Raw genomic sequence first — 43,913 nt, forward strand, 5'->3', positions numbered from 1 at the left:
GGTCTTCCATAGCCGTTTTCCCATCTATKAATTGCGTTATAGTTCCCACGYCCTGGGTCTGGTTTTTCTTTTAGAGCAGTTCCACTGATCCAGAGTTAAAAGGACTGGTCGAACCGCTTGATCCCTCGGATGTGGATGCGAACTCCCCTGCGGACTGAATCAGTCTCTGGAAGGGCTCATGGCCCTTCCGGCTTACATCCGGTGCCAGCATGGCAGACAACAGGACAATATTCTGGCATGATCTCGCACGGCCTTTGGCAAGGCCAATGTCAGTTGATTTTCGAGGTCTCCCAACGACTAGCCCAAGGCCTTGGCCATGTGCGTGCGGTCAGCGACAGGCAGGAGTTTTCGGACCACGGCGTTGGTCGGGTCGTCGCTTCCGGGTCTGGCGCGGTTCTCCAGCGAGATACCAGGTGGTAAATCAGATGGTCAGCCGCCCGATGCATGAGGCCGCCGTATCCGCGGTCTTTTTCCTCGTAGCTGAGATAGTGGGCAAGCAGGACCGCCAGTTCTGTGCTGATCTGAACGGTCGGAAGCGACATAATTTTGTTCGGCCTGTCCGTATGAAGAGTCATGGTGCACTCCTCAGGCCGGACCGCGTGTCACCCGATGTCAGAGCCGTCGCATCCAGAGGACTGACGCTCAAGCCAGAAACAGTGGCGGTGACGTCGATATGCACGGATCCGAACAGATGCAGGAGGGCGGCCTGAGGCGTATAGGCGCCCTTGACGGCTGCCGAGGTCCTGCCGTCCATAAGGATCGGGTCGATTAGGACCGGGCACCCGGTCTGCCGGCTCAATATCTCTATGGCGCGGGCCAGTGGCATGGATGGAATGTTTACCGGCTGCTTTTCTGTCTCGCACGACAGCATACCCTGCGGTGCATGAGCTGATGTCGGCGAGACCATTCCGACCAGCAGCATGAGGATGAGACCGACAGCGACATGTGGCCTCTCCCGCTGCCGAAGGTGCCGAGGTTGCTTGGCTGTCTGTTCCGCTCGCTCCGTCTTTCCCGCGGAGTGCGACCAAACTGGCCGCATTGTCCCCCGTGAACGGGGCACGGGGGGATGGTTATTCCAATAGTGCTGAAGCGCCTTCAGGTTGAGAAAATGAATAAAACTCGACATCTCCCTGTTCTCGCTGCTTTTGATTTCATCTGCAGAAACGCGGGACCTCCGATGGAAGGCCCCGCTCCACCCTCTCATTCGTGCGGTCGTTCCAGAAAAGATGGCGCTTCCGCTCGGAGAAGGCGTTTCTGATCTACCCGGCGCGGTTGTGCCTTACGCCGCGATCGGAACTGGCGGTGCGGCTCTTGCCCGCATGGGGACACGGAACGCGAGATCAGAAGCCAGAGGATCACACCCGGCAGGGGTGACCGTGCCCGCCTGGACCAGGCATTCCAGCGTAGAGCGAAGTCTGATCCCCGGTATACCGGTATGGGCCACCAGAGACGTCAGCATCACGCCACGTCCGTCATGACCGAGGCGGCGGAGCACGGAGAGGACACGCGGAGCTAGCGGATCGTCTCCAAAAAGGGGGCGCGTTACCATGATACGCCTCCCTCCAGTCGGTTGCGCCATCTCCGGGCGGCTGTGCGCAAGGAGCGGCGATAGCGGGAATAAAGTCCTTTCAGTGTCGACATCCACATCCTCCGATTAAAGCAACATGGACTTCAGTTGTCTGGCTCACAGAGCCTATGCCGGACCCGATGGCGTCCAGCGAAAGAAAAATTGGAAGAGATGCTTGCCTCGTCAAGAGGGCACGAAATGCAGATGGAGGGATCGAAGAACCGTTGATTGATGTGCTTGGCCCGTGATTTCTGGGTTTTGGCAATCTGATTGACGGTTCTTTGGGGCGTTTTCTGTTTGTGTTTTGAACGGATTAGGGGCTGTCCCCTGCTGGATGACTACGCGCTCGCGCTGATTCGCTCCAGGAAGAGAAGACGGCGCATATTATAGACGATATTGGCRAGSCCGATCCTCATGGTGGCCCGGGTGATACCGACAGTTCGGAYSARCAGWCCCRTYTGYGATTTCTGATCGGCAAAGACATGCTCGACACGAGATCGGAYCACMGACTTTCCRGCATTCGATTTCTGGATATGCCGGGGCATAGGTTTGAGATGCGGCTTTTTCCTGTGAACCTTSGAGACAAAGCCCTGCTTKTCCATGAAGTCYTCRTTGGCTTTSGAGCGATACGCYGTRTCWGCCCAGACGCTTGAGGCCGTATTGGTTTTATCCAGCAGCCCCTCTCTCAATCGCGCGCCATCGCTGGCAACGGCATCCGTCGTCTTCCATTTCCGGATGAACCGATACTTCCGGTCGATGGAGACGTGATCTTGTACCGAGAGCGCAAGCAATTTTTCCGGTTTCAGGAGTTCTTTTCGATCCGATTGGAACGACGTCCTGCTCTACTGTTTTCTCCGACAGTATAGCGCTCCAGAGTGATAGCTTTTGCTTCACAGAGGGTGATGCTGTTTCCCTCCCTGTCGCGCACTTCATAAGGCTTTCCTCGTTTGAGAACGCTGAAGATCCGGTTCACAATACGATTGGCAACGGCACATAAAGCCTGTTTGTGATGATGACCTTTCGCCGTCATCAGCCTCCAATAAAGTTCTGCCAGTTCAGGATCTGTTTTTCGTGCCGTATCAGCAGCAAGATAAAGTGCATGTTTGATGCGGTTATTGCCACCCTGGATCAGGGTCTGGCCCGCTCGCTCCACACCACCACTATCAGCCCTCCTGGGAAACAGGCCACAGAACCACCGTAAATGTTTTTCGGAATGAAACCGCTCAATGTTCTGCAAGATACCGATCAGGGTTGGCGCGAGATGACGGCCGACACCCGGAACACTGAGCAGAAGAGCCTGTGGGTCGAGGTGTTTATAGAGATCTGCAATATGCTGCTCAAAATCTTCAACTGGTTGGATTTTCTTCAGAACATTCTCAATTCCCGTCGCGATTTGGAATTGTAGTTCCGAAAAATCAATGTGTGTCCCATGAAGGTCTTGAGCGTATTGCGCCGCTTCACGTAACCCTGTGATCAGCGTTTCCACAAAGGGCCCACTGCGCGGATGGTTCCCTCCCGCATGAGCTCCAACATATTTGGCGAATGTCGTACGACGCGCCTTCAAAACATCCGAGGGGTGAAACCATTTCTGCAACAGGGCCAAAGAGAGCCGTGTTCCTAAGTCGGGCAAGACTGCTTCAAGCCTGGGGGATGCCCAACGAATGAGATCAAGCAGGCGCCGCCTGGCATCCGCGATCTCGTTCTGAAAGCGGCTTCTCTGTTTGATTAGACGTTGAAGAGCGTGGCTTTGCGGATCCGGAATGTGGACTGGATCAAGACGTGGTCCACCAAATGACGGTATGGCCGCCAGGATCTGGGCATCAGCCATATCCGTTTTGGCGTGTTCGGAAAGGTAACGGCGTAGAGCCTTGACCCGTTTTCCCTTGACACGAGCCACGGTGACGCCAGCATCTGCAAGATGGTGGGCAACAGGAAACCAGCTCATGCCGGTTGGCTCCATGATGGCCTGAATGTGGTCATCCGCTCTCAGCCCCATCACGGCTGTCTGAACAAAAGCGGCGAGTGAGGGCTGATCGTGCCTGAAACGAATTGCACGGCCATTAGGGCGGCCATCGTCATAGATCTGAGCGAGGTGATCTCCGCGAATGGCCAGATCAATACCAATGATACGGAATGTCATGGTCGGTCCTTTCTGGTGAGGGAACCAACGCTACGGTCACAGTCAGGTGTGTCATTCGTGGCCGATCAACTTCACTCAAAGCAGACGCCACAATCTTGTTACTCTTGCCCCGTCAGCGCGGCCGGACCGGGTTCATGCTTCACAAAAGACGAGACGATCGGCGGATCTCTCAGGGACTTCAGCCCCGAACCGGCCTGGTTCGCTCTGAGAGTATAGACCCGGTTCCCGGCATGCTGGGAACCGGGTCTGATCCACAACCACGTCTCCGAAGCCTGCGCTTCTCCGACTTTCTCCATGGCATCAAACCCGGCCCCGCTATCGATACCTGGGATTTGTAGCCAAAGAACGGGATGGCGAGATCGCTGGATGGCATGGTTCCATCATCCTGCCGCTTCGCCTTCGTGAACTTCAGCGTCCAGCGCGCATGGCGATCCTTGTGCGACAGCTTGGACGGCTTGTCCTGCCAGTCTTCGGGGGTACGTCCTGCCCGGAGATCTACCTTCTCGGCATTAGTATTGCGCTGCTTTGGAGCAGCCACCAGCGTTGCATCCAGGATCTGACCCGACATCGGCAGATAGCCTGCGTTCCGCAGGGTCGCATCAAAGCGCTCAAACAGTCTTTCAATGGCCCCCGCCTGTGTCAGGCGTTCACGGAACAGCCAGATTGTTTTGGCATCAGGCACCCGATCTGAAAGCCCCAGACCAAGGAAACGCATGAACGACAGCCGGTCGTTGATGAGATATTCCGTCCGTTCATCAGACAGATTGTTCAGCGTCTGGATCACCAGGATCTTGAACATCAGCACCGGATCAAATGGCCGTCGCCCGCCTTTGCTTCCATCTGAATAGGCCAGGGCCTTCTCCAGATCAGGGCAGAACGCTTCAAGCTGATCACCAAGCCCGCTCAATCGCGCAAGCCGCTCTTCAACGTCAAAGAAACCAGCCTGCTTCATCTTCTCCCTCAATCAATGCAGGAGAAATGGAATCACAGAGACAGACTCAAAACCAGAGGGTTTTTCGAACCCTCCAGGTAGCCCTGACGATTGGCTTCTGGCTTCGCGGGGGCGGGACGATACGATAGAATAGTCCTAACCACCCTCCATCTGCCATCCAGAGCGGGGTATTCCCCCACTATTGAGCTTTCTAAAATTAATTAGGCAAAACAATGCGAAGCCAGTCACCTTGGAATGCACGTCTCCCAGACGGAACCGGATCGTCAGCAGAGCGTCTAGCCGACGTGCTGGGATCAGACATACTCCATGGTATTTTGTCTGTTGGCGATCGACTGCCAGCACACCGTGACCTCGCGTGGCGTCTGGGCATCGGCATTGGATCCGTTACGCGCGCTTATGCCATTCTTGAAAGACGCGGATTAGTGCGGGCCGAGCATGGGCGTGGATCTTTCGTTGCAGCACGGGCGGATGATCGGTCGATTTTGCTGGATATGTCCACCAATATGCCCCCGCCCATGTTTAGTGACCGAGCACTCGCTCGCACCCTGTCACGTCTGGCCCGTACCGTCGACGCCGCCCTTTTTAACGTTTATCCACCTGTTGCTGGACATATCGAACACCGTCGAATTATGGCGCACTGGCTGACAGGTTGCGGTATCGAAATCGATCCGGAAAATCTGTTACTGACTGGTGGAGCGCAACAGGCACTCAGCGTGGCGTTCACCGTCGCGCGCCCACATGTGGGCAGCATTATAACCGAAGAGGTGACCTACCCCGGCATGCTGGACACAGTGCGTCGCGGAGGAAAAACCTTGCAAAGTATTGCCATGGATGCGCGCGGGATGATGCCTGATGGGCTGGAAGCCGCCTTATCGTCACCCCAAACTGGACGGGCATTAGTGTATGTAACGCCCACCCTGCATAATCCAACCACCGCTTGCATGGATAGCGATCGAGTACATGCCATTGCCCAGTTATGCCGCCGGTTCGATGCTCTGGTCATCGAAGATGGTGTCTATGCTGGACAGAGCAAGCTAAACCACACTCTCGCGGCGCTCATTCCGGAACGGACTTTTCATGTTTCCAGTCTGTCAAAAATCATCAGTCCAGGTTTGCGCATAGGCGCGCTTGCCCCCCCAGCTGCATTCGCAGCGCAGACACTTCCAGTACTGCTTGCATCATCCCTGATGATCGCTCCCCTGTCCTATGCGATGATGGCTCAGTGGTTGAGCGATGGAACGGCTAGCAGCGTCCGTCAATCTTTACGTGCCGAAGCCGCAAGACGACGGAATCTTGCCCGTAATATATTGGGCAAACGCATGACAGAACCGGGTGGAGACGGCTTTCACCTTTGGCTGCCCATGGATGCATCCACAGCAGAAAACGTCGCTGAAAACGCAAAGGCACTCGGTGTTTCAATCGCACCACCGAGCGCTTTTGCCAGTTGCGACACCCTGCAAACAACAGGCGTAAGGCTCGCCCTGGGTGCCGTATCCTTCAAAAATCTGACCGTAGCGCTGACGCGCATACGTCAGGCATGCGAACTAGTAGAAAGAAAAGTGTCACGCGACACTATAGTCTTAGGCTGAAAGTGTCACTCCGCGTTAGTCTGACAAGAACAGTCAGGCGGCGGAGAGAAAGCATGTCAGACCTATCAACAAATGTCCTTACTATCATTGCCGAAATCTACATCCGACCTGAACACAAAGATGCCGTCCTCGGCGCAGTTGCGGCATGCGTTATCGCGTCGCGTTTAGAGCCGTCCAATATCTCCTATGACTGCAAGCGTGACCAAAACAACCCGCAGCATCTCGTGTTTATCGAACAGTGGGAGAGTCTCGACGCGCTTCTAATTCATGAGCAGACGGCACATTTCCTGGCCATGAAAGAGACGTTTACGGCAGGACTGGAAAGACCACTGACGGTCACATTGCTTGAGCCGTGTCCCCGGATGGCCTGACGATGGCAAAATACGTCTATATCATCGGAACGCGAGACACCAAGGACGCAGAACTCCGTTATCTGCAAACCAAATTGTCGGAACGTGGTGTGCTCTCCAGAGTTGTCGATGTCTCCACAGGACACAATTGCACCGGTGTCATTCAAGCCACCGATGTCGTGGCATGGGACGTCGCATCATGCCACCCGCGTGGGCCCGATGCCGTATTCGGGAATGTCAGAGGTCCAGCAATTGCAGGAATGTCTGACGCGTTGTTGCACTATCTCTCCTCGCGCCCTGATGTGGCAGGAGTACTGGCACTAGGGGGGTCTGGAGGCAGCGCACTGGTAGCACCTGCTTTGCAGGCAATGCCCATCGGTATTCCAAAAATTCTTGTGTCCACCGTGGCATCTGGAAACGTTGCGCCTTATGTTGGTGGATCCGATATAGCAATGCTGTATTCCGTGGTCGATATGCAAGGGCTGAACCGTGTGTCGCGGCGAGTGCTCGAAAACGCAGCGAATGCCATGGCCGGTATGGTGCGTTCTGCGACGCATGAACCCGAAGACCAACGCCCTGCGATTGGCTTGACGATGTTTGGTGTAACGACACCCTGCGTCACACACCTGACTGATACCTTGCATCATCAGTTTGACTGTTTGGTGTTTCACGCCACCGGCACGGGTGGTCGTTCGATGGAACAGCTTATTGATCGTGGAGTCATACGCGGTGTAATTGACGTTACAACAACGGAATTCTGCGACCTCATTGCGAATGGTATTTTTCCTTGTGGAGAAGACCGGCTCGGCGCAGTTGAACGCACTAAAGTGCCTTATGTCGGCAGTTGCGGTGGTCTCGACATGGTCAATTTCGCTGCCCGAGATACGGTTCCACAAAATTATAGAAATCGTGTTCTGGTAGAGCATAACCCACACATCACACTGATGCGTACATCAGCCGAAGAATGTCGTCAGATGGGGCAAATGATTGCCGAACGCCTGAATCACTGCGAAGGCCCCGTCGCATTCTTTATACCGGAAGGCGGCTTTTCTTTACTTGATGCGGCTGGAGAGGTCTTTTTCGATCCCGAAGCCGATGAAGCATTCGTCGCGGCGTTATCAGGGATGCTGCGCGAAAGCGCAAGGCGAAGGCTGATACGCCTGCCATATGCGCTCAATGATTCTGCTTTTGCTCAGGCAATGGCGGACGAATTTCAGACAATGTTCAAGGAGACCGAATTCAATGCCTAGCATTGCACGCGAAACTATTCTTGGTCGTTTGCGCGGCCTTATCGCAGAAGGGCGCCCCATCGTTGGGGGCGGAGCAGGAACAGGTCTTTCCGCCAAATGTGAGGCGGAGGGCGGCATCGATCTGATCGTCATTTATAACTCCGGTCGTTACCGCATGGCTGGACGCGGTTCACTTGCGGGCTTGCTTGCTTATGGCAACGCCAATCAGATCGTTATGGAGATGGCACGTGAGGTGCTGCCAGTTGTCCCAAACACGCCAGTACTTGCCGGCGTGAATGGTACCGATCCATTTGTGGACTTTGATGTATTCCTCGACGAAATACGCAGGGTGGGTTTTTCTGGTATACAAAACTTCCCGACAGTCGGGCTGATTGACGGTACATTCCGAAAAAACCTTGAAGAAACCGGCATGAGCTATGCTATGGAAGTGGATGTCGTCGCTCGGGCCCGCAAGAAAGATTTGCTCACGACCCCTTATATCTTCGACCCAGAGCAAGCTGTCAGCATGACAAAAGCGGGCGCGGATGTTCTGGTTGCCCACATGGGCCTGACAACTGGTGGCAATATTGGTGCAGAAACAGCATTCACACTGGACGACTGTATAACGCTGATCAACCAGATGACGGATGCTGCCAAAAGTGTGAGAGACGACGTCATCGTTCTTTGCCATGGCGGACCGATTGCAATGCCTGAAGATGCCCAGAAAGTCCTCAAGGCTTGCCCTGATTGCCATGGATTTTATGGTGCATCGAGTATGGAACGGTTGCCAACCGAACGCGCGCTGGTCGAACAGACACAATTGTTTAAATCTATGACGCGCTAGTATTCTTCCTGAAGGGCATGTTAGGAAATAGTAATGTCTTAAACATGCCTTTCTTTTTCCTTCCGTACATTTGAAAAATTCCATGAATAGCCATATAAATCAGGAGCATAGACATGATAGGAAGCGATATCAGTGATGCTATGCTCCGGCCCCAGTCTCGGGAACAGATCCCCGACGATGAAGAGATCGCCAGTCAGCGTCACGGCTGGTAGTGTGTATGACACAAGGCGATCTCATGAAACCATTACCAGCCCTGATACATGGTAGATCATACCTCCCAAAAAGAATGTAGTGTTATGGCGCCTCGCATCAGCAAAGATGCCATCACCCGAAATGAAACTCTGTAGGCCTACGGTTATCCCGGACGGGCCAAGGGGAACGATGGAACACCCATCAGACGGGCCGTCTCATAAGCCTAAGCACCCTTAATGCCCTCTCCGCGTTGACAGGGTAAATTGTACAACAGAGCCACACAACAGGAGAAATGTCATGCCCCTCGACGTCGCCAGTGCCATTCTGCAACGCCGCGCTACCAAAGTCTTCGATCCCGACCACCGCATGACGGACGCTGAACTCGACACACTGCTCGGTCTCGCCCGCCGTATGCCAACGGCGTTCAACATCCAGAATTGGCGCTTCGTCGCCGTGACCGATCCAGAACTGCGCACCAAGATCCGCGCCGTCGCATGGGATCAAGCTCAGGTTACCGACTCTTCCGTGCTTCTGGTTCTCTGCGCTGACATCAAGGCGTGGGAGAAATCCACCACGCGCTACTGGGAAAACGCCTCCACCGAAGTGCAGCAATTCATGACCGGCGCGATCGATCAGTATTATCGTGGACGCGAACAGGTCCAGCGCGACGAAGGCATGCGCTCGTGCGGTATGGCAGCGGCAGCCATCATGCTACAGGCCGAAAGCATGGGCTACGGCACATGCCCGATGGACGGTTTCGACTTCGACGCAGTGGGCAAGCTGATCAATCTTCCCGAGGACCATGAAATCGTCATGTTCGTCGCGGTCGGTAAATGTGCCAAGTCCCCTCACCCGACCGGCGGCATCCTTCCGACAGACGAGATCATTTTCAGGAACACGTTCTGAGCCGCCACTCGCCTCAAAAGTTGCCAGAAGGCCGCCCGTGACAAACGCTACCGCTCACACGACATTCCGCCTGACACCGGCGATAACCGGACTGTTCGCCGGGGTGTGCGGCCTGACGGTCGCGAACATCTACTACGCGCAGGCTCTGATCGGCCCCATCACGAGTGCACTGGCCATTTCCTCCACATGGGCGGGAAGTATCGTCACGCTGACCCAACTCGGCTACGGGGCTGGGTTGGTCCTGATCGTGCCGCTCTGCGACCAGTCCGAAAACCGTCGTCTGATCCTCCTGACGATTGCCGGGCTTGTCGTCAGTCTGATCGGAGCGGCGCTCAGCACCTCAGTCGCGACATTCATGCTGTTTTCCGTCACCATCGGTCTGTGTTCCGTGGGGTCGCAGATTCTGCTGCCGCTCGCCACGCATTTCGTGGAACCCGGTCAACGTGGCAGAACGATCGGCAATATCATGGGCGGCCTGCTGTCGGGGATCATGCTCTCGCGGCCCGTCGCAAACGCTATGGCGGCCGCGTTCGGCTGGCGAGCCGTGTTCTGGGTCTCTGCTGTCGTCATGATGCTCGCGGGTCTTGGGCTGGCGCGCGTTCTGCCCGTTCAGGCCCCAACCCGCCGCATGTCTTACGGAAGCCTCTTGCGGTCGATCATGCATCTTCTGGTCCAATACAGGACGTTAAGGGTTCGCATCGCCTGTCATGGTCTCGTCTTCGCTGTCTTCAACATGTTCTGGACCGCCATTCCGCTTTTGCTTCATGCCCAGTTCGGCTTTAGCCAGGGCAAGATTGCCCTCTTCGCACTCGCGGGAGCAGGCGGCGCACTGGCCGCTCCTCTCGCAGGACGCTTGGCTGACGCCGGACTGACCCGTCCGGCGACACTGAGCGCAATCGCACTCGTAGGCGCAACGTCTCTCACCTCGGGCTGGGCCGTCGCTGCAGGTTGGATTATCGTCCTCGCGGTACTTGCGCTGCTGCTGGATGGTGGGGTGCAAACCAATCAGGTCATCAGCCAGCGCGTGGTTTACAGTCTCAACGACACTGCGCGCGGACGCCTGAATGCTGCTTATATGGGCGGTGTGTTCGTCTGCGGTGCGCTCGGATCGTCTGGCGGGGCCGCACTCTACAGCATTGCAGGTTGGTGGGGCTTTGCGAGCGCAGGAACGCTCATGTGCCTTGCCTCCCTCGCGCTCTTTGCCGCCACGAATGGTAGGCATGCCGCCTCATGAACCCTGCTCCATTCTCTCCGTCCCTGATCTGGTTTAAAATGCACGAACAGATAGAAATTCAAGACTAGTCTGCTTACCGGCGTCGACCTTCTTGATGCATTCGTTCAGCGTATGCGTCGAACAATCTACCTTGGTAGTACTCGATCTAAGTGATATCGGCTGAATTTTATTATCGCTGTCCTCGTTCGGCTATCAAATTCAGAGTTCCAGAAGGACAAATTACTGGAGAATTTCATTAAATTCCAGAACGTTTCCGTCTGGATCACGAATAAAACAGACGACGCGTCTGTCGTGTCCCATATGCACGGGGCCTTCTGTGATCGTAATCCGTTCCTGTTCCAGCCAGGGAACAAAATCTACCATACTTTCGATAATAAATGCCGCATGTGTGTATCCTGGATATTTGACAGGAACATCCATCAGAACATTACCAGCCGGGTCTGACACACCATTAAAAATAAGATGAATACGAAGCCCGGATGGGTGATGTAGACCACAGGCTTTCACCGCTGGAGCGTATTCTTCTGGATCACGGATGAAGCCAAATTTGGCATAAAACCGTTCGGAAACGGCGAGATCCGTCACACGAATGCCTACATGATCTAGACTCAGATGAGAGAAGTTCATTGCGCCTCTCCTGTTTTCAAATCCGCTACAATATTCGCGAATGGAACAAATCCCTCTAGGCTTTCCGTGCGCTGCAACCATCTACTAATGGCCTTGTATTCTGATAGATCAACATTTCCTTCCGGAGCTCTCGCGACATAACTGTAAAGCGCGACATCCGCGATTGTCGGTTCTTGGGTTCCTGCGATCCAGGTCCGGCCCTGCAAGGTTTGTTCGATCACTTTGAGTGTGTCGTGAGCACGCTGGATGACCTCTTCCAGATTGAAGGGGGCGCCAAAGACTGTCACAAGACGCGCAGCACAGCATCCATATGTGATTTTTCCTGCCGCAACAGACAGCCAACGTTGAATTTCCGCTTCTGTTACTAGATCCTCTGGCAGCCAATGAGATGGCCCCATTTTTCGCGCGACATAAACAAGGATGGCATTGGAATCCGCAATGATAGTCCCGTCATCATCTAGAACGGGAATTTCTGCAAAGGCGTTCAGCCTTAAAAATTCCGGAGTTCTCTGCTCACCCGCGGCCAGGTCGACAAGCGTCAATTCGTGAGGCAAGCCGACAAGAGAGAGAAAGAGGTGCGCCCGATGCGCATGCCCCGAAAGGGGATGATAATAGAGTTTCATGGAGCAATCCCGAAAAAAAATAGTTGAACAGATACATTGTCTTCTCACGGAACAAAGCGTGCGATAATCTGTCGAAATCGCACTTCATTATTGCGTTTTGTGGCTATAATTTGTTGATTACAGGAGAGAGATCTGATCGACCTTCCGGCATTGCGGATCTTTATGGCCGTGGCCGATCACGCCAGTTTTGTCGGAGCATCCCGGAAGCTGGGTCTTTCGGCAACAACGGTAACACGGACGGTGAGAAGCCTAGAGACAGCCCTCGGAATCTCCTTATTCAGCCGTACAACCCGCTCTGTACATCTGACCACTGAAGGCGTGGAGTTTCTGGCTCGGTGTCGGGCAGCGATTTTCGACCTAGATGGTGCGATTGCTATAGCGCAAGGAGCGAGGACTGCCCCCCAAGGAGTGTTGTCGATTACCGCCCCCGTTATTTTTGGACGGGTACACGTCCTTCCCGTTGTCACAGAACTTTTAAAAGCCTGGCCGCAATTGAACATCAGGCTTTTTTTGACAGACCGGGTTGTTCATCTTGTGGAAGAAGGAATTGATCTCGCCATCCGGATTGCACCTCCACAAGACAGCGCCCTGAAGATGAAGAAAATCGGAGAGGTCCAGAAAATTTTTGTTGCCAGCCCAGCTTATCTGAAGAAACACGGAGAGCCACAGGTCTTTGAGGATCTCGCAACGCATAGCCTCATTGAGGTTAATGAATATGCAGCAGGATATTCTGAGTGGCGACAGGGCGGGAAATCTGGTTTTTCGATAAAAGTCTCGCCCCGGCTTTTCGTGAACAGTGTCGATGCGGCTCTCACAGCCGCCATCGAAGATCTAGGCATCGTCACGGCATTATCCTACCAAACTCACCAATTTGTTGAAAATGGGCAGCTTCGAAGAATTTTGACTGACACCCCCGCCTCAGTACTTCCGGTCTTCATCCTGTTCCCTGCCAAAGAACGTCAGTCCGTAAATGTTCGAACGTTTGTTTCCGCGATGAAAGACAGGTTTATGGCAAAAAGGTCTCTCAAAGCACACCTCACATAGAAGAAGGGTCCCCTGCAAACAGCCGCTACCATTTTTATGCATTGTGCGGCTTTACGTTTGAGCTTCATTCCATCGAGTAACTGCAAAGCTTTTTGAGCTCTAAAGCGGCAGACTACCCTGGTTCAGGGAGAGCTCGCACAAGACGCAGAAAAGCGCCGGTCAAAATCTTTGGCGATTGCTGCAAGAGTGACCTCGCCTAGTTGAGCAATCAGAAGCGCCTCAGCTTTTTCGAGTGCGCTCGTCATTGACGCATTTACGGCCTGCTCGACGAGGCAATCGGGCGCCGGGTCGGCCAGGCCAATTGCGAAAATACGTGGCTGCCCCACGGCTTTGTAGACATCAAGCATCGAGATACTTTCCAGCGGCTTCAGAAGCGTCCACCCGCCAGCGTGCCCCTTGATGGAACGAACGAACCCCACATCCCGCAGGCCTGCCATCGTACGCCGAATAACAACCGGATTGGTATGCAGCATTTCCGCTGCTTCACCGGAGGTGATGGGCCCATTCGCGCGATCCATATGGATCAGCAAATGCATCATTCTCGATAATCGCCCGTCCAGTTGCATCGCCTGCCCTTTAGGCTCTTCTATCATGTCACATCAAGAGTTGCAAAAAGCTGATATGCATATATGTAACTTCAGACATTACATATGAAGTTGAATAGGATTTAACCATGTATGATGTGATCGTGATAGGCGGCAGCTTTGCCGGACAAGCGGCAGCTATTCAGCTGGCACGGGCTCGCATGAGCGTTTTGCTGATCGATGCTGGCTTACCGCGAAACCGCTTCGCAGACGCGTCTCATGGTTTCCTCGGCCAGGACGGCAAAGCGCCGAACACCATTATGCGTGAAGCCACTGCACAATTACGGCGATATCCAACTGCGCAGATCTTGCAGAACGACGCGCAGAAGGTGGCACGGAATGGCAAGACGTTTACTGTGTCTCTAGCCAACGGAGCAAAATTTCAGGCGAAGCGGCTGATACTCGCTACTGGCGTTTCCGATACTTTGCCCGATATCCCTGGTGTAGCGGAACGATGGGGCAAGACCGTTCTTCATTGTCCTTATTGCCACGGATATGAGGTCCGCAATCATCAGCTTGGAATTATCGCCACAAACCCAATGTCAATCCATCAGGCAACATTAATACCCGATTGGGGGCCAACAACTTACTTCACTCAGGGAATTTACGAGCCTGATCCAGAGCAGGCAATGTTGCTTAACAAGCGCGGCGTCGTGATCGAACGTACTCCAATCATTTCTCTCATCGGAGATGCTCCTGGTTTGGATGCCGTGAAGCTGGCGGATGGACGGCTCATTGAAGTCGCAGCTGTGTTCACGGTACCGAAAACCAGACCTGCCAGCCCGATTGCCGAGGATCTGGGCTGTATTCTGGAAAACGGACCTACCGGTCCGTTCATCAAGGTCGATACCTGGGGCGCAACCTCTGTGTCCGGGGTCTATGTAGCTGGGGATGCGGCTAGCCCGATGCATAATGCAACGGTCGCAGCAGCGTCGGGTGTCCTGGCAGGTATAGCGGCGCACCAATCTTTAGCCAGGGCGTGATCACGCGGTAACGCAATCCGCTGCTTGTCATCGAATACTCAGTTTTCTTTTCCATGCCCGAGCCGATGGCCAGGTCGGAACCCATAGGAGCGGGCTTGCCATGCGATCAGGAAGCTTACAGCAGCGAGTGCCATCACAATCCAGGGGAATGACAGAGCTCCCCACGTTTCCAGCAACACACCACCCAACAGGCCACCGCCGGCTATGGCGCTGTTCCAGACGACGACATTCATCGATAACGCAACATCTGTACCCTCCCCGGCTGCATCAGCCAGAGCCGTCTGGAGCAACGTCGCGGCCCCTCCGAAAGTCAGACCCCATATCGTAACGCCAATCATGATCACCGCAGGCGATGCTGATCCAATTGCAAAAAAAACTGCAACAGCAGCGAATATTGCCAGACTGACCAGAACAGAAAGCCGGAGGGCATGATCGACCGTGCAACTGGTGAGCCAGATGCCTGCAAGGGCAGCAAGGCCAAAAAGCAGGAGGATGCGGTCCGCCTCTCCTGCCAGCCCTGCCGGTGTAATGAACGGTACGATATAAGTGTAGAGAACGTTATGCGCGAGCATCCATGTTACCACGACGCCCAGAACAGATCGCACCCCCGGTGTTCGCAGGACATGACCGAACGGCTGGCGCTCATGATGTGCAAGGCCTGGAAAATCAGGAACCTTCGCCAGAACCCAGACAATTAACAGCAAGGTGGCACCCGACATGATCCAGAAGGCCAGTCTCCATCCCACAGCCGCGCCCAGCCAAGTGCCCGCCGGAACACCTACAGAAAGCGCGATCGGCGTGCCAACCATGGCGATAGCCAGAGCACGTCCTTGCTGAGCGGGTGTCACCATTCTGCGTGCATAGCCGGCCAGCAGGGCCCAGGCGAGCCCTGCCGCTGCACCCGCGCCATATCGCGCCACGAGGGTCAGGTCATAATCCGTCGAGAATGCTGTGATGGAGTTAAAAACTACAAAACCAATGATCGCCAGCAGTAGAACCCGCCTTCTCCGCCAGCGCTGTGTGGCCAATGTTAGCGGGATCGCAGCACTCAGGGAGCCCAAGGCGTAAGCCGTGACCATCTGCCCTGCCAAGGCGGGGGAAACATGCAGCCCAGCCCCGATCTCAGGCAGCAAACCTGCAGGAAGAGTTTCAGTCATAATGCAGATGAAGCCAGTCATCGCCAAGGCGAGTAAGCCGGCCATAGGTAATCTGTCATCGGGACTTCTGCGAAGGGGTATCGTCTTGGAGGTCATGCGGCTCTCATATATGGATCGAACGATCTATATATGAGAGCGTAAATTCTTGGCAATTACTTCTGGATCACTTAATATGAAAATCTTTCAAAAGGAGCAATACCATGGCGCGAACAGGGCGTCCCCGGGAGTTTGACAGGGACAAAGCACTCAATGCCGCCATGACGCTTTTCTGGGCGCAGGGCTACGAACCGACCTCCCTGACACAGCTCAAATCCTGCATGGGCAATATTTCGCCGGCAAGTTTCTATGCCGCGTTCGGCTCGAAGGAAGCCTTGTTTCGCGAAGTCGTGCAGCATTATCTGGCGACCTACGGACAGGTGATGTCGCCCTTATGGGACGAAAACCTGATACCGCGGGATGCGATTGAACGGACTTTGCGCGGTTCAGCGCGTATGCAGGCGACCCGGACGCATCCCTGTGGCTGTCTGGTCGTCTCGGGCGCCAGTAACTGTTCGCCCGAAAATAAAGCCGTTCAGGCCCTTCTCGCTGCAGAGCGCCAGCGGACGCGGACCGGAATCCGGGTCTGCGTGGAGCGCGCGATTGCCCGCGGCGAACTGCGCGATTGCGCGACAACAGCGGCCCTGCCCGATATTTTCGCGACATTTTTCCATGGCATGACATGCGAAGCGCGGGACGGGATGACGTCAACACATCTGGATGCCGCCATCACTTCGCTTCTGACCTTATGGGATGCCAACGCGCTGCTCACCACGCCGTGAAACGGTCTGCCAGACATTGATGAGCCTGCAACAGGCCAAGCCTTATGCCGTTAATTCCATATCGACCACTCCATAACTCCTTGACCCTGTTTTGCGCACATATTATGGACCATCCAGTACGGAATTAAATTCCGGAACATATCGCCGTGTCTCGGCCAAGGAATCCAGTTATGAGCAAACAGGACATCGCATTCATCACGGGGGCCAATCGCGGCATCGGATACAGTATCGCGAAACATCTGATTGCCTCGGGCATCAACGTGATCGGGACCTATCACTCCAACGAAGACGAGGCGAACGCCGCCGAAGCAGCCCTCGTCGGCGAAAACGCAAAACTGCGCATGCTGAAGCTGGATATCGTGGACCATGAATCGTTCGCGAATTTTTCCGGGCAGGTCAGAGCACTTCTAGCACATGAGTTCGAGCACAGTGCACTGAGTTATGTCGTTCAGAACGCAGGCAATATCATTCACACTCGCTTCGATGCTGCGACATCCGAACAGCTCGACAACCAGTACAACATCCATTTCAAAGGCCCCTATCTTCTGACGGTGGCCCTCCTGCCCTTGATCCGGGACGGCGGTCGTATTCTCAACATCACCTCTGCCGCGACCCGTTTCTACCTGACGGATCATGGACCTTATTCAGCCATGAAAGCCGCTACCGAAGTCATCTCACTCTACATGGCGAAAGAACTGGGAGAGCGGGGCATTACCGTCAATGCCGTCGCCCCCGGTGCGATCGCCTCGGATTTCGGTGGTGGTCTGGTCCGTGACGATGCCACGATCAATAAAAGCCTTGCAGAGATCACGCCTCTGGGGCGGGTCGGGCAGCCCGATGACATTGGTGCCGCCATCCGTGCCCTTCTGTCTGACGACCTGCGCTGGGTGAATGGCCAACGCATTGAGGTGACGGGAGGCCAATCGCTATGACACTCAGACATTCACAACCGGGAGAGGCCTCATGATCCACGTTATGGCCAGCAGCATCATTCCTGCATCCCTTCCCTCTGTCTGGCGGCTGGTCCGTAATTTCGACGCTCTTGGACGCTGGTTGCCGGGCGTCAGAAGCTGCGGGATCGAAGGCAATGAGTCCGGTGACCGCGTCGGCGCAATTCGCCTGGTTGAGATGGGCGATGTCGGACTCATCCGCGAACAGCTTCTGGCACTCTCCGACGTGGATCACGCGGTCACGTTCTCGATCGTTGAATCAGCCCTGCCGGTCCGGAACTATCGCTCTACCATCAGCCTTCTTCCTATAACGAAAAATGACCACACGTTCATCCAATGGCGGGGGCAGTTCGAAGCCCCAGCCGAACATGCCGCCAGTATGGAGGCCCGGATGCCGACACAGATCTACCAGCCAGCTTTCGACAGACTGGCCGAGATACTGGCCTCAGAGACGACATTGTCATGAAGGAACCTAAACCCATGATCCAGTCCCCCTCTAACGCTTCCCGATCAGGCACATTCAGGATTGGCGGCGATCTCGGCATCAACCGGCTTGGTTTCGGTGCGATGCGCATCACTGGCCAGGGTATATGGGGACCGCCCGCCGATCACGACGAGGCCATCCGCACACTGAAGCGCCTCCCAGAACTCGGCGTCAATTTCATCGACACGGCGGATTCCTATGGTCCGGACGTCTCCGAATGGCTGATCAGGGAAGCTCTGCATCCCTATCCCAAAGGATTGGTCATCGCGACGAAAGGCGGCCTCACCCGATCCGGCCCCGACATCTGGAAACCGGTCGGACGGCCGGAATATCTATTGCAGCAGGTGCACAAAAGCCTGCGCAACCTCGGCGTCGAGCAGATTGATCTGTGGCAACTCCACCGGATCGATCCCAGAGTCCCGGCAGACGAACAGTTCGACGCGATCCGCTCCTTCATTGATCAGAAACTGATCCGTCATGCAGGACTGAGCGAGGTCTCTGTCGACAACATCAAAACAGCATCGAAATTCTTCGAGGTCGCGACCGTCCAGAACCGCTACAATCTCGTCGATCGCACCAGCGAGGACGTACTCGACTACTGCACGCAGCAGAACATCGGGTTCATCCCGTGGTTCCCTCTCGCCGCCGGCGACCTCGCCAGGCCGGGATCCATATTGGACACGATGGCGAAGAAATACGGCTCGCATCCAAGCCAGATTGCTCTTGCCTGGGTCCTGATGCGCAGCAAGGCGATGCTTCCGATCCCCGGCACGTCCAAGGTCGCCCATCTGGAACAGAATGTCGCGGCAGCCGACATCACCCTATCCGATGAAGACTTCGCGGCGCTGGACGCAGAAGGCCGCAAGGCGTTCCAGTCAACGCCTTAAGGAAGCGCGTCCGGACAGTTACAATCCCAGTGTCGAAAGACCGGGGTGACTGTCCGGACGCCGTCCCTCAGGCCAGCGGAACAGGCGGTCGGTCGCTGAAATGGGTTGGTCGTTGATTGACGCTGCGCGGTAACGCATCAACCCGTTTTCATCGAACTCCCAGTTTTCATTCCCATGAGACCTGAACCACTGCCCGGCCTGATCCTGCCACTCATAAGCAAAGCGGACCGCGATCCGGTTCTCCTGAAAAGCCCAGAGTTCCTTGATGAGGCGGTATTCCTGCTCGCGCTCCCATTTGCGCGTCAGGAACGCCACGATGTCCTCTCGTCCGTGGATGAATTCCAGGCGATTGCGCCACTGGCTATCGGTCGTATAGGCCTGCGCCACCGTTTCAGGATCCTGGCCATTCCAGGCATCTTCCGCGAGGCGGACTTTCTGAGCAGCCGTTTCAGCATTGAAGGGAGGCAATGGGGGTCGGGACATAGGGAATTCCGCCTCTGGTTCGGGGACGGATCACGAGTTGATCCGAGACCTGTCAGTGTTTTCCAAAAGAGCATTTGACGAAAGGACAACGATCCCTCATTTCAAGCCATGACCAGACAGATCGGTATTCTTCTCTATCCAGACTTCCAGTTGCTCGACGCTGCCGGAGTGACGGCAGCCTTCGAGCTTGCCGGAGGATTTGGGGCGGCTCCGTATGAGATGACGCCCCTGTCCCACCATGGTGGTCTGGTCCGGTCGTCTTCCGGGATGACGATCGAGACGGTTCCGCTCGCGGCGGCAGGGTCGTTCGATACGCTTATCGTTGTCGGAGGCGAAGGCCACAGGCAGGCTATGAGCTGCCCAGAATTACTGAACTTTATCAGGCATCAGGCCAGAAATGCGCGACGTATCTGCAGTGTGTGTACAGGGGCTTTCCTGCTGGCAGAAGCTGGCATGCTTGATGGCCGTCGTGTGACGACACACTGGCAACAAGCCCCGGCCATGGCAGCACAGTTCCCTAAAATCCGGGTTTCGGCAGATGCCATTCATATTCATGATGGCCTGATCTGGACATCTGCGGGGATCAGCGCTGGCATCGACATGGCGCTGGCGTTGATTGCCGAAGATCTTGGGGCCGACATTGCCCGTCGTACGGCGCAGCAAATGGTGGTGTTCTATCACCGTCCCGGAGGACAGTCCCAGTTCTCGGCACTCCTCGAGATGACGAGCCCTCAGGAACGCTTTGCCGAACTGTTGGGATGGATCCGGTCCAACCTGGAACAGCGCCTGACCGTGGATATTCTGGCCAGTCAGGCCGGCATGAGCCCCCGAAATTTTTCTCGCAGTTTCCGGGCAGCGGTGGGGATGAGCCCCGCAAAAGCAGTCGAACGACTGCGTCTCGAAGCCGCACGCGAGCAGGTGGAGAGATCTACCCTCCCCATTGAAGCCATCGCCGTCATGACAGGCTTTCATGATCCCGAACGGATGCGACGCGCCTTCCTGCGGGAGTTCCATCAGCCGCCTCAGGCTATCAGGCGAAATGCTGCGGCCGAGGCGACCTGAGAGTGCTCATTTTTCCTGGACGAGAAAGCAGCTCGTTTTGCAAGCAATCCCGACGAGATCCACTTCAATGATGGATCGCGTCTATCCCGCTAGAACAGGTCAAACACGCGGCAGATCAGGACACTTCCTAGAATTTAACCCTTTGAATGAGGGGCAGTCCGCAGGAAGATCAGAATTTCTTCAAGCACCTGCCATCGGTTCCTTTCCATAACCACCATATGCGTTCCTTCCCCAATCTCCGTCCAGCGACGATACGGGGCATTGAGAAAACGTGGAAACAGGTTTCCCATCTGCTGAGTAGTTACATCCAAATCCCACTCAGCATGAAGCAGAAGAACCGGGACCGTGATCTTTTCGGGACTGTAAAACGCCTTCCCTGCGGACCAGTAGTCACGCACATCCTGAATGACACCCGCAGGCGCCCGGATCACTCCATCCTGCTCTGCGGGATCGCTCGCAAGAATAACTGCGGCCCACTGTTCAAACCACCCTGCTGGCAGAATCTCTTCGCGTTTCTGCTCAGGTGCGCCTTCAAGCCAGCGCTGGCGAAATGCCTGAACATTAAAGCGGCGATAAGCAGGCACTGGACCACCCGGATCCAGACGAGAAACCCCGTCATTGATCCATTGCGGTGCAATCAGCGTTAATTTCTCCACCTTGTCATTGTGAGCAGCCGTATATGCGCCGGTAACCGTGCCACCCCAGGACATTCCGATCAGGCAAAGACGTGGGATGGCAAGCGTTGCGAGAAGATAGTCAACAGCAGTACTCAGATCGCGTACTGCTGTTTCGGTCCTGACCTGAGGCAGCGCAGCTTCAGGTGCACCTCCCATTCCATCAGGACGCGTTGATCCTCCGAAACCCCTTACGTTAAGCGCATAAACATCGAACCCTTCCTGAGCGAGGAGGTCCATGAATGCCCCCTCCCCGACAGGCACATCGAAAAGACTTTCTGCCGGCAACGTCGCGCCATGCATCAGCAAGATAGTGCGTTGTGAACCAAATATCTGGATGTCTGCACGGCGTTTATGGCACAGATGAAGCGTGATATCGGCCGTATCACTCGGGATGAACAGGTTTTCCATAAGCAGATTTGTCATCTGGCGTCTCCTACATTTGGTTGCGCAAATTCCCATGCAAAACCTTCTGGACGACGCCTGACATATCCGGCACCCGTTTCCGCGAAATGACTGGTAAAGCAGAGACTCCCGCTTTCCGCCGCTTCTTTAAGAAGCCACCGCCGCGAATGCTCGGCAGACTGAACGAATTCGCAGTAAACGGACCGTAGATCCGGACGATAAACCTGCAGAGGATGGTGCATGACATCTCCTGTAAACCACGCCTCTTCACCATCCGACCGCAGCTGGATCGAGGCATGATCGATGCTGTGCCCAGGGGTCGGATGAAAGGAGAAACCCGCAAGAACCTCTTGACCGTCGATGATAATCGCCTCTCCCAGACCGGCTTCGATAACGGGGAGCATGCTGTCTGTATAGACACGTGGGAGTGGGTGATGGTCCGGGCGCCCCAAGATCTCTGGAGGCAGGTCTGGAGCAGGGTCAATACCGTCATTGCTGGCACCGTATCGGGCCTCAATCACTGAGAAAACATGACGGGCTTTCGGAAAGGTCGGTACCCATTTTCCGTTGTGCAAACGCGTATTCCATCCAACATGATCGGCATGAATATGCGTATGCAGAACAGTATCAACCTGCTCCGGTTGTACACCTGCGGCTGCAAGATGTTCGAGAAACGACGTATGCAGATGATCCAGTGCCGGTGCGGCAGGTAACGGCTTGTCGTTGCCTGTGGCGGTATCAACCAAGATAGTGAGACCAGCAACCTGAACAAGCCACGCATGAGTTCCCTGCGCGAGCCCACCGGTCACGGGGTTAAATGATCCTGGCGTCAAATACGGACCGAATATTGCAAGTGCCTCAGCGTCGATATCCGGATACAGTTTGTGAGGGCGCGCGTTATCCCAATGAAGTTCGGGAATACGCGTGATACGGGCGTCACCCACTTGAAAAGCTGCTGCCATGATTGACTCAATACGATTGTTTTACGTCGCATCAGACGTTAGGGTGCGCGCAAACATCATACAAATCGATTTGATATATGAAACCCATTGATCATTTCAATCTTCGCTCTTTCGATCTCAATCTTCTGATTGCTTTCGACGCCCTCGTTTCAGAACGCAGTGTCACAAAGGCGGCACGACGCCTTCGCATTCAACAACCCGCAATGAGCCATGCACTCGCCACCCTCCGAATGTTACTGGGCGATGATGTGCTCGTCAGAACCGGTGCTGTCATGCAGCCGACAGCCAAAGCATCAACCATGGCGTCACATGTCGCGGAGTTGTTAAGGCAGGCTCAGCACATCCTGATGTCTGAGGAACAGTTTGATCCTGCGACGGAACAGCGCATCTTTCGTTTCGGCTTTTCGTCCGAACTTGAAGTCTTTCTGATGCCTAAACTGACGGCCTATTTGCAACGGCATGCACCTGGAATACGACTGCTGTCACGTGGATCTCCTCGGAGTGAGGTCTATACATTACTGGATACGGGCGCGCTGGATATCGCAGTTGGGTGTTTTGATTTCGGTTTGGAACGCCATTGTGGGGTATCGTTGTATGAGCAGTCTCTCGTCTGCTGCTTCAACCCAGAACTGATCGATCCGGATGCGCCAATCACGGTTGGGCGTTATCTTGCATTGCCCCATGTTCTCATGACACTGAAAGATGACATCCAGGGATGCCTGTCAGACGCACTGATGCAGATTGGTCAGGAACTCAACGTGGTTCTCGCTGCCTCAGATTTTCTGACGGCACTTGCTGCCGCAGCGGCCGCACCCGTTCTGGCTACGCTTCCCAGCCGGATCGCTGAGCAACATGCCGCGCATTTCGGTTTGGCAATCCATCCCGTTCCACTGGACCTGCGTATCCCGGCAGTATCGATGATCTGGTCAGCCCGGAGTGATCGTGATCCTGCCTCAATATGGCTGCGCGATGCTGTCGCATCAGTATTGGGTAGTCATGTAAAGTGAGATTTTTAATGGGCGCTCAAAATAGCTATGACAGATAAATCTCTCCAGAAAGAGATAGGCTGTCATAGCTTCCCCAAAGCACGAGGAGTCATGACGACTTACATCAGCAGAAATTCTGATTATAGAAAAAAATGCGCAGTCATCTTTGTATGAACGTCAAATTTTTACCAATTTGATTGCGCGCTCAGGACATGCTTTCACACACAAACCACAAGCACGGCATTGATCAGCATGCGGGGTATAGGCGACCATCCCTCCGTGGACATAGCTCTTGATTTTGCCCACAAATGAAAGATCGCGATAATCGGACGGATCGATCTTGCGCACTTCAAACACGTCGTAAGGACATACGGCGACGCAGGCGTCTTTTCCCTCACAGCGATTAAAGTCTACGACCGGCATGACCCGTCCTGTTTGGCCGTCTTTCAGACATTTAGGTGTGATCATCGCTTTATTCCCTGACCCGCTCATTTCGCGCCTTGTTGTAAATGCCGACTTTGCCGCAGCTCCTGCGCGAACATCTCGAGCGTCGTTGTGGGCTTGCCCAGTTCCTGCCAGATTTTTTCGGCATAGAACGGATCTTCGTGATCCCCGAAATACGCAAACAAATGCGCGACGAACTTCATTTTCGGATTAAAAAGACCGATCATCCGCATGATCCAAAGTGGAGCCACGCGAATTTTAAGTGTCGGATCATAATTTCGGACAAACCGCTCCAGCGCCTGCCTGACGGAGATCGCTTCCGGCCCCTGTACGGGGCAATGTACAGGCATTGCCTCAGGATTCTGAAACGCCTCAATCACCCAGCGCGCATAATCGGCGGAGCTGATCCACCAGATTTTGATGTGTGTATTCCCGATCCACTGGAGCGCTCGACCGCTGATCATATTTGGGAGCAGGTCCATGAAATGGGTCGGCGCGAAAAACGTATGACGAATACCGGAATCCGCGATGATTTTGTGCCCTTCCATCCGAATAATATTGGGCACGATGTTATGTCTGATAGTGTTGAGCGCGGGAGGATAGGCGCCCAGAGCACCGATTTTAGCAATATAATTAATATTCAACCCTTTGATGGCGCTCATCAAGTTCCGCACACCCTCCCTCTCTTCGTAGAAGGGAAGCGTCAAATCCGCCGTGTCGGTCGCAAGGTTGAGATAGAGCGCATCCACCCCGTCGAGCGCCTTGTGCAACCCCGCAATGTCCCGCAGATCTGCCTGGGCGATTTCGACATTAGGCGGCAGTATCCTCCGAGCTTTGTCTGGCGAACGAACGATTGCCCTCACCTGAAAATGTTTTGCCAGTTCCGCTGCAACTGGCGCGCCAAGCCGCCCCGTTGCACCGATGACGCCTATAGTCCTGATCGGTTCCATCATATTTTCTGATCCATTGATATAATGATCATCTTGAGTTTTTTCGGGTCGTAATGCCGGTCTATGACGGCGTTCTGGAGGCCGAGCCCGCGCAACAGAAACCGGATAGTGTTCTCGACCAGCTTGTCTCGTGTGATGCCGTATTCAACGACCGTGATGTCGGGCAGGCTGATGAGATGCAAAGTATTCGCTAGATGATGGACGAACCATATCTCTGCATGACCGATATGAATGCCAGATTCGACGTCTCCCGCGTCTTGAGCCGCCCTGAATGATTGCGAAAAAACGCTGACCCACGGCTTTACATGCTGGTCGAGGAACGCCTTTGCGAACTGGCCATCGCCAAGCAGGCTGGCCGTCACAAGGCGTTTGGTGTCTTCGTGAGACTGCGCATCGCCAATACCGGGAAACACTGCGTGCACGAGTATGGCGACACCCATGACCAGTGTTTCAGTTGAAGGCGTCACCTCGGCGAGAATACGGCTGCCAACTGCATTCGCTTCAACGCAGTGAGTTTCAAGCGCCGCATAAAGCACGTCCTTGCTGGTAAAGTGCCGATAAAGCAAAGCTTCGGAAACACCAGCGGCTCTGGCGATTTCCTTGGTCGTCGCACCGTCCCGACCGAGCCGGGCGAAAATGGGAGCTGCAGCGGACAGGATGGCCTGCTTGCGGTCAGTCGCGGACAATCTGGAACGGCGTGAGGTCGGCATGGGTTCTCCTTACGGAAGTAAGGTAAGTGAACGCTCACTTATATTCAAGCGCTTATTCCATTTTTCCGTATAAGATCAGGCTCGGGCGGGCATCGACGGCTTGAGAGTCTGTTTGGAAAATCGGTCTGATGTGATTCAAGCCTTGGATGTCGACGTCAGAACAGAGGGGCCGAGTGGCCAGGATCAGTTAGAAAAAGAAACACTATCCGTTTGAAATGCCAGGACTTGATCGTATTCTGGCAACAGAAGCCTCTGCCATGGCCGGACTTGCACCAATGGCTCATGACAATGGCGTGATGCATAGAAAACGTGTCATTTCAAGGGGAGGAAGATTTCTCCGTCAGCCCCTGTTTCAGGCAGGATTGGCAACTGCGTGCCATAAACCCTTCTGAAAGATGTTTCCAAACCCATGAAACAATCGGGTAAACCACACAAACTGGTGATCGTCGCTATCGTACGGCGTCTCATTGCAATCACCAATACAGTCCTCAAAACAAGGCTGCCATGACGTATTAGATCCGCCGCTCCAACATAGTTTCTAACATCTGAAATTTCCTCGCGAGATTATGAAAAATGACCAGATCGGTTCCGTTTATCTCCCGCATTCTGATCTTTCCGATTAAATCATTGGATCCGGTGGAAGTCACAAATGCGCGGGTTCTTACTAGCGGGGCCTTGGCAGACGACCGGTGCTGGGCTCTATTTGACGCACAGGGGCGTGTGGTTAACGGCAAGAACCACGCAGAGATTCATCGCATCCGCGCTGGTTTCGATCTTGATAAACGGACCGTAAGCCTACGAGATGACTCTGGTCGAGGTCTGCCTACTGTTCTGTTCAATCTTGATGGCACTGCAAGACCAATAGAGGCATGGCTAAGTCGGTTTTTCGGTTTTCCAGTCCACCTTCGGGCGGATACCACTACGGGACATCCTGATGATACGGATTCGCCTGGTCCGACTATCATCAGCGTTGCGACGCTAGAGACGATTGGAATATGGTTCGGGTTGCCAGTCGAGCAAGTTCGGGCCCGCTTTCGGACCAATATCGAGATCGGGGGCGTCCCGGCTTTTTGGGAAGATGCACTGTTCGGAGGACTTGGAGACGAAGTCGAGTTTCACCTTGGTGGCACAGAGTGGTTGGGAATAAACCCCTGTCAGCGTTGTGTCGTGCCGTCTCGCGATCCGCTAACTGGTCAGAGAGACAATGCTTTTGCCCGCCGCTTCGCAGAGTACAGGCGCCGGACGCAGCCGGCATGGTCTAATCCCGCGCGCTTTAATCATTTTTTTCGTGTAGCGATCAATACTCGGTCTGCACGCACCGGCGTTAACACAAGGATCGCACTGAACGATATCGTTACAACGTATAACAATGCAGCGGCATGCACGGCGTTGGAAGAAAACAAACGCCCCGCAGGATTCTGAGCGGGCACCATGTATATCATTCACGTGCGAGCCGAAACGCCAGATATCCGTTCGTTCAGACGACGCCCGCTGGTAGGTGAACGGCTTCCCTTCCGTTTTATAGCCGATCATCATATGCGTATTTGCGGCCCAGTTGCTATGGTCGCCGCGGCGCTTGTATTGTGTGATGAACTCGGGACTTCACCTGAACGGATCGCCTGTGAATCGTTCGGCGGCGTTCTGTCGCACGGAGATAACCTGCCGGACACCAAGGAATATCCGATCAGCTTCTCGCTATCGGGCACAACCTACACTGCAAAGTCAAGCTCATAAAAGGCACCATCACAACCGGTTGCGAAGTCGGTCTATCGGCGGCAGACAAGAAGGCGGGCTACATCCTGGCGTGTCAGGCAAAACCTCGTGGGCCACTGCTCATGGTACGATAGTGTCCACTTAGCAGATGATCGCCAGATATGCGGTTCCAACTGGATTTCCTGGCGCCCGTGGTGTTCACCGAACCGACAAACCGGAGGGCTCTAAAAACCCTCCGGTTTTTCCAGGAGAATAAGGTCCCCATTCAGCCAAAATTGGTTCGTACCTCTTTAATTGCGTCCCTTGACGGAAGTTTTAAAGTTGATTGGCTATACGTCGATAGGAGTGTGCCAGACTAACATTCATCTCCGCGACGCTCTCAGAAAATGCCGTCGCATCCTGAGTGACCTGCGTAATCGTCAATAGATCTGTATTCGAATGAATTGTTGTCGTGGACGGAATATAAAACTGCTCCGGCAAGACGCAGTCTTCGACAACGGAGTTATGCCTTACCACGCAACCCCGTTCGACCGTGCAGTTGAAGATCACGGAATTGAAGCCTATGAATACCTCGTCTCCAACAGCGCAGGGACCGTGAATGATCGAGCGATGTGCAATGGACGTGCGCGACCCGATCGTCACGGCCGCGCCATCTTTTGAGTGGATGACCACACCGTCTTGAATGTTCGACCCACTCCCGATCCGGATGGGCTCGACATGGCCGTCTTCATCGGCTTCATCGGCGCGAATAACGGCATAGGGACCGATGAAGACATCGTCCTCGACAATCACATGACCGCACAGGATCGCGGTCGGGTCGATAAAGGCGCTTTCAGAAACTACGGGGAAATCACCACGTGGATTTGGTCTCAGCATAGCCACATTTCGTCTCCTTAAAGATCGGTCAGAATTTTGCCAGGTAGGTCATTCGACATGGTTTCGCCCGGCTGATAATGCATGACAGAGCGAATGGCCTCTCCCCGATGCAGAAGATCAAATGCCGTATTGATCCGGTCATGAGTCATGTTGTGGGTGATGTAAGGGTCAACGCTAAACTTCCCCGCCAGCCATTCATCGACCATACCGGGTAACTGCGAACGCCCTTTTACACCCCCAAAGGCCGTGCCCCGCCAGACCCGTCCCGTGATCAGCTGGAAAGGCCGCGTCGAGATCTCCTCGCCAGCCCCAGCGACACCGATGACTGTGCATTCACCCCAGCCTTTATGGCAACACTCAAGGGCCGCTCGCATGACATCGACCCGACCGATCGCCTCAAAGGAATAATCCACGCCGCCACCCGTCATCTCCACGATAACTTTCTGGATTGGATCGGTATGATCGGTCGGATTGACGAGATCGGTCGCCCCCAGATTTCGGGCCAGCAGGAACTTCGCCGGATTGGTGTCGATGCCGATGATCCTTGCAGCACCGGCCATGACAGCCCCCTGAATGACGGCCATGCCGATCGCACCGAGACCAAAGACGGCCACAGTCGATCCCGCTTCCACTTTCGCGGCGTTCCGCACGGCTCCCATACCTGTCGGGACGGCGCACCCCATGACGCTGGCTTTCGCAAGCGGCGCCTCTTTGGTGATCTTCGCCACGGCAATTTCGGGCAGCACGGTATATTCGCTGAACGTGCTGGTGCCCATGTAATGAAAGATCTGGCGGCCCTTGTATGAAAAACGGCTGGTGCCGTCTGGCATCAGACCGAGCGCCTGTGTCTCGCGGATAGTCGAGCAGAGATTGGTTTTGCCCGAACGGATCATCGGGCAGTTCGGGTCTTCGGGAATATAGAGCGGAATGACATGATCACCCGGAGCAACAGAGGTAACACCTTTACCCACATCCTCGACGATCCCGACCCCCTCGTGACCGAGAATACATGGAAAACGTCCTTCCGGATCATGCCCCGACAGGGTAAACATATCGGTATGACACAGGCTCGTGGTCACGATACGGACCAGAACCTCGCCGTCTTTCGGGCCTTCGAGATCAACCAGATCGATCTCAAGCGGCATGTTAGGTTCCCACGCAATTGCAGCTCGGGTTTTCATGAAAATATTCCTCAATAATAGCGTGTGGGAATTCGTTCAGGCCGACTCAAGACTTTCCGACTGGCGACGCCAAAGCGGAAAGGGATCAGGGAGGCGTGCATAGCGTGACGGCTCAAAAGCGGTGTCTCCGAGATCTGGAACAAGACAGGCATCAAGTTCCTGCCGAAGACCGGATTCATCCATATCTCCATTGCCGATAAAGACGATTTCCTGACGACGGTCGCCGAAGACCGGATCCCAGTTTCCCAATACGAAGTCGCGCCACTGATCAGTATCCGGCCACTGATTTTTCGGAATCGCAGCCCACCACAGCCCCATCGCCTCGCTTCGCACCAGGGCTCCAGCCTGACTCATTTCACCTACCCAGTCCGGGCGCGTAGCTAACCAGAAATGGCCCTTGGCGCGTACGACGCCAGACCAGTTCCGATCAAGGAAGGCCTGGAATTTCGCTGGTTCGAACGGACGGCGCGCACGATAGACAAAATTACGGATGCCATATTCGTCTGTTTCAGGAACATGGCTGGAAAAGCCGTAAAGTTCCTTGAACCACAACGGATGCTGATGTGCCTTGTCGTAATCGAAACGGCCTGTATTCAGGATCTGCTCAACAGGAACAGACCCCATGTCGGTCTCGATGATATCAGCGTCCGAATTCAACGCACGAATGATCTGCCTCGCCGCATCAACCTGATCCGATGTAGCGGTGGAGACTTTGTTGATCACCACGACATCCGCAAACTCGATCTGCTGGACGAGCAGATCGACCAGGGCACGCTCGTCGTCCTCCCCGGCCGTTTCACCCCGATCCTTCAGGAAATCGCTGGAAGAATAATCGCGCAGGAGATTGACCGCATCAACGACCGTCACCATCGTATCCAGCCGTGCGATATCGCTCAGGCTGACGCCACTCTCGTCACGAAACTCAAACGTTGCGGCTACGGGCAGCGGTTCCGCAATGCCTGTAGATTCAATGAGCAGATAATCGAATTTCCGCTCCTCTGCGAGCCTCCGTACTTCCTGCAACAAATCGTCGCGGAGCGTGCAGCAAATGCAGCCATTGGTCATTTCAACCAACTTTTCATCGGTACGCGACAGATTGCTGCCGCCCTCGCGCACCAGAGCGGCGTCAATGTTGACCTCGCTCATATCATTCACGATGACCGCGACCTTATAGCCCTGGCGGTTATTCAGTACGTGATTGAGCAAGGTCGTCTTTCCCGCGCCAAGAAAGCCGGACAGCACGGTAACGGGAAGTTGGTCATCCATGGGGATTTTTCCTCTAAAGCTTTGTCGGGTTTGGGGCGTCGCCATAGACGGCGAGCGGATCGAATATTTTGTGCGTTTCGCAAAAGAGGAGTGCTGCCGATGATGACGGAAGGCCTTCCTCAGAAGTGAGATCAACACGCCGATAAAAACAGCTTCGATAACCCACATGGCAGTTCGCTCCTGTGCCCGCAGTGTGAACGCGCAGCCAGATCGCGTCCTGATCGTCGTCGATCCGCATTTCGAGGACATGCTGGACCAGCCCGCTCGTGGCGCCCTTTCGCCAGAGACACTGACGGCTCCGGCTCCAGTAATGCGCCTCACGGGTTGCGATAGTGCGTGCGAGCGCCTCTGCGTTCATGACGCCAACCATCATGACATCACCGCTTTCTGCGTCCGTTGTGACCACGGTCAGCAGTCCGCTGGCGTCGAAACGTGGGGCGAGATCGCTCCCCTCCTCGACCTGCTCAATTGAGACGCGCGACCCAAATGCCGTGGACACAGAAGATACAGTTGTGCCCATCACACGCCACCCATTCCCGCCATAGTGAAGAACTGGCGCCGCAGAGATTCCGACGTCTCGAACTCGCCCAGCAGGCGGCTGGTCACCATACTCACGCCTGGCTTATGTACTCCGCGTGTGGTCATGCACTGGTGAGCCGCGTCGATCACGACCGCGACGCCACGCGGTTGAAGCACGCCCTGGATTGTATCCGCGATCTGGGCCGTCAGTTTTTCCTGGATCTGTAGACGATGGGCGAAGACGTCCACGAGACGCGCCAGCTTGCTGATGCCAACTACCCGCTTGTCGGGCAGATACGCCACATGCGCCTTACCGATCAGCGGAATGATATGATGCTCGCAATGGGATTCCAGACGGATATCGCGTAGCACCACCATCTCGTTGTAGTTACCGCTCTCTTCGAAGGTCCGCTCCAGAAGAGCGACCGGGTCGTCATGATATCCCTCGAAAAACTCCTCATAGGCCCGCACCACGCGGTCAGGCGTACCGGCAAGCCCCTCGCGATCAGGATCATCACCGGTCCAGGCGAGCAGGGTTCGCACCGCCTCTTCCGCCTGAGCCCGGGTCGGCCGGGTTCTCACTTGCCGTGGAACGTCCATCAGTGTGTCCATTGAAGTTTATCTGCTATTGACTATGTTATGTTATAACGTAACCATAAAGACGTTCGCCACCTATCGTCAAGCTCGGGAACCATGCCCCCTCCCTCACAGCAACATTCTGTCTCGACGGATATGACTCCACCCGCGCGCGCGCCGAAGGAAAGTCTCGGCGCCATGCTATTCATTGAGAGCTGGCCCGCGCCAACAATCGACCCACCGGAAAACAGTACTCTGGGCCGTCTTGCACCGCATGTGGTCGCCTGTGCCCACGCGACAGTCGTGATGGATCTGCAGCGACCGGATGTCGATATGGTCGTGTGGGGGCGCCGGATTCCGGCAACATGGGAAGGAACTCTCACAAACTGCTCACAAGCCCCATCTGCTCTCACTCTCGCCGGCACACCTTCGGAAATCGCAGATTCCCTTGTAAACCCGGCTTTACATCAGGACTGGTCTCCCCTCATCCTGACTGATGTCAGGGACTTGTCCGCACTGTTCGGTGCGCTGACAGGAGGCGTCCGGCAGCACATCCAGCTAATAACGCCATCCCGTGGGGAGACTGCGTTCGAGTTGCCCCCCGATGCACTTCGGCTGATCTGCGCCTATGGAAGCGCTGGACCAGAGTGGTGCGGCAGCCAAAATCCAAAGAGTGGTATTGTCAGTACCCTGACACCGTTCGCAGTAGTGTTCATTAAAGGGGCGGCTGAAGGCAAACTCGGATGCCTTCATCGTCTCCCGGCAAATATCGCAAACGGTGCAAGGCCTGGGTCGGTCCTCGTGATGGATACAATTTCCCGATGATAGAGCGTGTCATGCCGCCGTCTCGCGACGCACGTCAAGGTTGCGATGCCTTCAAAAGGCGGACCACGTCTTTACGGAATGATGTACTCGACGTGCTGACGAAGGCAAACGTCCCACTTTCGGCTTACGACATCCTACGGTGTGTCAGTCATTCGAATTGCCCGCGGATTGCTCCGACTACAATTTACCGGGCTCTCGGAAAGCTGATTGCCAGCGGGTTAGTGGGACGGCTCGAAAGTCGAAATGCCTTCGTGCGGATCTGGGCAAACGATCCCTCTCACCTCGTCTACTGTATCTGCGATCGATGTGGTGCCGCGCAAGCGGTGGAAAATACGCTATCCTGTCAATTGATCGACGCTGCGGCCGAGACCCTTGGATTTCAGGTCCGGCATCGGGTCATCGAAGTTCAGGGCGTCTGCGCACGATGCAGCGTCTGCCCGTCTTTCTTGCCGACACAACAAAAGCACAAGCTTCCGACACGCGCGCCCAAATGAACCGCGCCCCCTCGCCGCTCTTCTCCGTTAAGGCTCTCTCATGTTACCGACCACCATCTCTTCCCGTCCTTCATCCCACCCACCAAAGGATATGCTCGCCTGCCGTGTGAACGGCATTATCAGCGATCTTTCCTCCACAACTGGTGACCAACGGGCTGACCCTGTCTTCCGGTCGGACGCCGATGCGCTTTCCCTGATCCGTCACGACACGGCCCATGTTCTGGCACAAGCCGTCAGTGAGTTGTATCCCGGCACCGCGCTTGCGACAGGGCCCGCCACGGAACAGGGATTTTTCTACGATTTCGCCGCTGAGCACGCTTTCACCGATGATGACATCGCTCGGATCGACGCACGGATGCACGAGATCGTCGACCGGGACGAGCCGATCATCCGGGAGGAGTGGGATCGCGAGAGAGCACTTGCCTGGTGCCGGGAGAATGGACAGCCCTACAAGGCCGAGATCATCATGTCCCTGCCTGCTGATGCCACCCTGAGCTTTTATCGACAAGGCGACTTCGTCGATCTCTGCCGAGGGCCACATCTCGTCAGCACAGGACAGATCGGACACGCCTTTCGACTTCTCGGTACGGCTGGTGCCTATTGGAAAGGTGATCGAAGCAATCCAATGCTGCAGAGGATTCACGGAACGGCCTGTCGTGATGCCGACGAACTCGCCGCGTGGGAGCAGCGTCAGGAAGCAGCAGCACGGCGTGATCATCGTCGTCTCGGCCGCGAGATGGATCTGTTCCATTTCCAGGCCGAAGCTCCAGGCGCGGTGTTCTGGCATCCGAACGGCTGGACACTGTTCCAGACCCTGCTCGCTTATCTGCGCGAACGTCAGAAGGCCGAGAACTATGTGGAGATCAATACGCCCGACATCATGGATCTGTCGCTCTGGCAGGCCTCTGGCCATTGGGAAAAATTCGGGGAGAGCATGTTCACCACCGAAACCGAAGGCCGTACCTACGCCCTCAAGCCTATGAATTGCCCCGGTGGTGTGCAGGTTTTCCGCCAAGGCCTGAAGAGCTATCGCGACCTGCCCCTGCGGATGGCCGAATTCGGCAAAGTCCATCGCTTTGAACCGTCAGGAGCGTTGCATGGCCTGATGCGCGTACGTGCATTCACGCAGGATGACGCACATATTTTCTGCACACCGGAACAGATGGAGGCCGAGACGCAGCGGATCTGCCATCTCGTGCTTTCGATCTATAAGGACTTCGGTTTTGAAGATGTCCGTATCAAATTTTCCGACCGGCCTGACAAACGTGTCGGATCGGACGAGATCTGGGATCGCTCGGAGGAAGCGTTACAGCGCGGGGTCGAAGCTTCAGGCCTCTCCTACACACGCAATCCAGGAGAAGGCGCTTTTTACGGTCCCAAGCTGGAGTTCGTACTGCGTGATGCAATCGGCCGGGACTGGCAGTGCGGTACCGTTCAGGTCGATCTCAATCTGCCTCAGCGTCTGGACGCGCATTATATTGGCGCGGATGGAGAAAAACATCCGCCCGTCATGCTGCATCGCGCCCTGTTCGGTTCGCTTGAACGTTTCATCGGCATTCTCCTTGAACACCATGCCGGCCACCTGCCTTTCTGGCTTGCACCCATTCAGGTCGTGGTGGCAACAATCACCGGCGCTGCAGACGATTACGCAGTCGATCTGATTAAAGCGCTCCGCCAACGTGGAGTCCGAGCAGAGCCCGATTTGCGCAATGAAAAAATCGCTTACAAAATCCGCGAACACAGCCTCGCGAAAGTACCCATGTTGCTGATCGTCGGGAAGAAGGAAGCACAGGCAGGCACCGTGTCTATCCGGGAATATGGAAGATCAGAAACACCAATGTTGGACATGGAATCCGCTATCAATTTAATCGCCAAAGCATCGGAGTCTCGTTTGGCACAAGTCTTTTAGCTTATCGACACGATTTCTTTGGTTGTTAGATATCATTGGGATAAGTGATTATACGAATAATATTTATAATAATTTCTACATTTCTGACTTCGCCCCGACATCTATTTCGAAATCCCAATATATACAAAGAGGCTATTGATTATTTCTACGCAACTTAAGTCCGGGATCGAATACGTTAGTCTTATGCTTGACGAATATTGCGATGTCGGGTTATTTGTGATGTTATAACGTAATGATAGCCACCGAAAATAAAGTGTTTCGACGCGAGTTAACATACTAAAATTCGTTAAACAAGGAACGGGAATTATTACAATGTAAAACGTCAAGTAAAGTTATGTTTCCGTATCTTTAAGGTTCTTAATTCGGGTTTATTTATGAGAAAAAAATCAATTTTGTTTGCAATTATTCCTGCGTTTATTGGATCTGCTCAGGCTGAAGAAGGCATGTGGACGTTTGATCATTTGCCTATTCGGCAGATGAAGCAGCAATATGGGTTTGAACCCTCTGTCGAATGGATTAACCATGTCATTCAGTCTTCGGCACGCTTGGCGGAAGGCTGCTCTGCCTCGTTCGTATCAGGTGATGGTTTGGTGATGACAAATCATCATTGTGCCAATACGTGTCTCACGGATCTGTCTGACAAAAATCACGATTATTTCCATGATGGTTTCTCGGCTCGAGAGGTCTCAAAAGAGCCTCAGTGTCCGGGGATGGAACTGGATCGTCTGGATCAGGTGAAAGATGTAACGGGTCGTGTCGCAGAAATGACCGCAGGAAAACATGGTGCGGAATATGGCAAAGCTTTGCAGGTTGCCAATAGTGTCCTGACCAAGGAATGCGCGCTGGGTGATGCCTCACACTGGCGTTGCGATGTCGTGACACTCTATCATGGTGGACAGACGGCGCTTTATCGTTACCGCCGTTATCAGGATATCCGTCTCGTGATGGCGCCCGATCAGGATATAGCATTCTTTGGTGGTGATCCCGATAACTTTACATTCCCGCGTTATGATATTGATCTATCGATGCTGCGGGTGTTTGAAGACGGCAAGCCGGTTCATACGCCGTTTTTTAAATTCGATCCAAAGGGCCCCAAGGCTGGTGATCTGGTTTTCACATCCGGAAACCCAGGACGCACACAACGGTCCCTTCCGGCCAGCGCATTGGCATTTCAACGAGATGTCAGTCTGCCAACCATTATTGCTGCTTATTCGACCCTTGAAGGAGCGCTGTGGCAGTATTCCAGAGAAAGCAAGACCCACCTAATTGACGCACAAAATACGCTTTTCGGTGTTCAGAACGCACTGAAATCTCTGTCTGGTACAGCAAAGGCTTTGCGTGAACCTGAAGTGATAGAAAAGCGCGAGGCGGAAGATCAAGCCCTTCAGGCGTGGATTGACGCAGATGCAGAACGTCGCAAGACTTATGGTGATCCGTACAAAAAAGTGGAAGCCGCTCTTGCTGTGCAGCGTCAGTATTATGTGCATGATTTTGCCATAACACGCACAGTTCATGGTCTGCTGGGGGACGCTGTTATGCTGGTGTCAGCGGCGCATGAACGAAAGAAGCCAGATACAGAGCGTCGGTCCGGTTACCATGATGCGGAATTAGCCGCACTTGAAACCGAGATCGCTGCGAAAGTGCCGGTGCATACTGAATTGGAAACTACGACTTTGGCGTTAGGTATGACGACCATGCGCCAGATACTCGGTGAGGATGATGCAGCGGTCCATCTGATTCTGGGAAAAAAAAGCCCGGATGAGCGCGCCGTAGAACTGATACAGGGCACGAAACTGGCGGATCCCGCAGAGCGTCTCGCGCTTTACAAAGGTGGCGTCAAGGCCATTGAATCATCCAAAGATCCAATGATCGTTCTGGCACGTCACTTAGAGCCGGTTCTGGACACGATCCGCAATCGCAGCCGTGACCAGATTGAAGCACCGATGCACGAAGCCCAGGGTACGATTGCACGGGCCCAGTTCGCGCGTGCTCAGGCAGAAGGAAAGGCAGATACACTTTATCCGGATGCCACGTTCTCGCCGCGACTATCTTACGGCACAGTTAAAGGCTTCCAGGATGGCGCAAAGGTCATTGCACCCTTCACGGATTTTGCAGGGATGTACAAACATGCAACGGGCAGTGATCCGTTCCGTCTGCCGCAAGTCTGGTTGGATGCGAAGCCACATCTAAACCTCTCTACGAAGCTTGATTATGTGTCGACCAATGACATTGTCGGCGGCAATTCAGGCTCCCCTGTTATTAACCGTCAAGGCGATGTCGTTGGCCTGATTTTTGACGGTAACCTCGATAGCCTGGCGGGCGATCTTTATTACGACATCGAGCGCAATCGTGCTGTTTCCACGGATACAAGTGCCATCATGGCTGCATTGAGGACGGTGTATCACGCTGATGCTCTTGCTGATGAACTTGAGACGGGGAAGCTAAAGTCGCGTCCGGAATAAAAGTGGAAAGATAATAACTTGAACAACTCTATACCCGTTCGGATTGCCATTCTGACTATTTCAGATAGCCGGAATTTAGAAACCGACATTTCTGGTAAGATCTTGGCCGACAGAGTCATGGAGGCAGGGCACGTTCTTGCGGCTAGGTCGATTGAAATAGATGATATCAATCGAATTACTGACGCGCTCAATATCATGATCGATAATAAGGATGTTGATGTTATAATTACCACAGGAGGAACTGGATTAACCAAACGAGATGTCACTCCGGAAGCATTCGATCTGGTTTTAGATAAATACATTCCCGGTTTTGGAGAGCTGTTTCGAATGTTGTCTTATAAAAAGATAGGGACCTCTACAATACAATCTAGATCCATGGCGGGAGTGTCCCGTGGGAAATTACTATTTGCGCTTCCCGGATCACCAGGCGCAGTCAAAGATGGGTGGGATGATATTTTAAAATATCAGCTAGATAGCAATCACAAACCGTGTAATTTTGTCGAAATTATTTCAAGGATATAAATAAACCCGCAACTGTGTCTAAGCGGCGGAGCTAATGCGCTATGGCACTCCGGTTTTGAGGATAGCGATTGTGACGAGACGCCGTGCGATAGCGACGATCATCAGTTTATGTGGTTTACCCCGCTGTTTCATGCGTTCGGCGGCAGCTTTCAGAACAGGATTATGGCAGGCAGCTGTTAATCCTGCCTGGAACAGCACGTGGTGGAGAGATCTTCCTTCCCCTGAAATGACACGTTTTCCGCACATTGCACCACTATCGTGAGCCATTGGCGCAAGTCCGGTCATGGCAGCGGCTTCTGTCGCTGTCATGCGGCCGAGCTCTGGCATTTCTGCGAGAAGCATGACTACTGATACCGGGCCGATACCAGGAATGGAACGGAGAAGCTGTGCTTTGGCGGAGAGTTCTTCTGCCTCTGCGATAACGATTTCAATCCGTTGTTCAAGCTCGCGGATCTGGCTTTCGCGAAATACTTTGGGCTGTTGTCCATATGGAGGGATCGAAGAACCGTTTGTTGATGTGCCTTGGTTCTGATTCTGCGATGGCATCCGGTCTGCATTTTGAGCAGATTGGGGGCTGTTACCCGCTGGATGACTACGCGCTCGCGTTGATCGGCTCTAAGAAGAGGAAGCGGCGCATGTTGTAGACGATATTGGCGAGCCCGATCCTCATGGTGGCCCGGGTAATATCGAAAGTTCGGACGAACAGCCCTGTCTGTGATTTCTGATCGGCAAAGACGTGCTCGACGCGGGATCGGATCACGGACTTTCCTGCATTGGACCGCTGGATATGGAGTGGCCAGATCCGTTGTGGGGATCGTCCCGTCATCCTGCCGCTTCGCCTTCATGAACTTCAGTGTCCAGCGCGCATGACGATCCTTGTGCGACAGCTTTGCCGGCTTGTCCTGCCAGTCATCGAGGATACGTCCTGCCCGGAGGTCGGCGTTCTCAGTGTTCGTATTGCGCTGCTTTGGAGCGGCTATCAATGCTGCATCCAGGATCTGGCCTGACATCGGCAGAGAGCCTGCGTTCCGCAGGGTTGTATCAAAGCGATTGAACAGACCCTCGATCGCTCCCATCTGCGTCAGGCACTCACGGAACAGCCAGACCGTTTTGGCATCAAGAACACGATCTGAAAGCCCCAGCCCAAGGAAGCGCATGGACGACAGGCTATCGTCCGCCAGTGCTTCCATCGGAATAGGCCAGAGCCTCCTCCAGATCAGGACGGAACACTGCAAAATCCACAATCTGGGAAAAGGCTTCGAGCTGATCACCAAGCCCGCTCAACCGGGCAAGCCGCTCTTCAACATCAAACAAACCAGACTGCTTCATCATCCACGCCCTCAATCAATTCAGGAGAAATGGAATCACACAGATAAACTCAAAACCAGAGGGATTTTCGAACCCTCTAGCTTATTCAAGCCCGAAATTGTCCGGACAGACGGGTCCACCTATTCCCTCAATGGAAGTGAATAACTGACCGAATAGATTTTCCTTCATGCATGAGATCAAAAGCCTTGTTAATCTGATCCAGATGCATCGTGTGCGTGACGAAGGGCGCAAGTTCAATATCCCCCTTCATAGCGTCTTCGACCATAGTCGGAAGCTGGGAACGTCCCTTGACACCGCCGAAAGCAGAGCCTTTCCAGACACGTCCTGTAACCAGTTGAAACGGACGTGTCGAGATTTCCTGCCCCGCTCCGGCGACACCAATAATAATAGACTGTCCCCATCCACGATGCGCGGCCTCCAAGGCTGAGCGCATGACATGGACATTGCCAATACACTCGAATGTGTGATCGATGCCCCAGCCACTCATCTCGATCAGCACCTCATGAATTGGCCGATCAAAATCTTTGGGGTTCAAGCAGTCTGTAGCACCAAACTGGCGTGCTAACGCAAATTTTTCCGGATTGGTGTCAATGGCAATAATGCGCCCTGCTTTCGCCTGCCGTGCCCCTTGAACCGCAGCAAGACCAATACCGCCCAGGCCGAAGATCGCAACGGAATCCCCCGGCTGAACATTGGCTGTATTATGCACTGCGCCAATACCCGTCGTGACACCGCACCCTAAAAGGCAGACGTGTTCGGGATTGGCCTCAGGATTGATCTTAGCCAACGAAACTTCTGCAACAACCGTATATTCGCTAAACGTCGAGCAGCCCATATAATGATACAGAGGCTGACCATTATACGAAAAACGCGTTGTTCCGTCAGGCATCACACCTTTGCCCTGAGTGGCACGAACAGCAATGCAAAGATTGGTTTTCCCAGACAGACAAAACTCGCATTTCCCACACTCCGCCGTGTAAAGCGGGATCACATGATCTCCTGGGGCAACACTTGTGACACCTTCGCCAACCTCGACGACAATGCCAGCGCCCTCGTGCCCCAGCACAACTGGGAAAAGCCCCTCCGGATCATTGCCTGACAGGGTGAACGCATCTGTATGACAGACGCCAGTATTCGTTATCCGAATGAGCACCTCTCCTTTACGGGGAGGCGCAACATCAATTTCGACAATTTCAAGCGGTTTCCCTGCTTCAAAAGCAACAGCAGCCCGTGACTTCATGTTCAGCTCCTTAATTATTTTATTGCTTCATTTGATGGCACTGCGCAGTCTTCGGGCTGCGTCCTGAGGATCCTCCGCGCCATAGATTCCCCCTCCCACGATAGCAACTTCGGCACCTGCATCCCGAACTGTCACGATTGTAGAAGCATTGATCCCACCCGCTACGGCGAATGGAAGCACGCTTCCGGAAATTGTCTTGAGCAGATCAACAATGCTGTACCCAGGTAAAGATTGCTCATCCAATCCCGCATGGAGTTCGACGTGAGAAACCCCCAGATCTTTTAGTTCGGAAATCCGGGAGAGACGGTTCTGTGGAGGCACACCAATCAAATCAGCAACGACCCGTTTTTGATACGTATGTCCGGCTTTAACGGCACCTGCGATCGTAGCATCGTTCGCAAGGGCCAGCACGCCAACGGAGTCAGCCCCCGCTTCAAACGCCATGGTGGCTTCAAGCTCCCCGGCATCCATTGTTTTATAATCTGCGAAGAGTTCTTTCTCTGGATAAGCAGTCTTGATAGCCCTGAGAACCGCTAAACCCTCTGCTTTGACGAGCGGTGTACCAATTTCGATAATATCAACATATGGCGCAACCTTTCCCAGCAGAAGGAGAGCATCTCGCGTGCGCAGAAGATCCAAAGCAATCTGAAGTTTCATGACATTATTCCCAATTTGCGTGACGGGCCCAAAGCACGTCCTTTTCGAGGTGGTTGGCCTGCCAGATGGCATGAAAGAGGCTGTCCAGAACCAGAATGGCCGCCTGTTCGAACAGCGACCCGGCGTACTGAACCGTGGATCCTCTATGTGAACTTTGCTTCCCAGCAGCATCTATGATGATCGAGACAGTCGCGATCTGGCTCAAGGGACTGTCCGCTGCTGTGGTCAGGGCAATCACATCTGCTTCCGCACGGACCACTTTACGAGCGATCGCGAGCATACTGTCCGTGCTCCCGGATCCTGACGGAATAATTACGACATCTCCGTAACTTACGGCCGGTGCCGTTGATTCAGACAGCATGTGGACCTTCAGTCCGAGATGCATGAACCTCATTGCGTTCATTCCCATCCCAATGCCACTGCGACCGGCACCTGCAAAATACAGGCGCGGCGCAGATGCGATCATGCGTGCTGCCCTTTTACAGTTCTCAATACGTACAGAGTGTAAGGCATGAGAAATCTCAGTCACGATTGTCGACAGAGCGTCGGAAACAGCCTTCGTATCGGGCGATATAAACGCCATGCTTCCCCTCCCCTGATTCTTTTTGATTGACTGGCTTATCTGCCCCAGAGCCGTTGCCAGAAGATAAGAGAACAGCCAGGATCAAACAAACAAATGAGGTCAATGGTGGGTATCGATCATATCAATTTGGCTGGGCTCGATTTGAATCTTCTGATCGCTCTGGATGCTCTTCTGGAAACGGGAAGTGTGACAAAAGCTGGAAAGCTGATGGGGATCGGCCAATCTGCCATGAGCCATAATTTAGGGCGTCTTCGAACTCTTTTTGGAGACGAACTGTTGACACGACATGCGGGCGGCATGCGACGCACCCCGCGCGCAGAAGCTCTCCGCCTACCCGTGCGAGAGGCCCTCAGTAGTCTTCAGGCTTTGTTAGGGCGTGAAACACCATTTGATCCAGCCACAGCTGAACGTCTTTTCAGGATTGCAGTCCCAGACAGTATCGAAATGCTTCTGATGCCTCGATTTCTAGCGTACCTTCAGGAAAAGGCTCCAGGAATTCGCCTGCGCCTACATAACGTTGATCCTGAATCCGTCCTCAATACGCTAGATGAAAACAAAATCGATCTCGCGATTAGTATAGGACCCTTCAGTGGTGCACAAACCCACCATAAAAGCCGTCTTTTAATGCGGGATGAATATCTGGTTCTCTTCAATTCTCATATCACAAAATTAAAAACACCACTTTCTCTCGACGATTTTCTTAAATTCCCACATCTGCTGACAAGCTTGCGACCTGGGGAGCATGGTGTGGTTGATAAGGCCTTGGCGCTCCTGGGATTGAGCCGCTCAATTGCCCTGACAACGCCAAGATTTATGAGCGTTGCTCCTTTGCTCGTGCAGGCTCCCGTGATAGCGACCATGCACAGCCGCCCTGCGCAAATGCTGGCAAAGATCTTCAATCTTACGACCAGTCCGCCTCCTGTAGCACTCACAGATGTCAGGATCGACATGATCTGGCATGGATCCTACGGAGACGATCAGGCGCACTGCTGGATACGCGACACGCTATGGAAGATGGCGCAAATCCCTTAAAAAATTTGTTCCTCAGTTATGACGGTATTATTTCTAAGAAACAGGAAGATGATATCTCATGGCTTCTACCAACGCTGCAAAAGCTGGTGAGTGTAATCGCCTGCTGGGATAATACAGATAGGGGCCTTCACACTCTAAGCTCCATTCAGAAAGCACCTCAACCAGTTGTCCCATTTCAATATCGGGCTTTGCCAGATCATAAGGAACGTAGCCCAACCCAATCCCATCAATAGCAGCACCGAGGACCAACATAGAGTTGCTAAACGTTGTTTGTCCTGCCACACGAAATGCGATTTCGCGTCCTGTCGGTTCACGAAACTCCCACTTCAGGTTTCCTCCAGCAGTCGTCATCCGCATATTAATACAGTTATGACGGCGCAAATCATGAGGCGTTGCAGGGGGCAGATGACGGTGAAAATAATCCGGTGATCCTACGACGCAAAAGCGCCAGTCGGGGCCCACACGCGTCGCGACCATGTCTTTCTCGATGGCTTCCCCGATACGGACTCCTGCATCAAAGCGTTCTGCAACGATATCAACAAAAGCGTAATCCATGCTGAATTCGATGTTGATGTCGGGGTATTGTTGGAGAAATTCGAGAAGTTTAGGTCGAAACACCAGTTCTATGGCCGCATCGGTGCATGTAGAGGTGGTCCCCATTTTTCGGACAGGGCGATAAGCTATCATCTGGCCTGAACGAGGACGGGTTTTATGGGCAAGGTTACGCGGAAACGGTATGCGGCAGAGTTCAAGTCACGGGTTGCGCTGGAGGCGATCCGTGGGGAACTGACGCTGGCGGAACTGGCTTCGAAACATGGGGTACATCAGACGATGATCGCCCAGTGGAAACGGCAGGCGATCGAGGGGATGGCGGCGACCTTTTCCGGGAAGAC

Annotated in this window: 48 protein-coding genes and 3 pseudogenes; 24 read left to right on the forward strand and 27 right to left on the reverse strand. The window is 54.2% G+C overall.

Translation table 11 applies throughout. The features are described 5' to 3' along the window. Positions 1 to 269 precede the first annotated feature (269 nt). The 6 genes and pseudogenes from KP701_RS13025 to KP701_RS13050 form a co-directional block, all read right to left on the reverse strand. On the reverse strand, positions 270 to 575 hold the full coding sequence (locus KP701_RS13025) for a hypothetical protein (RefSeq protein ID WP_233142707.1): 306 nt from the start codon (positions 573 to 575) through the stop codon (positions 270 to 272). Next, positions 572 to 922, reverse strand: a complete 351-nt coding sequence (locus KP701_RS16360; protein WP_235993401.1) for a hypothetical protein — start codon at positions 920 to 922, stop codon at positions 572 to 574. Before KP701_RS16360 ends, KP701_RS13025 begins: the two co-directional genes overlap by 4 nt. 357 nt (positions 923 to 1,279) lie before the next feature. Further along, entirely contained in the window at positions 1,280 to 1,549 is a 270-nt protein-coding gene (locus tag KP701_RS13035; RefSeq protein ID WP_077804075.1) for a hypothetical protein, read from the reverse strand. 356 nt (positions 1,550 to 1,905) lie between these two features. Continuing rightward, positions 1,906 to 2,340, reverse strand: a pseudogene (locus KP701_RS13040) (transposase); the annotation flags it as partial. Positions 2,341 to 2,369: 29 nt separating this feature from the next. Further along, positions 2,370 to 3,707, reverse strand: a complete 1,338-nt coding sequence (locus tag KP701_RS13045) for an IS110 family transposase (protein ID WP_077804074.1) — start codon at positions 3,705 to 3,707, stop codon at positions 2,370 to 2,372. 316 nt (positions 3,708 to 4,023) lie between these two features. Next, positions 4,024 to 4,659: pseudogene (locus KP701_RS13050) on the reverse strand (transposase); the annotation flags it as partial. A gap of 212 nt (positions 4,660 to 4,871) precedes the next feature. On the opposite strand from KP701_RS13050, the gene KP701_RS13055 reads away from it, so the two are divergent. The 6 genes from KP701_RS13055 (at position 4,872) to KP701_RS13080 (ending at position 11,003) form a co-directional block, all read left to right on the forward strand. Further along, positions 4,872 to 6,248, forward strand: a complete 1,377-nt coding sequence (locus KP701_RS13055; protein ID WP_077804073.1) for a PLP-dependent aminotransferase family protein — start codon at positions 4,872 to 4,874, stop codon at positions 6,246 to 6,248. 53 nt (positions 6,249 to 6,301) lie between these two features. Next, positions 6,302 to 6,619 (forward strand): putative quinol monooxygenase, encoded by a 318-nt coding sequence (locus tag KP701_RS13060; protein WP_077804072.1) that lies wholly within the window; start codon positions 6,302 to 6,304, stop codon positions 6,617 to 6,619. Between the two features lie 2 nt (positions 6,620 to 6,621). Continuing rightward, on the forward strand, positions 6,622 to 7,848 hold the full coding sequence (locus KP701_RS13065; RefSeq protein WP_077804071.1) for a Tm-1-like ATP-binding domain-containing protein: 1,227 nt from the start codon (positions 6,622 to 6,624) through the stop codon (positions 7,846 to 7,848). Next, positions 7,841 to 8,671 carry a phosphoenolpyruvate hydrolase family protein gene (locus tag KP701_RS13070; protein WP_077804070.1) on the forward strand — a complete coding sequence of 277 codons (831 nt, stop codon included), beginning with the start codon at positions 7,841 to 7,843 and terminating at the stop codon, positions 8,669 to 8,671. Before KP701_RS13065 ends, KP701_RS13070 begins: the two co-directional genes overlap by 8 nt. A gap of 489 nt (positions 8,672 to 9,160) precedes the next feature. After that, positions 9,161 to 9,769 carry a nitroreductase family protein gene (locus KP701_RS13075; RefSeq protein WP_077804069.1) on the forward strand — a complete coding sequence of 203 codons (609 nt, stop codon included), beginning with the start codon at positions 9,161 to 9,163 and terminating at the stop codon, positions 9,767 to 9,769. A 37-nt stretch (positions 9,770 to 9,806) separates the two neighbouring features. Continuing rightward, positions 9,807 to 11,003, forward strand: a complete 1,197-nt coding sequence (locus tag KP701_RS13080) for an MFS transporter (RefSeq protein WP_233142704.1) — start codon at positions 9,807 to 9,809, stop codon at positions 11,001 to 11,003. Between the two features lie 219 nt (positions 11,004 to 11,222). Here KP701_RS13080 and KP701_RS13085 read toward each other — a convergent pair whose 3' ends face one another. Then, positions 11,223 to 11,630: a VOC family protein gene (locus KP701_RS13085; protein WP_086649761.1), complete on the reverse strand. Its 408-nt coding sequence runs from the start codon at positions 11,628 to 11,630 to the stop codon at positions 11,223 to 11,225. Continuing rightward, on the reverse strand, positions 11,627 to 12,253 hold the full coding sequence (locus tag KP701_RS13090) for a glutathione S-transferase family protein (protein WP_211555900.1): 627 nt from the start codon (positions 12,251 to 12,253) through the stop codon (positions 11,627 to 11,629). Before KP701_RS13090 ends, KP701_RS13085 begins: the two co-directional genes overlap by 4 nt. 150 nt (positions 12,254 to 12,403) lie before the next feature. Between KP701_RS13090 and KP701_RS13095 the strand changes: the two genes are divergently transcribed. Continuing rightward, positions 12,404 to 13,297, forward strand: coding sequence for a LysR family transcriptional regulator (locus KP701_RS13095; RefSeq protein ID WP_256445024.1), 894 nt, complete (start codon positions 12,404 to 12,406; stop codon positions 13,295 to 13,297). A gap of 122 nt (positions 13,298 to 13,419) precedes the next feature. Here KP701_RS13095 and KP701_RS13100 read toward each other — a convergent pair whose 3' ends face one another. After that, on the reverse strand, positions 13,420 to 13,890 hold the full coding sequence (locus tag KP701_RS13100) for an Rrf2 family transcriptional regulator (RefSeq protein WP_233142702.1): 471 nt from the start codon (positions 13,888 to 13,890) through the stop codon (positions 13,420 to 13,422). 80 nt (positions 13,891 to 13,970) lie between these two features. Between KP701_RS13100 and KP701_RS13105 the strand changes: the two genes are divergently transcribed. After that, a complete protein-coding gene (locus KP701_RS13105) occupies positions 13,971 to 14,864 on the forward strand; it encodes an NAD(P)/FAD-dependent oxidoreductase (RefSeq protein WP_077804067.1) in 894 nt (297 codons plus the stop codon). Between the two features lie 38 nt (positions 14,865 to 14,902). Here the strand turns inward: KP701_RS13105 and KP701_RS13110 are convergent, their stop codons facing one another. Continuing rightward, on the reverse strand, positions 14,903 to 16,117 hold the full coding sequence (locus tag KP701_RS13110; protein ID WP_063904058.1) for an MFS transporter: 1,215 nt from the start codon (positions 16,115 to 16,117) through the stop codon (positions 14,903 to 14,905). Between the two features lie 104 nt (positions 16,118 to 16,221). Here KP701_RS13110 and KP701_RS13115 point away from each other — a divergent pair, with 104 nt between their 5' ends. From KP701_RS13115 to KP701_RS13130, 4 genes are all read left to right on the forward strand, one after another. Continuing rightward, positions 16,222 to 16,839, forward strand: a complete 618-nt coding sequence (locus tag KP701_RS13115; protein ID WP_215747456.1) for a TetR/AcrR family transcriptional regulator — start codon at positions 16,222 to 16,224, stop codon at positions 16,837 to 16,839. A 170-nt stretch (positions 16,840 to 17,009) separates the two neighbouring features. Beyond that, the gene (locus tag KP701_RS13120) at positions 17,010 to 17,771 is read left to right on the forward strand and encodes an SDR family NAD(P)-dependent oxidoreductase (RefSeq protein WP_099287163.1); all 762 of its coding nucleotides are present in this window, start codon (positions 17,010 to 17,012) and stop codon (positions 17,769 to 17,771) included. Positions 17,772 to 17,802: 31 nt separating this feature from the next. After that, positions 17,803 to 18,255, forward strand: a complete 453-nt coding sequence (locus KP701_RS13125; protein WP_215747457.1) for an SRPBCC family protein — start codon at positions 17,803 to 17,805, stop codon at positions 18,253 to 18,255. Between the two features lie 14 nt (positions 18,256 to 18,269). Continuing rightward, entirely contained in the window at positions 18,270 to 19,160 is an 891-nt protein-coding gene (locus KP701_RS13130) for an aldo/keto reductase (protein WP_063904062.1), read from the forward strand. Positions 19,161 to 19,178: 18 nt separating this feature from the next. Here KP701_RS13130 and KP701_RS13135 read toward each other — a convergent pair whose 3' ends face one another. Then, a complete protein-coding gene (locus tag KP701_RS13135; RefSeq protein WP_063904063.1) occupies positions 19,179 to 19,643 on the reverse strand; it encodes a nuclear transport factor 2 family protein in 465 nt (154 codons plus the stop codon). 108 nt (positions 19,644 to 19,751) lie between these two features. Here KP701_RS13135 and KP701_RS13140 point away from each other — a divergent pair, with 108 nt between their 5' ends. Beyond that, positions 19,752 to 20,705 (forward strand): GlxA family transcriptional regulator, encoded by a 954-nt coding sequence (locus tag KP701_RS13140; protein ID WP_063904064.1) that lies wholly within the window; start codon positions 19,752 to 19,754, stop codon positions 20,703 to 20,705. A 134-nt stretch (positions 20,706 to 20,839) separates the two neighbouring features. Here the strand turns inward: KP701_RS13140 and KP701_RS13145 are convergent, their stop codons facing one another. Both KP701_RS13145 and KP701_RS13150 read right to left on the reverse strand, forming a co-directional pair. Next, the gene (locus KP701_RS13145) at positions 20,840 to 21,805 is read right to left on the reverse strand and encodes an alpha/beta hydrolase (protein ID WP_215747458.1); all 966 of its coding nucleotides are present in this window, start codon (positions 21,803 to 21,805) and stop codon (positions 20,840 to 20,842) included. Then, positions 21,802 to 22,746, reverse strand: a complete 945-nt coding sequence (locus tag KP701_RS13150; protein ID WP_215747459.1) for an MBL fold metallo-hydrolase — start codon at positions 22,744 to 22,746, stop codon at positions 21,802 to 21,804. Before KP701_RS13150 ends, KP701_RS13145 begins: the two co-directional genes overlap by 4 nt. A 77-nt stretch (positions 22,747 to 22,823) precedes the next feature. Between KP701_RS13150 and KP701_RS13155 the strand changes: the two genes are divergently transcribed. Next, positions 22,824 to 23,753, forward strand: a complete 930-nt coding sequence (locus tag KP701_RS13155) for a LysR family transcriptional regulator (protein ID WP_215747460.1) — start codon at positions 22,824 to 22,826, stop codon at positions 23,751 to 23,753. A 156-nt stretch (positions 23,754 to 23,909) separates the two neighbouring features. On the opposite strand, the gene KP701_RS13160 is transcribed toward KP701_RS13155, so the two are convergent. From KP701_RS13160 to KP701_RS13170, 3 genes are all read right to left on the reverse strand, one after another. Next, entirely contained in the window at positions 23,910 to 24,155 is a 246-nt protein-coding gene (locus KP701_RS13160; RefSeq protein ID WP_198150540.1) for a ferredoxin family protein, read from the reverse strand. A 65-nt stretch (positions 24,156 to 24,220) separates the two neighbouring features. Next, complete coding sequence (locus KP701_RS13165) at positions 24,221 to 25,129, reverse strand: SDR family oxidoreductase (protein ID WP_077804063.1); 909 nt, start codon at positions 25,127 to 25,129, stop codon at positions 24,221 to 24,223. Next, a complete protein-coding gene (locus tag KP701_RS13170) occupies positions 25,126 to 25,836 on the reverse strand; it encodes a TetR/AcrR family transcriptional regulator (protein ID WP_077804062.1) in 711 nt (236 codons plus the stop codon). The genes KP701_RS13165 and KP701_RS13170 overlap by 4 nt, the downstream gene beginning before the upstream one ends. A gap of 296 nt (positions 25,837 to 26,132) precedes the next feature. Here KP701_RS13170 and KP701_RS16365 point away from each other — a divergent pair, with 296 nt between their 5' ends. The 3 genes from KP701_RS16365 to KP701_RS13185 all read left to right on the forward strand — a co-directional run bounded on the left by KP701_RS16365 (position 26,133) and on the right by KP701_RS13185 (position 27,570). Further along, complete coding sequence (locus KP701_RS16365; protein ID WP_232309402.1) at positions 26,133 to 26,228, forward strand: hypothetical protein; 96 nt, start codon at positions 26,133 to 26,135, stop codon at positions 26,226 to 26,228. Between the two features lie 181 nt (positions 26,229 to 26,409). Then, complete coding sequence (locus KP701_RS13180; protein WP_063904071.1) at positions 26,410 to 27,258, forward strand: MOSC domain-containing protein; 849 nt, start codon at positions 26,410 to 26,412, stop codon at positions 27,256 to 27,258. A gap of 9 nt (positions 27,259 to 27,267) precedes the next feature. Further along, entirely contained in the window at positions 27,268 to 27,570 is a 303-nt protein-coding gene (locus KP701_RS13185) for a hypothetical protein (RefSeq protein WP_063904072.1), read from the forward strand. Positions 27,571 to 27,864: 294 nt separating this feature from the next. On the opposite strand, the gene KP701_RS13190 is transcribed toward KP701_RS13185, so the two are convergent. Genes KP701_RS13190 through folE form a run of 5 tightly spaced genes read right to left on the reverse strand, consistent with a single transcriptional unit; the run spans position 27,865 to position 31,991 of the window. Then, a complete protein-coding gene (locus tag KP701_RS13190) occupies positions 27,865 to 28,425 on the reverse strand; it encodes a carbonate dehydratase (protein WP_077804060.1) in 561 nt (186 codons plus the stop codon). 17 nt (positions 28,426 to 28,442) lie between these two features. After that, positions 28,443 to 29,606 (reverse strand): S-(hydroxymethyl)glutathione dehydrogenase/class III alcohol dehydrogenase, encoded by a 1,164-nt coding sequence (locus tag KP701_RS13195; RefSeq protein WP_077804059.1) that lies wholly within the window; start codon positions 29,604 to 29,606, stop codon positions 28,443 to 28,445. Between the two features lie 36 nt (positions 29,607 to 29,642). Then, positions 29,643 to 30,872: a zinc metallochaperone GTPase ZigA gene (gene zigA / locus KP701_RS13200; RefSeq protein ID WP_077804058.1), complete on the reverse strand. Its 1,230-nt coding sequence runs from the start codon at positions 30,870 to 30,872 to the stop codon at positions 29,643 to 29,645. A 13-nt stretch (positions 30,873 to 30,885) separates the two neighbouring features. After that, complete coding sequence (gene hisI / locus KP701_RS13205) at positions 30,886 to 31,392, reverse strand: phosphoribosyl-AMP cyclohydrolase (RefSeq protein WP_149026849.1); 507 nt, start codon at positions 31,390 to 31,392, stop codon at positions 30,886 to 30,888. After that, the gene (gene folE / locus KP701_RS13210; RefSeq protein WP_233142725.1) at positions 31,392 to 31,991 is read right to left on the reverse strand and encodes a GTP cyclohydrolase I FolE; all 600 of its coding nucleotides are present in this window, start codon (positions 31,989 to 31,991) and stop codon (positions 31,392 to 31,394) included. The genes hisI and folE overlap by 1 nt, the downstream gene beginning before the upstream one ends. Before the next feature lie 282 nt (positions 31,992 to 32,273). Between folE and KP701_RS16580 the strand changes: the two genes are divergently transcribed. From KP701_RS16580 to moaB, 5 genes are all read left to right on the forward strand, one after another. After that, positions 32,274 to 32,792 carry a DUF1826 domain-containing protein gene (locus KP701_RS16580; RefSeq protein WP_371818982.1) on the forward strand — a complete coding sequence of 173 codons (519 nt, stop codon included), beginning with the start codon at positions 32,274 to 32,276 and terminating at the stop codon, positions 32,790 to 32,792. 11 nt (positions 32,793 to 32,803) lie between these two features. After that, complete coding sequence (locus tag KP701_RS13220) at positions 32,804 to 33,286, forward strand: Fur family transcriptional regulator (protein ID WP_232309385.1); 483 nt, start codon at positions 32,804 to 32,806, stop codon at positions 33,284 to 33,286. Between the two features lie 106 nt (positions 33,287 to 33,392). Continuing rightward, positions 33,393 to 35,195 carry a threonine--tRNA ligase gene (gene thrS, locus KP701_RS13225; RefSeq protein WP_371818978.1) on the forward strand — a complete coding sequence of 601 codons (1,803 nt, stop codon included), beginning with the start codon at positions 33,393 to 33,395 and terminating at the stop codon, positions 35,193 to 35,195. Positions 35,196 to 35,569: 374 nt separating this feature from the next. Next, entirely contained in the window at positions 35,570 to 37,657 is a 2,088-nt protein-coding gene (locus KP701_RS13230) for a S46 family peptidase (protein ID WP_077804052.1), read from the forward strand. Positions 37,658 to 37,675: 18 nt separating this feature from the next. Further along, positions 37,676 to 38,179, forward strand: coding sequence for a molybdenum cofactor biosynthesis protein B (gene moaB, locus KP701_RS13235; protein ID WP_077804051.1), 504 nt, complete (start codon positions 37,676 to 37,678; stop codon positions 38,177 to 38,179). 39 nt (positions 38,180 to 38,218) lie between these two features. Here moaB and KP701_RS13240 read toward each other — a convergent pair whose 3' ends face one another. The 5 genes and pseudogenes from KP701_RS13240 to hxlB all read right to left on the reverse strand — a co-directional run bounded on the left by KP701_RS13240 (position 38,219) and on the right by hxlB (position 41,988). Next, complete coding sequence (locus KP701_RS13240) at positions 38,219 to 38,725, reverse strand: transposase (protein ID WP_235993402.1); 507 nt, start codon at positions 38,723 to 38,725, stop codon at positions 38,219 to 38,221. A 46-nt stretch (positions 38,726 to 38,771) separates the two neighbouring features. After that, a pseudogene (locus KP701_RS13245) lies at positions 38,772 to 39,511 on the reverse strand (transposase). Between the two features lie 124 nt (positions 39,512 to 39,635). Next, the gene (locus KP701_RS13250; protein ID WP_077804050.1) at positions 39,636 to 40,748 is read right to left on the reverse strand and encodes an S-(hydroxymethyl)glutathione dehydrogenase/class III alcohol dehydrogenase; all 1,113 of its coding nucleotides are present in this window, start codon (positions 40,746 to 40,748) and stop codon (positions 39,636 to 39,638) included. Between the two features lie 27 nt (positions 40,749 to 40,775). Next, positions 40,776 to 41,405, reverse strand: coding sequence for a 3-hexulose-6-phosphate synthase (gene hxlA / locus KP701_RS13255; RefSeq protein ID WP_099287725.1), 630 nt, complete (start codon positions 41,403 to 41,405; stop codon positions 40,776 to 40,778). Positions 41,406 to 41,409: 4 nt separating this feature from the next. Beyond that, the gene (hxlB, locus tag KP701_RS13260) at positions 41,410 to 41,988 is read right to left on the reverse strand and encodes a 6-phospho-3-hexuloisomerase (RefSeq protein WP_077804048.1); all 579 of its coding nucleotides are present in this window, start codon (positions 41,986 to 41,988) and stop codon (positions 41,410 to 41,412) included. 102 nt (positions 41,989 to 42,090) lie between these two features. Here hxlB and KP701_RS13265 point away from each other — a divergent pair, with 102 nt between their 5' ends. Further along, the gene (locus KP701_RS13265; protein ID WP_077804231.1) at positions 42,091 to 43,020 is read left to right on the forward strand and encodes a LysR family transcriptional regulator; all 930 of its coding nucleotides are present in this window, start codon (positions 42,091 to 42,093) and stop codon (positions 43,018 to 43,020) included. A 33-nt stretch (positions 43,021 to 43,053) separates the two neighbouring features. Here KP701_RS13265 and KP701_RS13270 read toward each other — a convergent pair whose 3' ends face one another. Then, positions 43,054 to 43,680, reverse strand: a complete 627-nt coding sequence (locus tag KP701_RS13270; protein WP_252345624.1) for a LysR substrate-binding domain-containing protein — start codon at positions 43,678 to 43,680, stop codon at positions 43,054 to 43,056. A 51-nt stretch (positions 43,681 to 43,731) separates the two neighbouring features. Between KP701_RS13270 and KP701_RS13275 the strand changes: the two genes are divergently transcribed. Continuing rightward, positions 43,732 to 43,913, forward strand: a 182-nt coding sequence (locus KP701_RS13275) for a transposase (RefSeq protein WP_215747293.1), incomplete at its 3' end; no start/stop codon positions are given.

Source organism: Gluconobacter sp. P1C6_b, assembly GCF_018811945.1.
In the GTDB taxonomy this organism is placed as follows: Bacteria; Pseudomonadota; Alphaproteobacteria; order Acetobacterales; family Acetobacteraceae; genus Gluconobacter.

Coding starts and splice junctions, on each gene's coding strand:
- hxlA (WP_099287725.1), bottom strand. CDS start 41,405: ATGAAACTTCAGATTGCTTTGGATCTTCTGCGCACGCGAGATGCTCTC.
- KP701_RS13150 (WP_215747459.1), bottom strand. CDS start 22,746: ATGGCAGCAGCTTTTCAAGTGGGTGACGCCCGTATCACGCGTATTCCC.
- KP701_RS13165 (WP_077804063.1), bottom strand. CDS start 25,129: ATGATGGAACCGATCAGGACTATAGGCGTCATCGGTGCAACGGGGCGG.
- KP701_RS13065 (WP_077804071.1), top strand. CDS start 6,622: ATGGCAAAATACGTCTATATCATCGGAACGCGAGACACCAAGGACGCA.
- KP701_RS16365 (WP_232309402.1), top strand. CDS start 26,133: ATGCATAGAAAACGTGTCATTTCAAGGGGAGGAAGATTTCTCCGTCAG.
- KP701_RS13125 (WP_215747457.1), top strand. CDS start 17,803: ATGATCCACGTTATGGCCAGCAGCATCATTCCTGCATCCCTTCCCTCT.
- KP701_RS13115 (WP_215747456.1), top strand. CDS start 16,222: ATGGCGCGAACAGGGCGTCCCCGGGAGTTTGACAGGGACAAAGCACTC.
- KP701_RS13025 (WP_233142707.1), bottom strand. CDS start 575: ATGACTCTTCATACGGACAGGCCGAACAAAATTATGTCGCTTCCGACC.
- KP701_RS13120 (WP_099287163.1), top strand. CDS start 17,010: ATGAGCAAACAGGACATCGCATTCATCACGGGGGCCAATCGCGGCATC.
- KP701_RS13265 (WP_077804231.1), top strand. CDS start 42,091: ATGGTGGGTATCGATCATATCAATTTGGCTGGGCTCGATTTGAATCTT.
- KP701_RS16360 (WP_235993401.1), bottom strand. CDS start 922: ATGCTGCTGGTCGGAATGGTCTCGCCGACATCAGCTCATGCACCGCAG.
- KP701_RS13145 (WP_215747458.1), bottom strand. CDS start 21,805: ATGACAAATCTGCTTATGGAAAACCTGTTCATCCCGAGTGATACGGCC.
- KP701_RS13190 (WP_077804060.1), bottom strand. CDS start 28,425: ATGCTGAGACCAAATCCACGTGGTGATTTCCCCGTAGTTTCTGAAAGC.
- hisI (WP_149026849.1), bottom strand. CDS start 31,392: ATGGGCACAACTGTATCTTCTGTGTCCACGGCATTTGGGTCGCGCGTC.
- zigA (WP_077804058.1), bottom strand. CDS start 30,872: ATGGATGACCAACTTCCCGTTACCGTGCTGTCCGGCTTTCTTGGCGCG.
- KP701_RS13090 (WP_211555900.1), bottom strand. CDS start 12,253: ATGAAACTCTATTATCATCCCCTTTCGGGGCATGCGCATCGGGCGCAC.
- KP701_RS13140 (WP_063904064.1), top strand. CDS start 19,752: ATGACCAGACAGATCGGTATTCTTCTCTATCCAGACTTCCAGTTGCTC.
- KP701_RS13270 (WP_252345624.1), bottom strand. CDS start 43,680: ATGGGGACCACCTCTACATGCACCGATGCGGCCATAGAACTGGTGTTT.
- KP701_RS13250 (WP_077804050.1), bottom strand. CDS start 40,748: ATGAAGTCACGGGCTGCTGTTGCTTTTGAAGCAGGGAAACCGCTTGAA.
- KP701_RS13045 (WP_077804074.1), bottom strand. CDS start 3,707: ATGACATTCCGTATCATTGGTATTGATCTGGCCATTCGCGGAGATCAC.
- KP701_RS13070 (WP_077804070.1), top strand. CDS start 7,841: ATGCCTAGCATTGCACGCGAAACTATTCTTGGTCGTTTGCGCGGCCTT.
- KP701_RS13035 (WP_077804075.1), bottom strand. CDS start 1,549: ATGGTAACGCGCCCCCTTTTTGGAGACGATCCGCTAGCTCCGCGTGTC.
- KP701_RS13075 (WP_077804069.1), top strand. CDS start 9,161: ATGCCCCTCGACGTCGCCAGTGCCATTCTGCAACGCCGCGCTACCAAA.
- KP701_RS13060 (WP_077804072.1), top strand. CDS start 6,302: ATGTCAGACCTATCAACAAATGTCCTTACTATCATTGCCGAAATCTAC.
- KP701_RS13105 (WP_077804067.1), top strand. CDS start 13,971: ATGTATGATGTGATCGTGATAGGCGGCAGCTTTGCCGGACAAGCGGCA.
- KP701_RS13100 (WP_233142702.1), bottom strand. CDS start 13,890: ATGATAGAAGAGCCTAAAGGGCAGGCGATGCAACTGGACGGGCGATTA.
- KP701_RS13180 (WP_063904071.1), top strand. CDS start 26,410: ATGACCAGATCGGTTCCGTTTATCTCCCGCATTCTGATCTTTCCGATT.
- KP701_RS13135 (WP_063904063.1), bottom strand. CDS start 19,643: ATGTCCCGACCCCCATTGCCTCCCTTCAATGCTGAAACGGCTGCTCAG.
- folE (WP_233142725.1), bottom strand. CDS start 31,991: ATGGACGTTCCACGGCAAGTGAGAACCCGGCCGACCCGGGCTCAGGCG.
- KP701_RS13130 (WP_063904062.1), top strand. CDS start 18,270: ATGATCCAGTCCCCCTCTAACGCTTCCCGATCAGGCACATTCAGGATT.
- KP701_RS13195 (WP_077804059.1), bottom strand. CDS start 29,606: ATGAAAACCCGAGCTGCAATTGCGTGGGAACCTAACATGCCGCTTGAG.
- KP701_RS13155 (WP_215747460.1), top strand. CDS start 22,824: ATGAAACCCATTGATCATTTCAATCTTCGCTCTTTCGATCTCAATCTT.
- KP701_RS13185 (WP_063904072.1), top strand. CDS start 27,268: ATGTATATCATTCACGTGCGAGCCGAAACGCCAGATATCCGTTCGTTC.
- KP701_RS13110 (WP_063904058.1), bottom strand. CDS start 16,117: ATGACCTCCAAGACGATACCCCTTCGCAGAAGTCCCGATGACAGATTA.
- KP701_RS13220 (WP_232309385.1), top strand. CDS start 32,804: ATGCCGCCGTCTCGCGACGCACGTCAAGGTTGCGATGCCTTCAAAAGG.
- KP701_RS16580 (WP_371818982.1), top strand. CDS start 32,274: ATGGATCTGCAGCGACCGGATGTCGATATGGTCGTGTGGGGGCGCCGG.
- KP701_RS13085 (WP_086649761.1), bottom strand. CDS start 11,630: ATGAACTTCTCTCATCTGAGTCTAGATCATGTAGGCATTCGTGTGACG.
- KP701_RS13240 (WP_235993402.1), bottom strand. CDS start 38,725: ATGCCATCGCAGAATCAGAACCAAGGCACATCAACAAACGGTTCTTCG.
- hxlB (WP_077804048.1), bottom strand. CDS start 41,988: ATGGCGTTTATATCGCCCGATACGAAGGCTGTTTCCGACGCTCTGTCG.
- KP701_RS13160 (WP_198150540.1), bottom strand. CDS start 24,155: ATGCCGGTCGTAGACTTTAATCGCTGTGAGGGAAAAGACGCCTGCGTC.
- KP701_RS13170 (WP_077804062.1), bottom strand. CDS start 25,836: ATGCCGACCTCACGCCGTTCCAGATTGTCCGCGACTGACCGCAAGCAG.
- KP701_RS13230 (WP_077804052.1), top strand. CDS start 35,570: ATGAGAAAAAAATCAATTTTGTTTGCAATTATTCCTGCGTTTATTGGA.
- KP701_RS13055 (WP_077804073.1), top strand. CDS start 4,872: ATGCGAAGCCAGTCACCTTGGAATGCACGTCTCCCAGACGGAACCGGA.